Annotated in this window: 51 protein-coding genes (1 of these 51 cut by a window edge); 20 read left to right on the plus strand and 31 right to left on the minus strand. The window is 42.5% G+C overall.

Annotated features, from left to right (window positions below):
* Positions 1 to 105: 105 nt before the first annotated feature.
* The 3 genes from map to AC4PM4_RS05835 all read right to left on the minus strand — a co-directional run bounded on the left by map (position 106) and on the right by AC4PM4_RS05835 (position 2,612).
* Positions 106 to 852, minus strand: a complete 747-nt coding sequence (map, locus tag AC4PM4_RS05825) for a type I methionyl aminopeptidase (protein WP_064637514.1) — start codon at positions 850 to 852, stop codon at positions 106 to 108.
* 27 nt (positions 853 to 879) lie between these two features.
* On the minus strand, positions 880 to 1,602 hold the full coding sequence (locus tag AC4PM4_RS05830; protein WP_491612993.1) for a TetR/AcrR family transcriptional regulator: 723 nt from the start codon (positions 1,600 to 1,602) through the stop codon (positions 880 to 882).
* 299 nt (positions 1,603 to 1,901) lie between these two features.
* Entirely contained in the window at positions 1,902 to 2,612 is a 711-nt protein-coding gene (locus tag AC4PM4_RS05835) for an SDR family NAD(P)-dependent oxidoreductase (protein WP_072733155.1), read from the minus strand.
* Positions 2,613 to 2,715: 103 nt separating this feature from the next.
* Between AC4PM4_RS05835 and AC4PM4_RS05840 the strand changes: the two genes are divergently transcribed.
* From AC4PM4_RS05840 to AC4PM4_RS05850, 3 genes are all read left to right on the plus strand, one after another.
* The gene (locus AC4PM4_RS05840) at positions 2,716 to 3,075 is read left to right on the plus strand and encodes a MerR family transcriptional regulator (protein WP_063562626.1); all 360 of its coding nucleotides are present in this window, start codon (positions 2,716 to 2,718) and stop codon (positions 3,073 to 3,075) included.
* Positions 3,076 to 3,302: 227 nt separating this feature from the next.
* Positions 3,303 to 4,130: a helix-turn-helix transcriptional regulator gene (locus AC4PM4_RS05845; RefSeq protein ID WP_491612996.1), complete on the plus strand. Its 828-nt coding sequence runs from the start codon at positions 3,303 to 3,305 to the stop codon at positions 4,128 to 4,130.
* A 129-nt stretch (positions 4,131 to 4,259) separates the two neighbouring features.
* Positions 4,260 to 4,598, plus strand: a complete 339-nt coding sequence (locus tag AC4PM4_RS05850) for a cupin domain-containing protein (protein WP_079693797.1) — start codon at positions 4,260 to 4,262, stop codon at positions 4,596 to 4,598.
* A 132-nt stretch (positions 4,599 to 4,730) separates the two neighbouring features.
* Here AC4PM4_RS05850 and AC4PM4_RS05855 read toward each other — a convergent pair whose 3' ends face one another.
* Positions 4,731 to 7,229, minus strand: a complete 2,499-nt coding sequence (locus AC4PM4_RS05855) for an FAD-dependent oxidoreductase (protein WP_491612997.1) — start codon at positions 7,227 to 7,229, stop codon at positions 4,731 to 4,733.
* Positions 7,226 to 7,540: an ArsR/SmtB family transcription factor gene (locus AC4PM4_RS05860; protein ID WP_064637503.1), complete on the minus strand. Its 315-nt coding sequence runs from the start codon at positions 7,538 to 7,540 to the stop codon at positions 7,226 to 7,228. Before AC4PM4_RS05860 ends, AC4PM4_RS05855 begins: the two co-directional genes overlap by 4 nt.
* An 857-nt stretch (positions 7,541 to 8,397) precedes the next feature.
* On the opposite strand from AC4PM4_RS05860, the gene AC4PM4_RS05865 reads away from it, so the two are divergent.
* From AC4PM4_RS05865 to AC4PM4_RS05875, 3 genes are all read left to right on the plus strand, one after another.
* Complete coding sequence (locus AC4PM4_RS05865; protein WP_491612999.1) at positions 8,398 to 9,021, plus strand: TetR/AcrR family transcriptional regulator; 624 nt, start codon at positions 8,398 to 8,400, stop codon at positions 9,019 to 9,021.
* Between the two features lie 68 nt (positions 9,022 to 9,089).
* Entirely contained in the window at positions 9,090 to 10,604 is a 1,515-nt protein-coding gene (locus AC4PM4_RS05870) for a DHA2 family efflux MFS transporter permease subunit (protein ID WP_063562635.1), read from the plus strand.
* A 188-nt stretch (positions 10,605 to 10,792) separates the two neighbouring features.
* On the plus strand, positions 10,793 to 10,924 hold the full coding sequence (locus tag AC4PM4_RS05875) for a hypothetical protein (protein ID WP_491613001.1): 132 nt from the start codon (positions 10,793 to 10,795) through the stop codon (positions 10,922 to 10,924).
* An 85-nt stretch (positions 10,925 to 11,009) separates the two neighbouring features.
* On the opposite strand, the gene AC4PM4_RS05880 is transcribed toward AC4PM4_RS05875, so the two are convergent.
* From AC4PM4_RS05880 to AC4PM4_RS05890, 3 genes are all read right to left on the minus strand, one after another.
* A complete protein-coding gene (locus AC4PM4_RS05880) occupies positions 11,010 to 11,486 on the minus strand; it encodes a PTS sugar transporter subunit IIA (RefSeq protein WP_491613002.1) in 477 nt (158 codons plus the stop codon).
* Between the two features lie 52 nt (positions 11,487 to 11,538).
* A complete protein-coding gene (locus AC4PM4_RS05885) occupies positions 11,539 to 13,008 on the minus strand; it encodes a glycoside hydrolase family 1 protein (protein ID WP_491613091.1) in 1,470 nt (489 codons plus the stop codon).
* A 138-nt stretch (positions 13,009 to 13,146) separates the two neighbouring features.
* Positions 13,147 to 14,526, minus strand: a complete 1,380-nt coding sequence (locus tag AC4PM4_RS05890) for a PTS transporter subunit EIIC (protein ID WP_491613003.1) — start codon at positions 14,524 to 14,526, stop codon at positions 13,147 to 13,149.
* Between the two features lie 150 nt (positions 14,527 to 14,676).
* On the opposite strand from AC4PM4_RS05890, the gene AC4PM4_RS05895 reads away from it, so the two are divergent.
* Positions 14,677 to 15,669, plus strand: a complete 993-nt coding sequence (locus AC4PM4_RS05895; protein WP_491613004.1) for an AraC family transcriptional regulator — start codon at positions 14,677 to 14,679, stop codon at positions 15,667 to 15,669.
* Positions 15,670 to 16,050: 381 nt separating this feature from the next.
* On the opposite strand, the gene arsC is transcribed toward AC4PM4_RS05895, so the two are convergent.
* The 3 genes from arsC to AC4PM4_RS05910 are packed head-to-tail and all read right to left on the minus strand — an operon-like array spanning position 16,051 to position 18,252.
* A complete protein-coding gene (gene arsC / locus AC4PM4_RS05900) occupies positions 16,051 to 16,470 on the minus strand; it encodes an arsenate reductase (thioredoxin) (RefSeq protein ID WP_491613005.1) in 420 nt (139 codons plus the stop codon).
* 47 nt (positions 16,471 to 16,517) lie between these two features.
* Positions 16,518 to 17,135: an NAD(P)H-dependent oxidoreductase gene (locus AC4PM4_RS05905; RefSeq protein ID WP_491613007.1), complete on the minus strand. Its 618-nt coding sequence runs from the start codon at positions 17,133 to 17,135 to the stop codon at positions 16,518 to 16,520.
* Positions 17,136 to 17,154: 19 nt separating this feature from the next.
* Positions 17,155 to 18,252 carry a lipocalin-like domain-containing protein gene (locus AC4PM4_RS05910; RefSeq protein ID WP_072733164.1) on the minus strand — a complete coding sequence of 366 codons (1,098 nt, stop codon included), beginning with the start codon at positions 18,250 to 18,252 and terminating at the stop codon, positions 17,155 to 17,157.
* Between the two features lie 124 nt (positions 18,253 to 18,376).
* On the opposite strand from AC4PM4_RS05910, the gene AC4PM4_RS05915 reads away from it, so the two are divergent.
* Together AC4PM4_RS05915 and AC4PM4_RS05920 are read left to right on the plus strand one after the other, a co-directional pair.
* Positions 18,377 to 18,916 (plus strand): TetR/AcrR family transcriptional regulator, encoded by a 540-nt coding sequence (locus AC4PM4_RS05915; RefSeq protein ID WP_090950883.1) that lies wholly within the window; start codon positions 18,377 to 18,379, stop codon positions 18,914 to 18,916.
* 247 nt (positions 18,917 to 19,163) lie between these two features.
* Complete coding sequence (locus tag AC4PM4_RS05920; RefSeq protein WP_256336274.1) at positions 19,164 to 20,027, plus strand: cupredoxin domain-containing protein; 864 nt, start codon at positions 19,164 to 19,166, stop codon at positions 20,025 to 20,027.
* Positions 20,028 to 20,166: 139 nt separating this feature from the next.
* Here AC4PM4_RS05920 and AC4PM4_RS05925 read toward each other — a convergent pair whose 3' ends face one another.
* On the minus strand, positions 20,167 to 20,292 hold the full coding sequence (locus AC4PM4_RS05925; protein WP_063562644.1) for a hypothetical protein: 126 nt from the start codon (positions 20,290 to 20,292) through the stop codon (positions 20,167 to 20,169).
* A 203-nt stretch (positions 20,293 to 20,495) separates the two neighbouring features.
* Here AC4PM4_RS05925 and AC4PM4_RS05930 point away from each other — a divergent pair, with 203 nt between their 5' ends.
* Positions 20,496 to 21,944, plus strand: coding sequence for an amidohydrolase family protein (locus tag AC4PM4_RS05930; protein ID WP_491613010.1), 1,449 nt, complete (start codon positions 20,496 to 20,498; stop codon positions 21,942 to 21,944).
* A 209-nt stretch (positions 21,945 to 22,153) separates the two neighbouring features.
* Here AC4PM4_RS05930 and AC4PM4_RS05935 read toward each other — a convergent pair whose 3' ends face one another.
* The 8 genes from AC4PM4_RS05935 to pdxS all read right to left on the minus strand — a co-directional run bounded on the left by AC4PM4_RS05935 (position 22,154) and on the right by pdxS (position 32,078).
* The gene (locus AC4PM4_RS05935; RefSeq protein WP_063562646.1) at positions 22,154 to 23,236 is read right to left on the minus strand and encodes an ABC transporter substrate-binding protein; all 1,083 of its coding nucleotides are present in this window, start codon (positions 23,234 to 23,236) and stop codon (positions 22,154 to 22,156) included.
* Positions 23,237 to 23,575: 339 nt separating this feature from the next.
* On the minus strand, positions 23,576 to 24,160 hold the full coding sequence (locus tag AC4PM4_RS05940; RefSeq protein ID WP_072733167.1) for an LOG family protein: 585 nt from the start codon (positions 24,158 to 24,160) through the stop codon (positions 23,576 to 23,578).
* A 6-nt stretch (positions 24,161 to 24,166) separates the two neighbouring features.
* Positions 24,167 to 25,045: an RCC1 domain-containing protein gene (locus AC4PM4_RS05945; protein WP_063562648.1), complete on the minus strand. Its 879-nt coding sequence runs from the start codon at positions 25,043 to 25,045 to the stop codon at positions 24,167 to 24,169.
* Between the two features lie 153 nt (positions 25,046 to 25,198).
* Positions 25,199 to 26,551 (minus strand): FAD-binding oxidoreductase, encoded by a 1,353-nt coding sequence (locus AC4PM4_RS05950; protein ID WP_063562649.1) that lies wholly within the window; start codon positions 26,549 to 26,551, stop codon positions 25,199 to 25,201.
* Positions 26,552 to 26,736: 185 nt separating this feature from the next.
* Complete coding sequence (locus AC4PM4_RS05955) at positions 26,737 to 28,788, minus strand: serine hydrolase domain-containing protein (protein ID WP_491613011.1); 2,052 nt, start codon at positions 28,786 to 28,788, stop codon at positions 26,737 to 26,739.
* Between the two features lie 118 nt (positions 28,789 to 28,906).
* A complete protein-coding gene (locus tag AC4PM4_RS05960) occupies positions 28,907 to 30,205 on the minus strand; it encodes a GHKL domain-containing protein (protein ID WP_491613012.1) in 1,299 nt (432 codons plus the stop codon).
* A 1-nt stretch (position 30,206) separates the two neighbouring features.
* A complete protein-coding gene (locus AC4PM4_RS05965) occupies positions 30,207 to 30,947 on the minus strand; it encodes a LytR/AlgR family response regulator transcription factor (protein WP_079693810.1) in 741 nt (246 codons plus the stop codon).
* A gap of 249 nt (positions 30,948 to 31,196) precedes the next feature.
* The gene (pdxS, locus tag AC4PM4_RS05970) at positions 31,197 to 32,078 is read right to left on the minus strand and encodes a pyridoxal 5'-phosphate synthase lyase subunit PdxS (RefSeq protein ID WP_064637446.1); all 882 of its coding nucleotides are present in this window, start codon (positions 32,076 to 32,078) and stop codon (positions 31,197 to 31,199) included.
* Positions 32,079 to 32,243: 165 nt separating this feature from the next.
* Between pdxS and pdxR the strand changes: the two genes are divergently transcribed.
* Complete coding sequence (pdxR, locus tag AC4PM4_RS05975; RefSeq protein WP_491613013.1) at positions 32,244 to 33,704, plus strand: MocR-like pyridoxine biosynthesis transcription factor PdxR; 1,461 nt, start codon at positions 32,244 to 32,246, stop codon at positions 33,702 to 33,704.
* Between the two features lie 167 nt (positions 33,705 to 33,871).
* On the opposite strand, the gene AC4PM4_RS05980 is transcribed toward pdxR, so the two are convergent.
* The 3 genes from AC4PM4_RS05980 to AC4PM4_RS05990 all read right to left on the minus strand — a co-directional run bounded on the left by AC4PM4_RS05980 (position 33,872) and on the right by AC4PM4_RS05990 (position 38,202).
* Positions 33,872 to 35,140: a cytosine deaminase gene (locus AC4PM4_RS05980; RefSeq protein WP_063562655.1), complete on the minus strand. Its 1,269-nt coding sequence runs from the start codon at positions 35,138 to 35,140 to the stop codon at positions 33,872 to 33,874.
* Positions 35,109 to 36,389 (minus strand): cytosine permease, encoded by a 1,281-nt coding sequence (codB, locus tag AC4PM4_RS05985; RefSeq protein WP_090806903.1) that lies wholly within the window; start codon positions 36,387 to 36,389, stop codon positions 35,109 to 35,111. Before codB ends, AC4PM4_RS05980 begins: the two co-directional genes overlap by 32 nt.
* Before the next feature lie 406 nt (positions 36,390 to 36,795).
* The gene (locus tag AC4PM4_RS05990) at positions 36,796 to 38,202 is read right to left on the minus strand and encodes a family 4 glycosyl hydrolase (RefSeq protein ID WP_079693814.1); all 1,407 of its coding nucleotides are present in this window, start codon (positions 38,200 to 38,202) and stop codon (positions 36,796 to 36,798) included.
* A gap of 176 nt (positions 38,203 to 38,378) precedes the next feature.
* On the opposite strand from AC4PM4_RS05990, the gene AC4PM4_RS05995 reads away from it, so the two are divergent.
* Positions 38,379 to 39,230 carry a helix-turn-helix domain-containing protein gene (locus AC4PM4_RS05995; RefSeq protein ID WP_491613015.1) on the plus strand — a complete coding sequence of 284 codons (852 nt, stop codon included), beginning with the start codon at positions 38,379 to 38,381 and terminating at the stop codon, positions 39,228 to 39,230.
* Positions 39,231 to 39,331: 101 nt separating this feature from the next.
* On the opposite strand, the gene AC4PM4_RS06000 is transcribed toward AC4PM4_RS05995, so the two are convergent.
* On the minus strand, positions 39,332 to 40,447 hold the full coding sequence (locus tag AC4PM4_RS06000; protein WP_491613016.1) for a phosphotransferase enzyme family protein: 1,116 nt from the start codon (positions 40,445 to 40,447) through the stop codon (positions 39,332 to 39,334).
* Positions 40,448 to 40,829: 382 nt separating this feature from the next.
* Here AC4PM4_RS06000 and AC4PM4_RS06005 point away from each other — a divergent pair, with 382 nt between their 5' ends.
* The 3 genes from AC4PM4_RS06005 to AC4PM4_RS06015 are packed head-to-tail and all read left to right on the plus strand — an operon-like array spanning position 40,830 to position 44,262.
* Positions 40,830 to 42,434, plus strand: a complete 1,605-nt coding sequence (locus AC4PM4_RS06005) for a type 2 periplasmic-binding domain-containing protein (protein WP_491613017.1) — start codon at positions 40,830 to 40,832, stop codon at positions 42,432 to 42,434.
* A gap of 31 nt (positions 42,435 to 42,465) precedes the next feature.
* On the plus strand, positions 42,466 to 43,356 hold the full coding sequence (locus AC4PM4_RS06010; RefSeq protein WP_063562660.1) for an ABC transporter permease: 891 nt from the start codon (positions 42,466 to 42,468) through the stop codon (positions 43,354 to 43,356).
* A gap of 15 nt (positions 43,357 to 43,371) precedes the next feature.
* Entirely contained in the window at positions 43,372 to 44,262 is an 891-nt protein-coding gene (locus AC4PM4_RS06015; protein WP_063562661.1) for a carbohydrate ABC transporter permease, read from the plus strand.
* 108 nt (positions 44,263 to 44,370) lie between these two features.
* On the opposite strand, the gene AC4PM4_RS06020 is transcribed toward AC4PM4_RS06015, so the two are convergent.
* A complete protein-coding gene (locus AC4PM4_RS06020; RefSeq protein ID WP_072733175.1) occupies positions 44,371 to 46,113 on the minus strand; it encodes a cache domain-containing sensor histidine kinase in 1,743 nt (580 codons plus the stop codon).
* 22 nt (positions 46,114 to 46,135) lie between these two features.
* Complete coding sequence (locus tag AC4PM4_RS06025) at positions 46,136 to 47,758, minus strand: helix-turn-helix domain-containing protein (RefSeq protein ID WP_177031139.1); 1,623 nt, start codon at positions 47,756 to 47,758, stop codon at positions 46,136 to 46,138.
* 198 nt (positions 47,759 to 47,956) lie between these two features.
* Here AC4PM4_RS06025 and AC4PM4_RS06030 point away from each other — a divergent pair, with 198 nt between their 5' ends.
* The 3 genes from AC4PM4_RS06030 (at position 47,957) to AC4PM4_RS06040 (ending at position 51,470) form a co-directional block, all read left to right on the plus strand.
* Positions 47,957 to 48,523 carry a GNAT family N-acetyltransferase gene (locus AC4PM4_RS06030; protein ID WP_491613018.1) on the plus strand — a complete coding sequence of 189 codons (567 nt, stop codon included), beginning with the start codon at positions 47,957 to 47,959 and terminating at the stop codon, positions 48,521 to 48,523.
* Positions 48,524 to 48,841: 318 nt separating this feature from the next.
* Positions 48,842 to 50,797, plus strand: coding sequence for an ATP-dependent DNA helicase (locus AC4PM4_RS06035; RefSeq protein WP_491613019.1), 1,956 nt, complete (start codon positions 48,842 to 48,844; stop codon positions 50,795 to 50,797).
* A gap of 145 nt (positions 50,798 to 50,942) precedes the next feature.
* Entirely contained in the window at positions 50,943 to 51,470 is a 528-nt protein-coding gene (locus tag AC4PM4_RS06040; protein WP_400345374.1) for a DinB family protein, read from the plus strand.
* A 6-nt stretch (positions 51,471 to 51,476) separates the two neighbouring features.
* Here AC4PM4_RS06040 and AC4PM4_RS06045 read toward each other — a convergent pair whose 3' ends face one another.
* The gene (locus AC4PM4_RS06045; protein WP_491613021.1) at positions 51,477 to 52,550 is read right to left on the minus strand and encodes an NAD(P)H-dependent flavin oxidoreductase; all 1,074 of its coding nucleotides are present in this window, start codon (positions 52,548 to 52,550) and stop codon (positions 51,477 to 51,479) included.
* Between the two features lie 132 nt (positions 52,551 to 52,682).
* Between AC4PM4_RS06045 and AC4PM4_RS06050 the strand changes: the two genes are divergently transcribed.
* Positions 52,683 to 53,558: a LysR family transcriptional regulator gene (locus tag AC4PM4_RS06050; RefSeq protein ID WP_491613022.1), complete on the plus strand. Its 876-nt coding sequence runs from the start codon at positions 52,683 to 52,685 to the stop codon at positions 53,556 to 53,558.
* A gap of 87 nt (positions 53,559 to 53,645) precedes the next feature.
* Here AC4PM4_RS06050 and AC4PM4_RS06055 read toward each other — a convergent pair whose 3' ends face one another.
* Both AC4PM4_RS06055 and AC4PM4_RS06060 read right to left on the minus strand, forming a co-directional pair.
* Positions 53,646 to 54,110 carry a DUF8821 family protein gene (locus AC4PM4_RS06055; RefSeq protein ID WP_064637420.1) on the minus strand — a complete coding sequence of 155 codons (465 nt, stop codon included), beginning with the start codon at positions 54,108 to 54,110 and terminating at the stop codon, positions 53,646 to 53,648.
* A gap of 18 nt (positions 54,111 to 54,128) precedes the next feature.
* Positions 54,129 to 54,608 (minus strand): GyrI-like domain-containing protein, encoded by a 480-nt coding sequence (locus AC4PM4_RS06060; protein ID WP_063562670.1) that lies wholly within the window; start codon positions 54,606 to 54,608, stop codon positions 54,129 to 54,131.
* Positions 54,609 to 54,714: 106 nt separating this feature from the next.
* On the opposite strand from AC4PM4_RS06060, the gene AC4PM4_RS06065 reads away from it, so the two are divergent.
* Positions 54,715 to 55,677 (plus strand): helix-turn-helix transcriptional regulator, encoded by a 963-nt coding sequence (locus AC4PM4_RS06065; protein ID WP_079693821.1) that lies wholly within the window; start codon positions 54,715 to 54,717, stop codon positions 55,675 to 55,677.
* A 192-nt stretch (positions 55,678 to 55,869) separates the two neighbouring features.
* Here AC4PM4_RS06065 and AC4PM4_RS06070 read toward each other — a convergent pair whose 3' ends face one another.
* Entirely contained in the window at positions 55,870 to 56,901 is a 1,032-nt protein-coding gene (locus tag AC4PM4_RS06070; RefSeq protein ID WP_079693822.1) for a ketopantoate reductase family protein, read from the minus strand.
* A 44-nt stretch (positions 56,902 to 56,945) separates the two neighbouring features.
* Positions 56,946 to 57,671, minus strand: the 3' portion of a protein-coding gene (locus tag AC4PM4_RS06075; protein WP_079693823.1) for an acetoacetate decarboxylase. The gene runs 18 nt beyond the window's last position; 726 of the gene's 744 nt are visible here — the last part of the coding sequence; the start codon falls outside the window, past its right edge — the gene reads right to left on this strand; its stop codon occupies positions 56,946 to 56,948.

The raw sequence follows: 57,671 nt of genomic DNA on the forward strand, positions 1-57,671 counted from the left end.
TAATGATATTAACACTTAACAATTGCGCTATCCTGGACATGATACCCAAGTCATAATAAAAAAACCGCATAACAATGCGGTTTTCTTAGATTCGTAAATTTACTATTACTGAGCCGTTAAAATCAGCGGTCCATCCGAGGTGATTGCGATCGTATGCTCATATTGTGCCGACAACTTGCCGTCGGCCGTTCTCGCCGTCCACTGATCGTCGTCGATCGTGATACGGAACGTTCCTTCGTTGATCATCGGTTCAATCGTAAACACCATGCCTTCTTTTAATCGAATGCCTTTGCCGGCTACACCGATATGCTCATAGGTCGGTTCCTCATGCAGGCTCCGCCCAATCCCGTGTGCCAACAGATCACGTACCACCGAGTACCCATGCGCTTCCGCATGCTTTTGAATCGCCGACGTTATGTCGCCGAGCCGGCCTCCGGGTATAGCCCGAGCAATTCCCAGATCCAAGCATTCCTTTGTCACCTTCATTAACTTTTGCACTTCCGGCCGAATATTGCCTACCGCATAGCTCACACACGAATCGCCGAACCATCCCCCGTATTCCACGACGATGTCGAGTTTTAGCAAGTCTCCATCCATGATTACCCGTTTCGAAGGAATGCCGTGGGCCACCACATCGTTGATCGAAATGCAGGTTTCGGCGGGGAAACCATTATAGCCTTTCGTAAACTGCTTGCCACCCAGCTTGGTGATGTGCCTGGCAACAAAATCATTGATTTCTAGTGTGGTGATGCCAGGCTCGATTAGTTTGGTCACCTCGCGGTAACAGTCCGCAACGATTTGGCTCGCCGGCTTCATTTCTTCAATTTCCCTAGGTGATTTTATAATGATCATCTTTTGTATATTCACTCCTTAGGCATCCTATAATTTTAAAAACCCGACGATATCCCCTGCCTCCTCGTGCAGCTTTTCGCGACGCAGCGAAAGCGAGGCGCACCCAACCAAGGCAGCCATCAGCATTTCCGCGCGCTGTAGCCGATACGGCTGCTCCGCCGCGTTTCCGCCGGAAGCAGCATCCTCGTCCGCCGCACGCCCGGTGTCCACCAGCGCAGCAAACGGCGAGAGCACCTCATCTTGAAAAGCAGCCATGAGCTTGGTCGAGCGTGCTTCAGGTAGCGAGGCAAACCCCTCAAGAGCCAGCTTATACAGCAGGTATATGGCGTGGTCCTCCGCCCAAAGCTGCAGCAACTGGACGCTGGCTGCCGCGACGGGGCCAAGTTCTGCGGAAGCGGTCGTTTCGTAGTTTCCGCTTTGGGAATCCGCGACAGCAAAGTTTCCGGTATTCGCCGCAGAAGCAAAGGCGAGGGGCCCATTCGCTGGCTCATCCCCCGAATTCGAAGCGTGTGGGGCTGCTGGTGCTCCCACGGCCCGCTCCAACGCATCCCACAGCAGATCGTGGAGCAAATCGCCTTTATTACTGTAATAATGGTATACCGTGCCATATCCGAGTCCCGCCTCATTGGCCACATCTCGGATTTCGAGTAAAGACCCTTTATTCAAAAACACATCGGCAGCGGCTTTACGAATTTGCGCCAGGCGCCGCAGCCGGATCTCTTCGTTTTGTTCTTTTGTGCGTGGAGTCATCTCGTCCGCTCACCTCTTTTATTTTTGACCTACTCTTATGTCAATATAAAACATTAGCTTGCAAATAACAAGAATTAGCTGGAGGATTACGGAAAAACAGACATACTAAGCGGGTGCCCCGGCTTAATATGTCTGTTACTTAACGAGTATATAGCTTTACCACAACATATAATGACAAAGCGTTTTAACACTTCGTTCTTGTCCTTCCAAATTAACTCGCGCCATTTTACCCCTTTGATTAGCTGTTGAATGTTACTCTGACCAAAATACATTTGGATACCATTGCTTTGCAGATGGGATTACCAGGCGTACACGCCTTGCTCATTCAAGAATTCGCCGTTATGATGTTTGCCATCTGTCGCATAACCCACGATAATCGCAGCAGCTGCCTCTTTTGATTTACCGCCTTCAGCATTTCCGTTGAGGTCTGTTGATGTGAATCCAGGCGTTACCGCAAATACTTGAGCCCTGCTGCTTTTAAGTTCATAAGCCATCGAAACTGTCATAGCATTGTTGGCCGTTTTGGATGAGTTATAATCGAATGCGTTTAAAGCAAATCCAGCATTTTGCATATGATCCAGAGAAGCCATGTCGGTCGATACATTAACGATTGTGCCTTCGTTATCTTTGATTAACGGGAACAAACGCTGGTTCAGACGAAAGGTTCCGAAAAAGTTGACTTCAAAAGCGCTCCTCAGATTCTCTTCTTTGGTATCCGTAAAAGAACGGGCGAAAGCACCCGGCATACCCGCATTATTGATCAAAAGTGTTAAGTACGGATAATCCTTGGCAATCATATCGGCTGCCCTTTCGATAGTTTCCAAGTCACTCATGTCAATTTGCACAAATTCTATGTCTAACCCCTCAGAAGTTAACTCGGTAACAGCCGCTTCGCCCCGTTCAACGCTGCGTGCACCAAGGACGACTTTCCAGCCGGCTTGTCCTAACTGCTTAACGATTTCGAATCCGATTCCTTTATTTGCTCCAGTTACAAAAGCGGTCTTCTTCATGTGAATCCTCTTTTCTCTAATTTGATTTCATTAACAATACATAAGTTACTATGCTACACTTAGTGTAGGTCAACTATAAATTTTGATAAAAAAGAGGGTTAACATGTTAACGATTGGAGAAGTAGCGAAGAAAGTCGATATCGCTATCGGGGCGATACGCTTTTACGAAAGAAAGGGCCTGTTGAAGCCTGCTGCGCGAAGTGAGCAGAATAACCGTCTTTACACGGAAGATGATCTGAACTGGCTGGTTTTTATCAAATGTCTTCGCGAAACCGGGATGAGTGTGGAGGATATCAAAACGTATTATGACAAAGTAAATGAAGGAACCTCGACTCTGCCGGAAAGAACCAAACTGATTCAAGATCAAAGGCAAAAGTTGCTGGAAGATATCGAGGAGAAAAAAGCGCAGCTCGTTCATTTGGATCACAAATTGGAGCGCTATTATCGCGGAGAAAATTATTAAGATAAGTCTTTTCCTAAAGACAAAACTTTTGAATTTCATGTAATTAGAACGTTGAACCCAAAAAAGGCAGACGATCACGTTTGATCGTCTGCCTTCTTCATTTTATTTAGCTATAGTTCGCATAAGCTAAAGTTTCAACATCGATGAAACTATTGTTTAAATAGGTTGACAATGAGAATTGTTATCAATAATGTGGAGTGAGTTACTATCGAAATGAGGTACACAACGTGAAAATAGATGTGAATCAGTTAGCAGAACATTTTGCACACATTCCTTTTCAAGTAGAGGGAATATATAGATATGCTACAAATCCAGGAGTGAATCACGCTGACTATACCGACTCTTTTCCTGGATTTGTGTTTCCCCTTACAGGAAAGATACAATTTCAATTTAATGGAACACCTTATATTCTTTCGCCAGGAAAAGTGGTGCATGGTGGTGCAAAAATGAAATTGGATGAAAAAACGTTTGATAACTCCAACTGGGAATATATCCTTGTTTTATACCGTATATGTAGCTCAGAACTAGAAGAGTCAAGCTTTTCCCATCAGCATTTTGAATTATCAACGGGACAATCCCCACGTCTTATCGAATTAATTATGCAGCTTTGGCATGTGTATAATCAGCGTGGAGGCATTTCAAAATTTCAGACTGAAATGCTGTTTCGCGATGTGCTGAACGAAGCCTTAATAAGTGTGTCGAATAGGCAAATGAGTAGTGAATCACATACTTTATTCGAACGGGTATCTAATTATATTCATGAATACTACTATCATGGCCTTACCATAACATCGCTCGCAGAACAATATAACGTTAATCGAAATCGACTTTCTTACGTATTCAAAAAACATGCAGGGATGGGCCCGGCAGAATATCTATTAAAATACCGTATAAACATGGCACAAAAAATGCTATTTACAAGTGATGTGCCAGTACAGCAAATTGCACAAGCGGTTGGAATTGCTGACCCTTTTTATTTCAGTAAAGTGTTCAAGAAACAATTTGGCTTTTCTCCTACTGAATATCGACTTAAGTTCATCAATAATCCATGCTAACTTCAACAGGCATCCATTTTAAAGCAAAAATTAAATCAGTATACTTATGGCAGACCAAGAAAAACATCATCATGTCTTGAGTTGCGTATGCAGCATTGTATCGAAAGTGAAAAATAAGGAGGGCTTACTATCCATCATCAAGCGATTAAACTAAGCGAGGAACTATCTAAAATAAAAGATAATTGGTCACCACAATTAATTGGTGAAATGAATGACTATCAATTTAAAATTGTTAAGATTGCTGGCGATTATGAATGGCATGTTCATCCCGAAACCGATAAGTTATTTTTCGTGATTGAAGGCGAGATGATCATTGATTTTCGTGATGGTCAGGTGAGAATTTCCAAGGATGAGATGTTTATTGTCCCGAGGGGACTTGAGATCAAACCCTCCGCCGAAAAGGAATGTCATATCATGTTGATGGAACCTAAAAGTGAAGGAAACACTGGCGGGACTGAGTCCGCATAAATACCCTACTACGTTTCATCGAACGGACATTGTAATAAACGAATCTAAGCCCCTTCAGCAATGAAGGGGCTTTTGCTTTTTAAGATAACACATGTCACTAAACAGTTGAATGGTTTTATTAACAAACCGATTTTAAATAAATAGATTATGATTTGCATGAGCTGCCTGCCCCAGATAGTAGCCCACTCCACCGATGTTAACCGAATCCATTAATTCTTCACGCTGAATCCCCATTAAATCCATGGACATCTGGCAAGCGACAAACTCAACTCCCTGCGCAGTTGCGGTCTGCATCAGTTCTTCCAGAGAAGCAACATTATTATTCTTCATAATGCCTCGAATAATCTTTGGGCCAACTCCAAGCATATTCATTTTGGACATGCCTAGCTTGTGGCTGCCGCGCGGTAACATCATGTCAAACATGCGGCCAATCATTGTTTTGGATACAGGCTGTGGCTGATGCTTACGGATAATATTCAATCCCCAGAAAGTGAAGAACATGGTTACTTTACGTCCACTTGCTGCTGCCCCATTTGCAATAATAAGAGAAGCAATCGCTTTATCTAGATCACCACTGAAGACAACCAGCGTGCTCGCAGGCTCCTCTTTAGGAGTTTCCATAGCTGACGATGCGGTCTGCGCAGTATTTTTGGCAATTACAGCTTCAATAGTACCGCTTTGGGATCGTTCCAAGTGTAGAAGTGAGGAACCAGACATCGTTGCCCATGCTTTCACATCTTCATAAAATCCTGGATCGGAAGCTTTCACCCGTAGAGTCTCTCCATTCGATAGTTGATCCATTTTCTGCTTGAGTTGTATCAGCGGACCGGGACAACTTAAACCGCACACGTTCAACTCATTATCAATACGCTGTGGCTCTGTAAAGATTGGATTGGAGAGCTCTGCTTCCTTTACAGCATGTTTCGGATTGTTGTTCTGACCCTGTCCATCATTATTATCATGGTTTCCGGTAGAAATTGGAGCAGGCCGAAATTGTGCTTGGCGGTATGTTTTATAACCTCCACTCAGATTTTTCACATTAAAGCCATGCTGACGCAAAATCTGCGAAGCTGTATATCCACGCAGACCAACCTGGCAGTATACCCAAATATCTTTGGTTGAGTCTAATTCATCTAATCGCTGACGAAGCTCATCCACTGAAATATTTATGGAGTCCGGAATATTCCCATTGCGATGCTCCAGCTCACTGCGTACATCCAGCAATATCGACTGCTCCGGCTGGCGTTCAGTTAGCTGATCATAGGTGAACGTTTCAACACGTCCAGCCGTAATATTTTCAGCTGCATAACCAGCCATATTAACTGGATCTTTCGCAGAGGAATACGGTGGCGCGTAACTCAACTCAAGCTCTGATAAATCACTGATGTGACCCCCAAAATGAATGGCTACAGCTATGTCATCAATCCGTTTATCCACACCGTCATAACCAATTGCTTGTGCACCTAAAATTTTACCTACCGGAGTAAACAGCAGTTTAAGTGTAATCGCGCTGGAACCCGGATAATACGATGCATGAGATGCAGGATGCACAATTACAGTTCGATAATCGATGCCGAGACGTTTTAGTGTTTTCTCATTACTACCTGTAGTTGCTCCGGTCATTCCAAACACTTTAATAATTGCCGTTCCTTGTGTTCCTTTGTAGATGGAACTTAGTCCGGCGATTTGATCTGCAACAATTCGTCCCTGTTTGTTGGCAGGTCCAGCAAGCGGAATAGCTGTCTTTGTGCCATGAATGGTTTCAGTTACTTCGATGGCATCGCCAACAGCATAGATATGTGGCACACTGCTTTCGAGTGCTTCGTTGACCATAATATGTCCACGTGTTCCTAGGGAAACTCCGCTATTTCTCAGAAAAGCTGTATCTGGAGTTACTCCTATCGCAAGAATAATTAGGTCAGCTGTCAGAACACGACCATCTGCAAGCTCAACACCAATTCCCTGCTCAAGTGCCTGAAAGCTCTGAACCCGCTGGGAAAACAACAGCTTCACCCCATTTTGCTCCATTTCCTGTGCCAATGCTGCTGCCAACTCAGCATCAAATGGTGTGAGCAGCTGACCATTACCCTCTACCAACGTTACATCTAATCCGGCTTCCTTCAAATTTTCCGCCATTTCAACACCAATAAATCCCCCGCCTATAACAATCGATGATGCGTTGTTAGATGAATTAATTTGCTTCTTGATGCGATCAATATCTGGAATGCTGCGCACTGTATAAATCAGTGGATTATCCGTACCCGGCAGATCGGGAATAATTGGCTTGGCACCTGGTGACAAAATCAATTCGTCATAGCTTTCTTCATATTGACCGCGCTCCTGGCTTTGTACCTGAACTGTACGAGTATGCGGATCAATAGCGACGACCTCACTTCGTGTACGCACATCAATATTAAATCGATCGACCATACCTTTGGGAGTTTGTACTAGCAAACGCTCTCGATCCTCGATCGAGCCACCAATATAATAAGGTAAGCCGCAATTGGCAAACGATATATAGGGTCCTTTTTCAAATATGATAATTTCGGCATGTTCATCCAGGCGGCGCAGACGGGCAGCTGCTGATGCACCACCCGCTACTCCGCCCACAATCAGTACTTTTTTACTCATGATTCACAATCTTCCTCTCCAAACAAAATAGGTATCATCTGTTCAATCCGTTGGTCGGCAAGCACGTAATTTACTTCAAGGCCATTGCGCTCAGTCGTTACAATACCTGCACTGCGTAGCTTCTGCAAATGCTGGGACACTGTTGATTGGGGAAGGTCTAGACACTCCTGCATATATGAAACATTACATTTCTTTTTTCGCATCAACCCGCGCACAATGCACAGACGAATCGGATGAGATAGAGCTTTCAGTAAATTAGCAGGTTCATCAAACTGTTTTAAATTAGTGCTATCAAAAGCTTCTGTATTCAAAAATACCCCTCCTGAATCGTTATATCGTAATATTACGATATTTGAATTGGGATGTCAAAATATTTTCATTCCCTGTTTAACTACCACTTAGACTCTGTAGAATTTCGCATCAAATCATATTAGATCCAGTAATACCAAGACCTTTACAAAAAGCCGATAAACACACAGAAGCTGTTGTGTTTATCGGCTTTTTTAAGTGCCCTTATATCATGAATGAATAATTCCCGATCTTCGGAATCAATATAAAATTAAAGACCTGATAAGAAAGAACGTACACAAAACACCCAGCAATAAAAACATCATTGCTGACTGACGTTCATTCTTCCACAATCGAATTGTATTAGCAATATTTAAAATTACCAATGCAAGCATATTAATTCTAGTATTCATTTCAATAAAATTAATACACAGTAGAATAAATACCACTATCCCTACAAAAAGAAACCATATCGGTATATTCTTAGTAAGCCGTTTAATCATTTCATTCCCCTTCTAAAATTAATATTCTATCTCTAATAGGGTATTCTTCAACTTTATTGAAATACCTTTATAATTTTAAAAAAGTAGGAATCGTAGACGTCCACGCTAGTCACGGAAATGCGGGCTTTAATCCCCACTCGTAGCCGTTAACTCATACTCCTGCTCAATGTGGGAATAGCCGATTATTGCGGTGTTTCCAGTTCCAAGGTTGAATTTTTATACGAAACGTCGGATTCCGAGCCCATGCATCATGAGGTGCCTTTTCCACATATGACACGGTGTCATTTTTATTGTTGACTTGTGACACAAGTGTCATATATAATTCATTAATCAGCAATTGTGACACGGTGTCACTTATTAGGATTGGAGGATCATATTTGCCCAAAAAAACATTTTTTCACTTATCGAAAGATAAACAGGACACTTTAATTCAATGTGCTAAAAGGGAATTTTCTCGAGTTCCATTACACGAAGCATCTATTGCCAATATCATCAAAGACGCGGGGATCTCTAGAGGAAGTTTTTATCAATACTTTGAGGAAAAAGAGGATCTGTATTATTACCTGTTGAACCAGTCCTCACAAAAAAATAGTGACCGATTTATCGCAGCTTTAAAGGAGAACAACGGAGATATATTCGAAGCTTTTATCGATTCATTTCAATTTATGATTCAGAATCACACCAATCAAGAACACAAAAACTTTTTTAGAAATGCCTTTTTAAATATGAATTATAAAACGGAAAAAACATTTACGAAGAACATTTATGAAGAAAATCGGGATAGCCATCTTTTACCTATCATTGGGTTAATGAATACGGAAACTTTAAATATACAAGGGGACCGAGAATTGCAGCATATTTTAAAAATCATTATAGCTGTAACCTTTGATAACCTTATTCAAATATTCGTAAAAGATTTAACCTATGATGAAGCTTTAAAAAATTATGGTGAGCAGATGGAACTGCTAAAAAAAGGATTTAAAAAAAATTTAAATAAATAGATGTTTATACACAAATATTGAAACGACTAAGGGATTAAATGAAGTGTAAAAAAGGAGAAAAGACATATATGGATTCAGCTTTACAAGAAAAAAAACCACCCTATTTAATGATTGCGATTCTTTTTATTGGTGCATTTGTTTCATTTCTAAATAACTCGCTCTTAAATGTAGCGCTGCCATCCATCATGGTGGATTTGAACATTAAAGATTATTCCACGATCCAGTGGCTTTCTACTGGCTATATGCTGGTCAGTGGTATATTGATTCCGGCGTCAGCATTTTTATTAACACGTTTCTCCAATAGAAGTTTGTTTATTACTTCCATGACCATCTTCACTTTAGGTACGGCCATAGCAGCCGTTGCACCAAACTTTGGTATATTGCTTACAGGAAGAATGGTTCAAGCAGCAGGCTCTTCAGTAATGGGACCACTGTTAATGAATATTATGCTGGTAAGTTTCCCACGCGAAAAACGCGGAACAGCAATGGGTATTTTCGGATTAGTTATGATTACAGCCCCTGCAATCGGGCCAACATTATCAGGTTTCATTGTAGAATATTATGACTGGCGCTTACTTTTCGAAATGATTTTACCGTTAGCCGTCATTAGTTTACTATTAGGGATTTGGAAATCCAAAAATATAATGCAGCAAAACAAAAATGCAACACTGGACTATTTCTCGATCATATTATCTTCCATCGGTTTTGGTGGTTTGTTATATGGGTTTAGTTCTGCAAGTTCAGATGGCTGGACAGATCAAGTTGTCTTAATCACTTTAATCGTTGGAGCTATTGCTCTGATCTCCTTCGTTGTCCGTCAATTGAAAATGGAGACGCCATTATTGGATTTACGGGTTTACAAGTATCCGATGTTTGCCCTTGGCTCTGTTATTGCGATTGTAAACGCAGTGGCGATGTTCTCCGGAATGATTTTAACACCGGCATACGTACAAAACGTAAGAGGTATTACACCACTTGATTCAGGTTTAATGATGTTGCCTGGTGCGATAATCATGGGGATTATGTCACCTATTACAGGTAGACTATTTGATAAATACGGCCCACGTGTTCTTGGCGTAATCGGACTTACGATTACAGCGATCTCAACGTACATGTTGGCAAACCTACAAATCGACTCGACTCACACTTATATTATCCTTGTGTACACTCTGCGTATGTTTGGTATGGCAATGGTGATGATGCCTATTATGACAAACGGCCTGAATCAATTGCCAACACGCTTAAATCCACATGGTACAGCTGTCAACAATACAGCTCAGCAAGTGTCCGGTTCGATTGGTACGGCTATTCTGATTACGATTATGAACTCGGTGACAAAAACAAAAGCTGAAGATTTAATGACTGGTGTTGATCCAACAACTTTGACAGCAGCCAATAAAGCTTTATTAACCCAAGAAGCTTTACTAGCCGGAATTCAATACTCATTCTATATCGCACTTGGCATTAACATTGTTGCATTAATATTAGTTTTCTTCATTAAACGTGCGGAAGTAAGTGATGAACCTGTCGAGGCTTTAAAAAATCAGCAGGGTAACACTAAAACTAAAACCGCAGTAAATTAATTAAAAAGCATTTGATCAAAAACAATACAGACAATATCAAAGAAATATAATAACTATGGAGCCTACTATCTTAAGGATAGCAGGCTCCATTTTTCTTTTCTCTAAACTTACATGTTATGTATGTTTTCAATCTAATCGACCGGGTATATATTCATCAATGATTTGTTCGTTGGGGAGGTTAGATAAATATGTTTATGGAATTAAAAATCAAACTAGTGATTAGCTTTTTTGGGCTATGGGCCATCACTTTTATTACAGGTAGAAAAACCGAACGATCATTAGAAATACCACTAAACGATAAGAAACCTGTAGCCGTTTAATAGGCTACAAGTTTCTTATACTTAAAAAATGTTAGGATTACTTCTTAAGAAAGTATAATTCCTTGTAGAGAGTTTTTCTTGGGTTTCAATACTTAACCTCAATCATCAAGTCTGGTCCCTTGCCTAAAACCTGTACCTCTTTCATTATTTCTTGGCCGTTTGGAACAATAACTGGACTCAATAGGTCATAACCGGCCTTTTTGATTAAAGGAATATCAAACTCAAGCAGCACTTGACCTTGTAAGACACGATCTCCGGTTTGTACATGAGCAGTAAATCCTTCACCTTTTAAAGATACCGTGTTCATGCCGACATGAATTAGAATTTGAACACCAGAATCGTGCTCAAGAATGAGTGCATGCTTGCTCTTCTCCATGATATGGGCAATCTTCCCCGAAAATGGCGCTGTCACTTTTCCTTCGGAAGGTTCAACTGCAAATCCGTCGCCCAACGCTCTGCTGGAAAAAGCTTCGTCTTCTACCTCATCCAAAGAACGAGTTGTACCTTGAATTGGGGAAAAAATCTCCAGTGTATGTTCTTGTTTTCTTTTAAATCCAAACATGTTGTTTCCTCTTTTCCTTAGCAGAAGTCTGCCTCTAATCCCATTACTGTCTTCAATCTTCTAAATGCTCACCGTTACTTTTGATACAATTCTGATACCAATAAAATGAATCCTTTTTATACCGTTTATTCGTACCCTGTCCACGGTCATCCCGGTCAACGTAGATTACACCGTAACGCTTCCTCATTTCGATCGTACCACAGGAAACAATATCAATAATCCCCCACATCGTGTAGCCGATTAATTCAACTCCATCAATAATAGCCTCTTTCATTTGTTTGAAATGTTCCTTGAGATAGTCAATTCGGTAAGAATCATGAATTTCGCCTTCATTCAATTCATCAAGGGCACCTATTCCATTTTCCGCAATGAAGATGGGCAGTTGATAACGATCGTACATTTGGTTTAAAGAAACCCTCAGACCAATCGGGTCAATTTGCCAGCCCCAATCACTTGCTTTTAGATACGGATTTTTGTTTCCTGTCACTAGGTTCCCGCCGGTTCGATCCCAGTTTTTATCGGTTGTCGCTACCATGGACATATAGTAAGAAAAACTCAGGAAATCAACAGTGTATTCCCGCAAAATATTATCGTCATCCGCTTCTTTATGGATATTGATGTCGTTGTCATTAAAGTAACGTTCCATATAAGCGGGATACTTGCCTCGCGCCATAATATCCGTATAAAAATAGTTGGCATATTGTTCATCTAAAATAGACTGCATTACGTCTTCCGGCTTACAGGTCGCAGGATAAGTCGTGAAACGGGCAATCATGCCGCCTACCTTAGAGCCCGGGAGGATCTCGTGCGCCAGCTTAACGGTTAGGGCATTCGCTATGAATTGGTGATGTAGACATTGGTAAATTGCATTTTCATAGTCTTCTTCCTGATCTTTTATCAAGCACACACCGTTATAGGGGTTAAACTTGCCGGCATTGATCTCATTGAATGGCAGCCAATAATCCACCCGATCTCCCAGTCTTTCGAACAGCACTCTGGCATATCGCAAGTAAAATTCGATGGTTTGCCGGTTTTTCCAGCCGCCGTATTTCGTAACCAAGTTAACCGGAATATTGTAATGCAGGATTGTGGCAAAGACTTTCATTCCTCTTTTGCGACATTCATCAAACAAATCAATGTAAAACTGTATACCTGTCTCATTCGGCTCTGCATCATCACCGTTAGGAAAGATTCGAGCCCAGTTAATGGATGTCCGGAAGATTTTTAATCCTAATTCTTCCATCAATCTTAAATCCTCTTTATAGTTGCTGTAAAAATCAATTCCCCAGCGAAATGGGTAATGGGTCATATCTTTGTCCAATAATGCTTGCTTGAACCGCTCACCAGTCATGTTGATGTTACGATGATGGTCACGCTCCTCTTTGGTCCAGTTGCTGTCAAAATAACGCAAGTCTTGGGTATCCAAACGTTTTCCGCCCACGTCATAGGCACCGTCCGCTTGGGATGCTGAAATTGCCCCGCCCCATAAGAAATCTTCCGAAAACCCTGTTCTCATATTCATATCCTCCAATCAATATTTACATTTTTCTATTTTTGAATGGGGTTTAACCAGAACCCTCATCCTTATCATATAAAGACTTAAGGTGATCGAACAATGTCAAAAGATCAAATAAAAATAACAAAAAGTAAGATTGTAATTCTAATGTTTAGATTTTTTCAACAGTACGGTTGTTAGGAAGTAGGACAGTACAAAACTGATGACGGCGCCGATAATTGCATACACAAGATTCATCGCATGATTTGGATCTGCAAAAATGGGCAGAGTCAGTAATCCAGTCGGTGCAAGCGCCAGTCTCTTAACTCCCATAAGGCCAACAAACAATCCACTAATTCCTCCGGCAACCAGTACGGCATAAAATGGTTTTTTCAGCTTGAGATTCACCCCGTAAATGGCAGGCTCTGTTACGCCGAGGAGAGCGGTAAAAGCTGCGGAATTAGCCAATACTTTAAAATCCGGATCATTCTTGACGTGTCTGGCCACCGCAAATGCAGCTGCGCCTTGTGCAACGTTAGCCACCAGAAATCCGGCGCCAATCATATCGAACCCATAGGTTGTAATGGATTGAATGACAATGGGTATGGTAACAGCGTAATGCATACCCAGCATGATAAATACCGGCCCGAAAATACCAAAAATGAAAGGTAAAATCCACACGAGATGGTTATTCAAAAAATTGATTCCCACTGCAACATATGTTCCAACGATGTTACCTAGTGGAGCTATAAAAATTAGGGCAACCGGTGCCATTACAAGTAATGTGATTAACGGCTTCATAAAGAAACGAACTGATTTTGGGGTTACCCGATCCGCAAACCGTTCAACATAAGAAGCAGCCCAAATCACCAAAATAATCGGGATAACGGATGAACCATAGCTTACCAAGGATACGGGTATCCCCAAAAAGTAAACAGGGTCTTTGGCTTCTACCATAGCCACAAAACTCGGGTGTAATAGAACGCCGCCTAAGGACACAGCCATCATTGGATTCATCTTAAATTTGTTTGCTGCCGAGAATGCCAGCATAACCGGCAGGAAATAAAAAGCCGCATCTGTAACAAAGTTAAGAATGGCATAGGTTTGTGTTTCTTTGGACATAAGATGAGTCATCGTTACAATGATGAGAAGCGTTTTGAGCATTGCAGCCCCAGTGATAGCAGGCAGTATGGGCGTGAAAATCCCAGAAATCGTACCCAACAAACGCGAAATGACAGACTCTTTTCTTGCAGAGACGTTTGAATCTTCGGTTTTGATCTCTTCCTGGTCAGAAGTGTTATCGCTTAACAATGGAACGATCTCATTGTATATTCGCGCCACCTCTTGTCCTACGATAACCTGGAACTGTCCACCACTGTTAACCACACCAAGGACACCAGGAATCGCCTTCATCTTCTCTTGATCTGCCTTAGCAGAATCTTGGAGTGTAAAACGTAATCTTGTAGCGCAATGCGTTAACTGGTTGACATTCTCTCTGCCCCCGATTTCTTTTATGATGTTACTTCCTGTACGCTTGTAGTCCATATCTTCTTCCCCCTATTCCCTGACTTAATATCACTTTTCAATTTGCGGAAAATGTATGACCAGTGATACACTTAAATTGTAAAAGGCTTTGGAAGCGGTAACAATATCATAAAGAAAGCTATACTATATCAAAAGGTAAGGTTGAGTGATATGGACTATAACCAATTGGATTTTTTTCTAAAATCATACACCGATAGTGAAAAAAAGTATTTGGCTAATCCGGATGCGGTAAGCCCGATCTACCAAGATATGATTCAGGTAGATGTCCGGGGGCATATGGTCTATTGCTTTAAACCTCTAAATGTCATTGAAACCGGAATCGCCATTAGTAAGGACTCTCGCTTTACTAGCGTTCCTCTTTACGTTCATACCAATGTCAATATGAACTATATATACTCAGGAGAATGCACGTATGTGGTGGATGATAAAACCATAACGTTAAAGGAGGGTGATGTTTGTGTTTTTGATAAAGACGTTATTCGTATGAAGAACAAGATCGGGGAAAACGATCTTGTCATCAATATCAGTATGAGTGACCAATTTTTATCAAGTAATTTCCTCAGCCGATTAGCTAAACAAAGCATTGTATCCAACCTAATCCTTTCAGCCATATCCAACAGTCAAAATCATGATAACTTTCTGATCTTCCGTACTAAAGGAAACCATAAAATTAAACGTTTGTTTGCCGATTTGCTTTGTGAGTATTATGACTTGCGTATGTACTCAAGTGAGATTATCAATTCGTATCTGGTGATTATTTTTACAGAGCTGCTGCGTATATATCAGGATGATTCTGAAAATCAGAAAATTCAGTTATCCAACGATTCTTCAGGCAATATAGTTGATATTCTGCGTTATATTGAAAAGGAATATTTGAATTGCACCTTAACTTCATTATCCAAACAGTTTGGATATCATCCGAAATACCTTTCTTATCTTATCAAGGAAAAATCGGGAAAGAATTTCAAAGAACTTCAGGTTTCTTTGAAATTGAAGTTAGCTTGTTATTACTTGGCTAATACTTCATTATCGATTCAAGAAATTGCAGAGAAGGTTCAAATCAGCAACCTGAATTCGTTTTATCAAAAATTCGCAGTGACTTACAATATGACGCCAAAAGCTTATCGCCAGACGCATAGTTAACCGATTTGGAGAGGATCGTATAAGACCAGATCATTAGCTATCATCTATGCATCCTATTCTTCCCCATGAATTTAAAATGTAATAAAAAAGCCGCTGATCTGTTCAGACCAGCGGTGGTACCCTTTGCTTTTTGCGTTATGTTTAACAGCAGTTTGAACCCCCATTAATGACTCGCGTTAATCTCTTGCCACCACATCATTCTCTCGACTTCAGTCCACTTCTTTACACTGTCATAACTAACGGCTTCTTTGGGTTCCCACGGTATAATCACGGTGTGGTTATTCGAAGCTTTCTAAATCTTCTCAATCCATTCCTGCTCAGCCATTGCTCCCTCTAAGTATTGGATCCATTGTGTTAAGTTGCAGGAAAACTTTGTTTGTGTTATCTGCCTGTTTCAGCGAACGTCTTCATGCGCTCCCCAATCTGGTCACGAACCCTTTGGAATACAGCCCATCTCTCTTCTTCTGTACCTTGTGCTTTCGCGGGATCATCGAATCCCCAGTGTTCTCGCTTCACTTGTGGAGGGGTCATTGGACATTTATCTGCCGCATCCCCGCATAATGTGACGACGAAATCTGCACTGTTCAGTAGCTCGGAGTCAATGATGTCCGAAGTTTGGCTCGAAATATCAATACCTACTTCGTTCATCGCTTCCACAGCTTTTGGATTCAAACCGTGTGCTTCGATTCCTGCGCTATAAATGTTCCAGTCCTCACTCAGGTACTTCTTAGCCCAACCTTCAGCCATTTGGCTCCGACACGAGTTGCCTGTGCATAGGAAATAAAGTGTTTTTTTGCTCATGTTCATCATCATTACTTGCAATTTGCAAATAAATTTCGAGTTATCGACTAGAATGATGCAAAGCGCTTCTCTGTTTTTTCTAATGCTTTCGTTCTAACTTCTAGTGTACGACCATCCATACCAGCATAGTTATACCATTTCAACTTGTGAAACCCCATTTTCCGAAATGTACCACGAAATAGTATTTTAGTTATGGGATTACCAAATATCCATCTATAGAAGAACCCTGGAGTGGCCATTACTGTTAATAGCGATACTCCCTTAAGCTTTTTTAACTGGCTAACAAAGGGCCTACCTTTTTTAGGTTCCTCATAAATGATTCCTTTGGCAAACACTTTATCCAAAAAGCCTTTCGTTGATGCAGGCATTGCTTCCCACCATATTGGGAAAACAAAGATTATATGATCCGCTGCAAGCAATCTTTTTTGATAATCTTTTACCAGAGGATCGAGGGTTTTCTTTTGTCTCCACGCCGAGAGTTCTTCCCCTGACATCACAGGATTAAATCCGTCTGCGTGCAAGTCAATGAGATCTACGTTGTGTCCACTGGATTGAAGCCCTCTAGTAACCGAAGCCAATAATGCTGCTGAATAGCTTCTATGATGAGGAACATTCTCAGAAGAATTAGCTGTGTAAGGATGGTCAAATATAATAAGCACTTTCATAGGACTCTTTTCCCTCCTGTTATTCACAAATAATAGCGTCTTTGATGTTGCTAAAGAACATCTGTTCCCAGAGACCTTCCTGCTGATGTACCTCTTGCTTCCCATTCTCATTGACGGTCAACTTAACTGTCCCTATACTACGAACGTATGTTGGATTTATTTTCAAGACTTTTACAGCCACACGCATCGGTAAAGAAAGCTTCATGCCCTCCAATAGAGAACTTGCAACGATATCCGCTTCCCGATGATACTCAATTTGATAAGAAGTGTTATTGCCAGAGGACTGAATAAATTTCAATTGGTTATCCATGAATTTCTTTGTAAAGGGATGCTTAATCGTATCCGTTCGTTCTATCCTCGTGTTCTCCTCACGATCTTCCAGAATCACACCGTCTTTAGCAATCATGATGATAGGCATGCGTGTATAACCATACTTTTTTTCCGCAATGATATCGCAAGATATCACGGTATACGGTCCAATATTAGCACGGCACCAGTACCAATGGTTGATGAGCTTGTTCATTTCTGCGTTTCCCCAATTATGATCGTGATATCCGTTACCAACTAATTCACGGCGTTGTCCATTTACAGTAAGTACGGCCTCCAGATCGGCAGAAGGCTGGGCAACGAACCATGCAAAGAAGTCCTTTTGTTTTTCTCCAAAAAATATATGTCCTGTTTTAGGTCTCCACATGGGCACGATAGATTTCATGGTACAGCGATATTCAATGTCATCGTCAACGAAATGGATTATATAATCCCCATTGGAGTATTGGATACTACTTCTATCAATTTTCACATCACATGTTTCTTTGGAAGCGCGGATTGTACTACCTTTCTCTTCGGATATTTTTTTCGAAATGTTTCTACCATCCGGCATCGTCAGATCAAACCTTATTGTTGGGCATGCCTCACCTTTGAGGTCGAACTCATACTTCGTGTAGAACACGACTACAATCTTAGTACCATCTGTAAATTCGGCGTCAAAATACCACCACTCATAACTACCTGCTTGTCCATCTGTTCTCATACCATCTTCCCAATTGGCAGGTTCTTTCGTAATCCCTAATCTTTTGTAATCTTCATTGGTATGTGCTAAAGTCACTACCTTGTTCATCCTAAATTCCTCCGCATCCCATTAGTGTCACACTTGTGTAACTTGTTGGGTTCGATTATAATTGGATGTCTATAAAGCAGTCAATACGTGTGACAGAGGTTACACATTAGAGGTGATTTGTGACATGTCTACTCGCGTTAATCCTATTGCTCAACGATCAAAGAAATGGTTATGTGATGCTTTAATTGAACTTTTACAGGAAAAACCCTATAGCGCAATCACGATAACAGAGATGTGTGATAAAGCCGGTCTAGTAAGAAAAACCTTTTACCGCAACTTCACATCCAAGGAATCTGTACTCGTCGAAATCATTGATTTAATGTTTCAGGATTTTTTTGAATATATTAGTGATCAAAACTTAGGGCCTCATGAAATGCCCCTTGCCTATTTCACATTTTGGGAGAAACATAACGTTTTTCTGCACATTTTAATCGAAAATCAATTATTTGGACTTCTTAACGACCAATACGTTCTTTACTTGGAAGCGATGGAGCATATTATAGGTACTAAGCATGAGTACCAGAGCGAAATAGAAAAAGATTATATGAGAACGATGGTGGCTGCGGGGTTATGGAGCATATTAAAAAAGTGGATAATACGCGGTTGTACGGAGTCAAAAGAAGAAATGGCCAAAATGACACTTGATTTTTTTGATATAGAGTGAAACTTATATTTAGGTTAGACCATACTCTAACTAAGAACTAAACATAGATTATAGAAAGAGATATCAACAAAATGTCAATTTATCTTCATACTATTACGACAATCCTTTGACTTGTCTGTGACAATAGTCACGTTCTTATGATAATTCTGATATCATTAGTACATGAGTGAGATGAATGATCTTGATCGTAATGTTATGAGTAGATAACTACCATCATTACTGTATGGATATTAGGAGGAATAAGATTGTGTTATTAGCGATATTAAGTATAGTTATGGTCGTACTGTTTACAGCATTCATTGTTCTTAAAACGTATAAGCGAAAAGAAAAACTTACAGGTATGCCTGGCATGATGATCGCTATGACCATTGGCATGATGTCCAGCCTTGTACTTGGTGTACAATTAGGCATTGTGTTTCCTCGTGATTTAACAGTCCCATCCATTGCCGCCATATTGTTTGGCTTAGGAGCCGGATACTTCACAGGCAAACCTATCAGTATATTGGCAACTTTGGATGGTATGTTGGCAGGAATCATGGGTGGCATGATGGGCGCAATGCTCGGGGTAATGATTGGTCCTTCCTATATCATGATGATATTTGTTGACATCCTATTCATTTTTATTTTGAGCGTTGCTCTTCAATTGTCGAATCAAGAAACGGATACTAGCGCTAAAACAAATAAAAGTGGAATTGGTGTGCCGTTTATTGGAGGTATACTCACTGTAGCTTTTGGAATTGTAGCTGTGGGTGCAACGTTATTTTACCAATTCCAACCGAATGATACATCGGCAATTAAATCACAAGAATCACAGAGTGAGCAAGCTAATTCTGTTCAAGAAAATTCAGGATATCAGATTGTTTCCGTCGACGTAAAATCAGATGGTTTTAGTCAAGAAAATATTAAAGTAAAAGCTGGCGTTCCGACGAAAATAAATTTTATAAAACATTCAGGTTATACATGTATAAGAAGTGTTCAGTCTAAAGATTTAGGAATAGATGTGTATCTTGAAAAAGGTGACAACTTCATTACCTTAAAAGATCTGAAACCTGGAACGTACAACTTTAATTGTGGCATGTACATGTATTATGGAACGATCACCGTAGTATAAGCGAGAAATGTAGGATCATAATAGGGAACGTTATGTCAGTTAATCATGACATAACGTTCCCTATTTAAATTGCTTTTGTTGACCTTTACATAACAAAAAAAACCGCCAGCGAAAGCCAGCGGAAATTCTAAGCTTAATATTAAACTAAGAATGCTTTGGAGATGATAACCAACAGAATAAACAATACCAGAATTGCACCAACGGACGTGAAGCCACCGTATCCTCCACCAAGTCCGCCTACATTTCCATATCCAACTTCGCTCATGTTTCTTCCCCCTCTTTTGTGGTATGTGTTAGATTATTCAGGATTTGTTAATTTGACAAGGCTAAAAACAAAAAAGGCTACTGCTCCCTCTTCCCTTTCAACCGTAAGATTTTTGTAAGAATGAATTAATAAAAAATCAGGATTCACACTCTAGAATGAAGATAAATCAGTTGATATCATTCATATCTATGAGGAGGACAATAATGAGTTTAACGAGAGAATTAGGTAGCTTCAAGAAGTACATAGTAGGGTTCATGGCATTATGGATTGTGTTAGCATGCGCTACAGGTACCGGTTATGCAAGCATTGAACCTGCGACAAGTCAGACGTTAGTGCTTGAGCATGCGACGATTGTAGATGTAAGGTCCGGAAAGTTAGCCAGCGATCAGACCATTATCATTAAGGATAACAAGATCAGTTACATTGGAAGTAGCAGTCAAACGGCCATTCCCGATTACGCGCAAGTACGGAATGCTAAGGCCCAATATATCATTCCCGGTCTGTGGGACATGCATGTCCATCTGGAAGATAACTATAAAGACGCTTTTCCTCTCTTTCTGGCTAATGGTGTAACCGGAGTAAGGGAGATGGGCGCGGCGCTGACAAACGTCGATATATGGAAAACGAGTATTCAAGCCGGGATGCCTGCACCACGTCTTTTCTATGCAGGTTCGACTCTAAATGGAGGTCCTGCTGACGTAGCCCCACACATGTTCTACCTGAGCACAGAGGAACAAGCGCGGGAAGCTGTACGTCTCAATGTGGCAAAAGGCGCGGATCATATCAAAGTGTACTCTTGGTTGCCGCGTCCTCTGTTTCTAGCAGTCATGGATGAAGCCCAAAAATACGGTTTGCCAGTTGTCGGTCATTTGCCGGTAGAGGTTCGAGCCAGCGAAGCCGTTCAGCTAGGATTTAAGAGCATAGAGCACCTACACGGGTTGTTTATTGCCACTTCGAGCATCGAGGATGAACTTTTCAAACATGCCGACATGAGTGATTTGCTTGGTTATTCGCTCGCAGAGGTCGAGGCTTCCCAATCTTATGATTCAGTAAAGGCTAACAAGCTGTTCCGCAAATTCAAAGAAAAAGGTGTCTGGCCTGTACCGACCATGGTTACCTATTTGAATATGGCCAAAACCGAAATCGATCCGCGGTCCAAATACGTACCGACGGCCGTGCAGAAGCAATGGGCCGAAGTGATTCGCGCAACCCCTCCCGAACAAACGGAATTAATGGAGGCCATCAATTCCCTAACGCCGGGCATGGTCAAAAAGTTAAATGATGCCGGCGTGCCTATGCTTGCAGGCACCGATTCCAGTTACGAAATGACTAACTTTATATACGGCATTTCCTTGCACGATGAACTTGAATTGCTAGTTAAAAGCGGCCTCACCCCACTCCAGGCCTTGCAGTCAGCAACGTTGAATCCGGCACGATATTTGGAAAGAGAGCAGGAACTGGGCACCGTAGAAAAAGGAAAACTTGCCGATCTCGTAATTCTTGATAAGAATCCGTTAGAGGATATCCGAAATACGACAAGCATCTCAGCCGTTATCTTGGATGGGAAACTGATGGAGAAACAAACTTTGGACCATGCAGTTCAAACCTATCCCGTGATAAAAGTGGCCGATGTGAAAGAGGAAACGCAATAATCTGGGTCTTCTGCCAATAAAAACATCCTTCATTAATCATTAATGCGGACAAGCCCTTCTCTTCCCGAATATGAAGAGGAAGGGCCTTATCCTGTTTCGATACTTTGATCATATTAAAATGAAAACGACAGCCCAGTAAATTACTGTTCTGCCGTTAAAATAAACATGATATTTATCGGATCATGGTAATCAAGCAAGCGCATGTGCCCTTACAAGTTCAGATCATCTGCAAGTGCTTCAACTCCTGTGAAGATAGAATCGCCGTAACCCCAGAAGTTGTTGAAATCGATAACGTAAATTTTCTTGTTTTTAATCGCGTTAATACTTTGCAATTGCTTGTTGGCTAGCAGCTTTTCAATCGTTTGTTCTGGATCAATACCGCCGGCATATTTCGAAATAATCATGGCATCTGGATTGATCTCGATTAGCTTCTCCAAACTGAGGGTGCCTTCTTCGTTAATCAGCATATTATGCATATTGATTAATGACATTGCACTTTCAATAAATGTGTCTCCATTTCCGTTGTACACTCCAATGGTTCCATCACCATTATCAAAGAAAGATGCATAATTGATCGTTTCAGCGCTTGCTCGAGCCGATAACGCTTTCTCACGTGCTTTGAGCTGATCGATATATGCCGCTGCATTCGCTTGTACGTTAAATATTTTACCTAGCTCAGTGATATCCTGATATAGATTATCTAATTTTGCGTCAGTAACACTGGTACTTTGTACAAATGTTTTGATATTCATCTCATTCAGACTGTTTACAGTGCCCACGCCCCAATCAGCATCTTCAAACAATCCCCCGCGCCCCATAATCAGATCAGGTGAAGCACCTATGGTCACTTCTTTACCTACATAACCTTCAGATAACACAGGAATTTTTTTGAAATCTTCAGCAATATCATCAGGTACATTGCCAAACAACGCCGCTACGCCAACAATCTTGTCAGTCAAACCAAGACGAATCAATAACTCTGCTGCACCTTGTGTATTGGCAACTACTCGTTCAGGTGCCTTATCAAAGGTTTGTTCCTTTGCCACCCAGGTGCCGTTTTCAGTTGTATAGTTTGACACAACAAATGGGTACGTTGTTTGAGCTGCGCCTGTAGCATCCGCATCCGTTTTTTGCTCATCTGTTGAAGCATTCGTAGCGGTATCCGTCACTGCTCCCTGTGAGCTAGTGTTTGCATCTTTGCTGCTGCCATTACTACTGGAGCAAGCTGCAAGCACAAAAACAAGTGCAGTAATTAAACAAAGGATTGCTCCTTTTTTCACTCGTAAAAACATTCAAAATCTCTCCCTTTTCCTTTTTCTTTTTGGCCATTATGTATCATAGTCATTGTCAGTATACAGCAAATGTCGAACTACGTAAATGAGAATGATAACTATTATCATATAAAAAAGTTGCGATTTATAGAGCCCCACATTCCATTGGTGAAATTTCCACGACAGATCAACTATCCATGCCCTCGAGATCTTCCGTTTCTAGTAGCACATCCAGATAAAACAAAAAAAGCCGCTATAATAGCGACTTTCAATGGAGCCCTAACCGATTGTGCCAGTCGGAACGTGCCGTCTTCGAACCTTCTACTCATCCGTTCGTTACATTGCCGCTGATATTAAACATTAATTGTATTGACGAATATCAGGCGGTACATAAGTACTTATAAAAGTGTTAATTTCGTCTAAAGAATCTGTAACAAGTATCTTTTGTCTATCTGTTTTCGTTAAGAAACCTTCTTCGACCATTTTGTCATAGAATTGGCCAATCAGATCATAATATCCGTTCACATTGTAGAAGATGCATGGATTGACATGCTGCCCAATTCTCCCCCACGAAATGACCTCTGTAATTTCTTCAAGTGTCCCTGGTCCACCTGGAATTGCAATATAGCAGTCTGCAAGTTCAATCATTTTAGCTTTTCTCTCATGCATATTAGACACAATAATGATTTTGTTAAGCTGCTCATGGGCCAGTTCTCTCGCTTGCAAAAAGGTGGGTATAACCCCAGTAACAATGCCACTACGTTGAATCACAGTATCTGCGAGTACTCCCATTAATCCTGCTTTTCCGCCACCATAGACTAGTTCATGTTCCTGGTCAACAATCCAGTTACCTATCTGAACGGCAGCTTTCTCGTAAATAGCGTTGTTACCTTTACTTGCACCACAATATACCGCAATCCGTTTCAATTCAATTCCCCCGTCCATAGTAAATTAGCCGCGCCAACTGCTTACATCACATTGACCATATTCATTATCCCCCACAGCCACCACCGTGCCGTCTGATTTAATGCCAAGAGTATGAGCACAACCCGCAGCTACCGCCACAATATCACACCAGCCCCCTACATTGCACTGTTCATGCTTATTCAACCCCACAGCCACAACCGTACCGTCCGATTTAAGGCCAATGGTATGATTACTTCCTACCGCTATCGCCGTAATATTACCCCAGTCGCTTGTATCGCATTGGCCATGTTTATTTCTACCCACGGCAACCGCCTTACCGTCCGATGTAAGCCCCACGGTATGAAGATACCCTGCCGCTACTTCGACAATGTCGCTCCAACCGCTTACTTCACATTGGCCATACTGATTATTGCCCACAATCGTCACCGTTCCGTCTGATTTAAGTCCGACGGTATGCCAGTCACCCGCCGCTACCGCCACCATATCACGCCAGCTGCTTACATCGCATTCGCCTTCATTATTTCGTCCCACTGCAATCACTGTGCCGTCCGATTTAAGACCAACGGTACGACGCCACCCCGCAGCAATTGCTACAATATCGTGCCAGTCGTTGACTTCGCATTGATCGTGTATATTCCAACCCACAGCCACTACAGTGCCCCGAGACGTTAGGCCGATAGTATGCGCATTACCCGTGTTCGTTGCCATGTGAACATTACCAGCAGCTACCGCCACCATATCGCGCCAACCGTTTACATCACATTGTCCAACTTTATGATCACCCACTGCCGTCACCGTTCCGTCCGATCTAAGACCAATGGTATGACGTCGCCCCGCCGCTATGGCGGTATATTTAGGGCGCTTCACCTTTAATGCCGCTTCAATCGACGAAATGTAATCCATCTTTTACCTCCTTAAAATAAATTACCAGAACCCCGTTGCAGTATGAATATTATTTTTTTACATCTTACTCTACAATAAATAGTAAATACAACGATTAGAAAGGTCAAAAAAACCGTTAACTCTTTTCAGAATTAACGGTTTGGAAATCGTACCCTATTTTAATTTAGCTGGCGGAATACTTTGCGGGTTATTAAACACATTTTTCGGATCATATTTCGCTTTTACTTTTCTCAATCTGGCGTAGTTCTTTCCATAATAGGTCGGCCCTGGATTTTTAATACCTTGGTCTGGTACGTTAATGTACGACCCAACAATATAAGGTTGCAATTTCTTTCTTGTGTTCCGAGTCAAAGCAATATTTTTAGCTGCACGCGATGGCTTCACCCATGAGCTGTTCCATTCTACATAAAATTCAGCTTTACGCCAATAAAACGCAGTGGCTTGAGGAGCGACTCGACTTACAGCACCGCCCCAGTTAAGGAAATAGAAACCGGCTGGTGTACCTTCCTCTGCATTTTCCAGAAACTCACGCATGACTTTGAAGGCTTTATCCGGGAATGGCTGTCTACCAAAGCCACTGGAAAACTGGTTGCTGTACCTTTGAGTGAGCACAGGATCTGGGGCTAGTAAAAACTTCGTGGCTGCCCTGTATGGCAGGTACAGAATGCTTTTTTTGGTAGGCGTTCCTACGCTAAGAATGGGTTCCAACTGACGGAGGGCTTCACTCTTCGAACCGAGGTATACCCCTATCATGCTAACATTTCCGCCTTTTTTGGGACCAACACTTAATTCACTTCCCAGCTTGGTACTGGCATTAGGCGCCCATACTTGCCATTTCTTCACGACTTTTTCGAACTGATTCCATGGCCATGTGATACTAAATACAGTAGCTTTGGCTGGAGAGCGCCGCACCTTGAATTTATATTTAGTATATACACCGAAGTTACCGCCTCCGCCGCCACGTGTAGCCCACAGAAGATCGGAATTTTTCTTTTTGTTCGCCCGAATAATCCGCCCTTTAGCGTCAACCATTTCGAGCTCGATTAGATTATCACAGATGAGACCCGTTGTCCTTTGCAGTGGACCAATTCCACCACCAGGTGTTATTCCACCAATTCCAACCGTTGGACTGTCACCAAATGGGGCCATATATCCTTGTCGAGCCAACGTATCCACGATTCTTCCTACCCGATTTCCTGTCTCCACGACGGCCGTTCCGCTTTTTTTGTTTAATTTGATTTTCTTCATTTCGCTAACGTCGATGACAATACCACCATTGACTTGTGATAGGTTGGGCTCTAAAGCGTGCCTCCCACTTCTCGGACGAATAGGGACCTTATTTTGACGCGCCCATCTTATGGCATTGGCTACATCCTGTGTTTTTTGAGCAAATACAAAAACTTTAGGGAATCTGTCCGTATGCGGATCCCAGTTCTTCCGAGCCACTTCATATCCAGGGTCACCTTTAAACACCACTCGCCCTGTAAGCTTAACTTTTGAAATCACGTATCTATCCAACTCCTTAGTTATGAAAACACATAATTTTCATTAACAAATTAGGCTGATTCCATATAACCTATGAAGGGGAATCATGTTGTGTTTGGGCGTATACAAAAAGAAAAATATCGGATCACGAGCAACCTACGCTCAGAATCCGATATTTTCGAATGAAATCATTTTTCCTTATGCAATCACTTTAGTTGAAGCTTGAAAACATCTCCCACTTCACCACCAAAGACGATAAAACCACCTTTGGGAAGCAGCGTTGATTGTTGATTGGTTGCTTTCGAGAATTGAACCACTTCACCTTTATCGTTATATACCGCATAACCTCCACTCTCCGGAGAATCCACGGTTAACGTTTTGTTCGCCGAGCGGGAATCGATGGCATACCACCGAGCTTGACCGTTTGAAGGGATGGTGGTGATGCCTTTTTTCCCACCGAAGATTGGTGTAATGGCTTCCTCCGCAATATACTCCTGTCCATCCTGAGTTAAGTACTCCGCTTCGTTCTTCGTGCGGAAATGCAGATCGAAAGCATCTCTTCCGTTCATCACAGGAATCTGGGCAACATTCTCTGCATTATCCGGATCTACAATTTGGTTGCCATTCGCATAACCGTTCTCCACATCTACGGTCAGGTTTTTGATCAGCATCGATGGCACCAGATAGAAGATCGACGTTATCTTTTCATCCAGCGCGTAATATTTCGAGCCGTTTCTAGCCTTCCATTTCTCTTTCGATGCTGTATCCAGCGAATTATTTTCCAATTTTTGATAATCATATGTGTTCATGACCGTTTGGCCTAATCCAGGCAGCGTGATATTCGCCTGAACTTTAAAATATACCTTGTCGTTGCTTTCTTTCTCGAAGCAGACCTTCACACTTCCGTCTTTACTCGTAAATTGTCCTTCACCCGTGTATACGTAATTCTGCTCTGGGATAAGTCCTCCCTGCATAGCCGGAAGTGCGATCTCGCCATTCTTAACCTCTATATCAATTGTTGTACCTACCGTACCATAGAGGCCTGAATACGCCGTCAATTCCGAAGGCATCGTTGTTTTGACAGGTGATGAGAATGTTTGATCAGGATCTATTTCGTCGATGATGCCTTGATCTTTAAGAACCTCCAGCAGAACTTTAGTGGCAAACATCTGATTATAAATAGAAGACCCGCCCGAAGAAAGGACCGCCATTGAGATATCATGTTCCGGTATAGTGATTAATGAGGCATGATACATCATGGTGTCTCCACCTTTGGCAAGTGCGGTAATGCCATAATCGCTGAACGGTGCTAGTGCTACAGCATCCCATCCGAGACCATAGTTGAAGGTATTTCTCTCTTCGGACACCCATATTCCCCGACGATATTCATGATTTTGCATGGACTCTGCTGCTGATTTGGACAGAATATCCGGTTTGTTTCCTATCAACACTTCAGCGAACTTGCTTAATTCTTCTGCAGTCGAGTAGACTCCACCTGCACCGATGATATTGGCATTTTCGACAGGCAGTTTCGTTTCAAACGAAGGCCAATAGGTTTCGGATAATTGTTTTCTATCAAAAGAATCAAGCGGTGTCTTGGTTGCTTGCAGCTGTAACGGCTCACTAATGAACTTGGCAATAAATTCGCTGTAGCTCAATCCACTCACACGTTCAACCAATATCTCAAGCAATTGAAAGCCATCATTGCTATAGACGGAATAGGCTCCCGGGGTTGATTTCAATTTCTCTGACTTTAGTTTGAGTAGTAATTCATCATGATTGCGGGTATCGGTATCGTCAAATAACATACTGTTTCCATAATGCGTACCATAAAGCCCGGAGGAATGGTTCATGAGCATTCGTGGGGTTATTTGGGTATACCGGGCATCTGCCATTTCAAAATCTTTAATATAGGAAGTGAGGGGCTGATCCAGATCCACTTTACCGGAATCCACCAGCATCATGGTGGCAGCCGTGACAACCATTTTGCTAACGGAGCCTATTCCAAACATGGTATCCTTGTCGACTGGTGTCTTGGATGCTTTGTCCTGAAATCCAACACTGTCGGACAAAATGATCTTCCCTTCATCCATGATCGCATATTGTAAACCTGTGACACCATAATTCTGCACCATCTCTGTGGCGAGTCGCCCAGCCTGATCTTCAATCGCTCCCATCTTGTTCGTCTCTGCACTGACATCTGTCATCGGAATGACTACAAGTACAGCCGTACATAGCATACTGATTAGTTTCTTCATGATAATAACTTCCTCCCTTATGATACTGCTCATATAATTACATTCATCATATCGGGGAAGAAGCATATAGAACGATAACGAACCCTGAATGGAAAAAAACAATCCCCGAACGGTATGTTCAGAGACTGTTCATGTCAAAAGGAAGAACGACCATGTTATTAAATGTCCGATGATGATTCTCGATACTCATATGTCCGCCATACTTGTCGCACATTCTCGATATATTGGTTAAGCCGATCCCATGGAACTCGGGATTGGGCTTCTCACTCTTGAGGTGAGTCAATTTTTGCTCCACATGATTTAGAATCTGGATTACGAGTGCAGACGCCGTGGAGTGAATTGCAACCAGGATATACCTGTCTTCGGCATGTCTAACTTTCTTGGAAGCTTCGATGGCATTATCCAACATATTGCCGAGCACAACGCACAGATCATAACGATCGATATGGAGATGTTGTGAATGGAGTTGAATACGGGTGTCGACTTTGATCCCATTTGCCTTCCCCACGGCGATGGTATTCGTAACAAGGGCATCGATAACAAGATTGCCGGAGTTCACCCGCTGGTACGCTCCTTCAATCTTATTCAATGTGAGTTTAATATGCTCACCTGCGGCATCAAGCTTGTTTTGCTTGATACACTCTTCAATGTACAGGAACTGCTGATTGGTATCATGGATGATGCTTTTCACGTTTTTGAAACTGTGCACTGTCTTTTCATAGTTGGCATCCTGATAGTCCATCTGACGCTGTAGTTGAACATTTTCATGTGCGAGCTGAACCTTTTCCACCATATTATCGAATACATAAACAATGAACACATTGAGAAAAAGAGAGCCCAGCACGGAAACGACGTAATATATGTTTTTTTCACTATAAGTCGAGGCCACATTGATCTGATAGATCGTAATGGTAGGTACGATCAGAAACAAGAAATAATAACGATAATGCACAGCGAAACTTCTCCGTTTGGCAATCAAACGCACAATCTGGATAACAATGAACATGATACTGCAACCAAGCAACATCACTTTGGAGAACACCCAGTGATAATCCACGTTGAAATGATCCCATATGCTGTAATCCGTGGAATCGATCGCACTCATAATATATACGGCAATGTAATTTACCGTTGTGAGCAGTACTGCATAGAGGATGGTAAAAGCAAGTTTTATGATGAATTCCACCTCATAGGATTGTGCCAGGCTGAAGATGAATAACAATGCAAAAACGGACGAAACGACAGGTGAAAATGAAGATACCAAATAGAAATACCCTAGTACGATAAATACAATGAAATAGATTGCTCTATATGGCTTTCGTCTGGACTTGCCCAGCACGGAATTGAAATAAAAATTCACCTGGAATGCCATAAGTAAAGGAACGACGAGCACAGACAAGTATACATACATATCCATATCACTGAATCCTCATGATCATATATTTGGTATAAGCATCCTTGACTTCCTTGACTTTGGAGCGGCCTATAGGCAATTCCGTACCATTTAACATGATGACTTGAGTACCCGCAAACTTCTGAACATGCATCAGGTTGATAATAATCGAGCGATGAATTTGCAAGAAACCATGATCTTTCAAAGCGGTAGCGTAACCGGATAAGATGCCTTTGCTCTCATGCGAATTTTCCTGAGTCACCAATTTTAATTTGTTCTTGATCGTCAAACTCTTCATGACCTCAATCCAGAGAATATCATCGTATTTCAATAGAAGCTCTTCATAATCTGATTTAATCAGTACATACTTTTTGTCCAGCGCTATAAAATATTGGCACAGCTTAATCATTTTCTCCTCGAAGATATCCGGCAGGATTGGTTTGATCAGATATTGAAAAGTAACCACATCAAAACTCTCCACCATATACTCGGGGTAGCTGGTCAGAAACATGATTTGCACATCCAGATACTTCATATTCCTGATTTCTTTGGCTGTCTGGATTCCGTTCATTCCGCTCATCTCCACATCCATGATGAGGATATGAAACGTGTCTCCAACGTTTTTATAATGTGAGACGAGCTGCTCACCGGATGCAAATAATGTAATTTGAAAATCAATATTCGTTTTTAGGGATAAGGAGATAAGCATCGTTTTTACAAGTTCTCTTTGGTTCTCCTCGTCATCACAGATTGCAACATTGAACATGTTTGAACATCCGCCTTTCATCGACATCGATGCTGAATTTCACTCTCAAATATACTATTTTATCACAGGTTTAAGAGCGAGATTCGGATGAAACGCATGATTCAGACCCTAAAGCGCAACAAAGCCGATCAATTTTATCCATTGATCGGCTTTTCTTGATATCTATTCCTACTTCATTCAGGCTCAATGCTTAAATACAGCGTTGTGCAAAATCATAACACTACTTTAAAACTACTGTTCTATTTACGCTTACCAACCGCGGTTGGACATGCGCTCTTCTGGAGCCAATTTAGAAATTTCAATGCCTTTCATAGGGGCACCCAAGTTTTTGGATACTTCAGCAATCAGTTTGTAATCCGTGTAATGTGTTGTAGCTTCAACGATTGCACGAGCGAATTTCTCAGGGTTATCTGATTTGAAGATACCTGATCCTACAAACACACCGTCTGCTCCCAGATGCATCATTAGTGCTGCGTCTGCCGGAGTGGCTACACCGCCTGCTGCAAAGTTAACGACTGGAAGTTTTCCATTTTCATGAACATCGCGCAGTAATTCATAAGCTACGCCCAGATTTTTTGCTTCAGCGTACAACTCATCCTTGGACATGTTTTTCACTTTGCGGATCTGGCTGTTAATCAGACGCATATGACGAACTGCCTCAACGATGTTACCCGTTCCAGGCTCGCCTTTTGTACGAATCATCGATGCACCTTCACCAATACGGCGAAGAGCTTCTCCCAGATCTTTGGCTCCACATACAAAAGGTACAGTGAATTCATGTTTATCGATATGGAATACTTCGTCTGCAGGCGTAAGAACTTCACTTTCATCGAGATAGTCCACACCTAGGGATTCAAGTACTTTGGCTTCTATGTAATGACCGATACGAGCCTTGGCCATAACCGGAATAGACACAACCTTCATAACCTCTTCCACGATGGTTGGGTCTGCCATGCGAGCTACACCACCGGCTGCGCGAATATCGGAGGGTACCCGTTCAAGAGCCATAACAGCTGTTGCCCCTGCTGCTTCAGCAATTTTAGCTTGTTCTGCATTCATAACGTCCATGATGACGCCGCCCTTTTGCATCTCAGCCATTCCTCTTTTTACACGATCTGTACCTGTTTGCATGATTGTATTCCTCCTAATTAAATTTATTGTTTCACTTCAACCTATGATTTAGTATAGAATGAGAATGGACAACTAAAAAGATCCAATAATTTCGGTTTTTATTGTACCACTTCTAAATTAACCTCTGGAGGGCATATGCAATTTCATGTAGCTTACAGTTCATATTTGAACCGAAAATATACCAAGATGAAGGCTCTCTATCATGCAATTCGTGATGCTATTCATGATGGTAATCTGGTGCATGGCGAGAAGTTACCATCTACGAGAGAGTTAGCTGCGACGTATCACATTTCCCGAGGAACAGTGAATCAGGTATACGATACGTTGACTGCTCAAGGTTACATTCATTCAGAGCATGGAAGAGGAACCTTTGTTGCTTATCAGTTGGATTTAAGCAATGATGCGTCCACCGTGAAAGCTTGCGCTCATCACTTATCAGCCTGGGGGAATCGTATTCAGCAGTTTGAACAGCATACAATTCAAAGGAATTCACAAACCAATGCACAAACAAGTAATTCCAGAATAGAAAGCGACGAAGTTATTGATTTTAGCAAATACCAGCCTGATTTCTCCAAATTCCCTTACGATGAATGGAACAATCGATTGTATGCTGAGATACGAAATCGAGAGCATCACATAGAAACAACCTCTGCTCTTGTTAGTTCAACAGGAGAGCCGAAATTGCGAGAAGCCATTGCTGCCTACCTTCGGCGGATGCGGGGGATTCAAGTCGATGCGGATCATATTGCAGTGACTGCAGGCTCTATGCAAGCTATAGCTCTACTCACTCAATTACTTGCAGATCCCGGAGATCATGTAGTGACGGAGAGTCCTTGTTATATCGGGATTTCTCAAGCCATTTTGGCTGCAGGTGCAACGTTGATTGAAGCCAATCTCGATGGTCAAGGCGTTGTTCCCCAAAACTGGGAAGCACGTATGTTGTTTGTCACGCCGTCCCGACAATTCCCTACTGGCGAAATGCTCAGCCTTGAACGCAGACAAACATTGCTGGACTGGGCACATCGTCATGATGCCATGATTGTCGAGGATGATTATGATAGTGAATTCCGATACCGCGGAATGCATGTTGAACCGCTGAAAACATTGGATAAAGCGGGGCGCGTAATCTACCTGGGTAGCTTCACGAAAACCTTGCCTTTGGAAGTACGGCTTGGTTATGTGGTTCTCCCCCCTACTTTGGCAGACACCTTTAGAAAGGCACAGGCATTATACGAGCCAAGACCCGTCAATCTGATCGAGCAGCGGGCGTTAGCCGCATTTATGACAAGCGGCCAATATGAGCGTCATCTGCGCAGGATGAATCGTTTATACAGTCGCAAATTTCATCTGTTACTCAAACTTTTGAACCAGCAACTCTCAACATGGTTTGATTGGGTGGAAAATGAAGCCGGTCTGCATGTGTTTGGCTGGTGGCGAGGTGATGCGTCCACTTATGAAGTCTTTCGTTCGTCGGCTAGATCAGAAGGGGTTGTATACGCAGAAGTCAGCAGTTCAACGTCTGACGGTACGAAGTATGGTATCTATTTATCATTTGCACATTTGTCAGATGTTCAATTACAGGAAGGCGTATCCAAATTAAAAAATGCCGTCACAGCTCCATTGTGAGGTACTCTCTCTCGTCTCTATCTCGAATTTCAAAACGGAACAACAAAAATCCCCTCTTTTGTACAGGAAGATTCCACAATCATGGAATCTCTATTGACCTGTTCACCCTGAGGGGATTTATTGGCTAATGCGAGGGCTATGGTTGATGCATCGCACTTTTTATTTAATTATTTATTGAACGTAACTTTCTCCGAACCACCTTCAAGAATGATTGACGTGTCTCTCGGTTTTGTTTCCGCGATTTTGCGGCCACCTCTATACGAGTACAGTACACCAGCCTGTTTGCGAACAGCCTCGTATTCATTCTCTGCTTCAAGAACGATGAAGTTGGCAGGTTTTCCTACTTCAATGCCGTATACATCCTCGATATGCAACGTTCTTGCGCTGTTTTTCGTAATGAGATCGACCGAATTTACGATTTGATCATAACCCAGTAACTGCGAAGCATGAATACCCATATGCAGTACTTGGAGCATGTTGCCCGTTCCTAGCGGATACCATGGATCGAAAATGTCATCATGACCGAAGCACACGTTAAGACCAGCTTCCTGCAGTTCTTTGACGCGAGTCAGACCTCTTCTTTTTGGATACGTGTCGAAGCGCCCTTGCAGGTGAATGTTGACCAACGGATTGGAGACGAAATTGAGGTCAGCCATCTTCAGCAATCTGAACAATTTGTACGTATATGCGTCATTATAAGACCCCATCGCTGTCGTGTGGCTTGCTGTTGTACGAGAGCCCAGTCCGCGTTCGTAGGCTTCCTTGGCAACGACTTCCACGAAGCGGGATTGCTCATCATCGATCTCGTCGCAATGGATGTCGATCAAACGGTCGTATTTTTCAGCAAGGTCAAAAGCAACCTTCATCGAATCGACGCCGTATTCTCTCGTGAATTCGAAGTGCGGAATGCCGCCGACCACGTCAACGCCCATTTTCAGTGACTCTTCCAGCAGTTCTGCACCGTTTGGATAGGAATGAATACCTTCCTGTGGGAAAGCCACAAGCTGAATGTCGATGTATGGTGCCATCTCTTCTTTTACTTCAAGCATCGCTTTGACTGCAGTCAAGGTTGGGTCTGTAACGTCCACATGTGTCCGCACATGTTGGATTCCTTGCGCCATTTGCCATTTCAGTGCTGTTTTGGAGCGAGTTTTAACATCTTCATGTGTCAAGAATGCTTTACGTTCCGACCAACGCTGGATGCCTTCAAACAGCGTCCCACTCAAATTCCACTCCGGCTCGCCAGCCGTTAACGTTGTATCCAGATGGATGTGAGGCTCAATGAACGGTGGCAATACAAGTGAACCGTTGACGTCAAGTACTTCCTCATTTGCAGTGGCTTGTAGCTCCTGTGTAATTTGTTCGAACTTCCCGTCTTTTACAACGATATTCCATAGACCTTCTTTACCCCGCAATTTTGCGTTCTGTATAATCATTTATTTTCCCCTTTTCTTTAATGGATTCTTTGTTAGGAACGATCAGCATCAATACGATGTAGGCCACTGCCGTACCGATCAGTGCATTCAGTGGTGTTACGCCTGGAGCCAACTGAGCAAACGCAACGCCGATGGCCCAAGCCACCATTGCTACCCAGTTTACAGTTTTGAAACTCATCTCAGCAAACGGTTTATAGTTTCTGCGCTTCACGAAGAAGTAGTCTGCGATGATGATGGCCCCAATGGACGGTACTGCCGCGCCCAGCACATTCAGAAAGCTGACGAAATTGTTGTACATCCACATGGCAAATACTGTACCCACAATGCCGTTTACGATGACGAAGAACTTTTTCGAAATTTTAGTAATGTTGGCAAAACCCAATCCGGAGGCGTACAAGGCGTTATCGTTGGTTGTCCAGATATTGAGTCCAAGAACGATAATCGCAGGAATGAGCAGGCCTTGTAGGAACATGACCTCCGAGATATCAGCCAGGTTATATGCCATTGCACCAACTGCCCCGAACAGGAACATAAGCGAGTTCCCAAGGAAGAAGGCAATAACCGTTGCGGTAACCGCCTGCTTGGACGTCCGGGAAAACCGAGCAAAATCGGGCGTCAACGTTCCGCCACTAATGAATGAACCGATACAAATGGTCAATGCTGCTGCCGCGGTGAGTGTCTCTGTCGGCGTGTAATCGAGCAATCCTTGCAGACCTCCCAGCGAGCCTGCACCTTCGAACATGGAGTAACCGCCGAGAATGGCAATTGCCGGTACCGCGATATAACCCAAGATGACGAGCGATTTCATACCGAAGATGGCTGATGCCGTCATAGCAAGACCAAACAGGATAATCAGCAAGTACACGTTCCAATCCATTGCTTTGGCAACCGGAATCGCGAACATGGCCACGCCTACCCCGAACCATCCGACCTGTGTGAAGCCGAGCAGGAACGATGGCAGGTACGATCCTTTCGCACCAAACGCATATTTAGCAAGTAAATGTGTGGAAAGGCCTGTCTTGGCAGCGATATGCGCCAGTGCTCCTGTATAGATACCGAGCACCAGATTGCCCGCAAGTACGATGCCAATGAATTCCATGAACGTCAAACTGACTCCAAGCGTACCCCCTGCCAACATACTCGCCGAGAAGAAGGTGAAACCCAACATTACGGATAACGTCTTCCAAAAATGATTTCTCTGCGTTTTTGGCACCTCTTGCCATGAAAACTCTTGATCTTGTTTGCTCATCAGAATACCTCCAGCTTAAAGTGTATCTGATACCAAAAAAAGCAGAAAAAAGAGGCTACTCGTCAAGTTACACACTGACAAGTAGCCTCTTTTTACATCATAATCCGCGCGAAGACGCAGAGCATCCCTGAGGAGATATGCCCTGATTCACGCGTGATTATAAAATCCGCTGCCCTTGCCAGCCTCTCTGGACTGAATTAAAGGTACCAGTATTCAATTACATTTATTATTTTAGAAAACGCCGCAGATGTCAATGTCATTATTATCCAAATGTTATGAATCCCTTCTACAGTAAGCTTTTTTATACTTCTTTATCTTTTAAATGAACTAGGATTTATTAATAAAATCAAAGACCACGTAGTTTCCTTCAGAAGGGTTAACGTGGTCTTTTATCATTATCTATACCTTAGCTATACTGCAGTCTGTCCTTGTACCAGACGTCGGGAATCATATCACGTTCCAGTTCCAACAATTCATGAATGATCTTGTCCGCGTCACTGATGGAACTCACGAGTGGATCAGTGAGCATCGCCCTTCTCAGCTTCTCGTAGCTCTGCTCCAGAACAGCTTCGACCGTCAGCTCATGTGTATCCAGTACAAGTTCTTGCATTCCTCTTACTCCACGCGGCATCTCGCCTACATGAACTGGCTTAACTCCGTCCATTCCCACATCGCACAGCACTTCCAGGAACGAATCGGCATTCATATTGGTTACCGCGCCTTGATTAAGCGTATTGATGAAAAACTTCTTCCCCAAATTCCCTACCATGTTCTCAATGATATCAGTCGCATGGTCTGGCCCAAAGGTGCTCATGTAATCGGCAATCGGGATGTTCCCCGCAAGAAAGTCATCCACCTGACGCCACATTTCGTCGTGACGCTGATACCTGTCCTCTGTCTCCCAGATGGATAATGGCGGAATTGCGTCTGTAGTCTTACCCAGACCTTGCCAATACCGAACGTATTCCTTCGTATGAGCCGTGCAAGTGGGGATGATTCCAAAAATATCATACAGTTCGTAGGTAATCGCATCGTTAAAAATAGCTTTTGCTCCGCGATCACCGCCGTTGTTCTCATCACCTGCCATTTTGCGCATGGCTTCCGCGATTAGGGGCATCACATTTTCCCCTTCGAATTCCGCTTTAAGCAGCCAAGTGAAATGATTGACGCCAGCGATGCGGAAATCGAATTTCTGGTCGATCTCATTGGTGAACTCGTCTGTCTTTTCGATGATTCCAGCTCTTACAGCGTAATAGGCTTTCTTATGCGGCATATGATGACTATCGCACAGGGCAAACGATTTTAACTTCGGCGCATAGCGATGTAATGCGATGCCATGAACGGTAGACGGGTTAATATAATTAATTACCCAGGCATCAGGACATAGCTCTTCAATGTCTCTGGCGCATTCCATAATAACCGGAAGCTCTCTCATTGCCCTAAAAATTCCGCCGGGGCCAATCGTATCGCCGGAACACATACGAATGCCATACTTTAGAGAGACTTGGCAGTCAATTCCCCGATATTTGACTGATTGCTCTGCAAAGCTAAGCACAACGAAGTCAGCTCCCGGAAGCACTTGTCTTCTGTCCACCGAGCCCTCAATCTTTAAGGATACATTGTTTTCCCGGGCGACCCTCTCTGCAAGTGTTACCATTTTCGAGAGCCGCTCCTCGTCCGTATCCACTAAAGCTAAAGTTCCCTGGTTCAAGTATGGTGAGTGAACCATCTGCCAGATGGACTGACGACCGAAAAACAGGCTGCCCGCCCCAATAACAACTACCTTTGGATGCTGTGTGTTTGTAGCATTCATCAATAACCCTCCTCGTAACGATATAAGTTCATTATAGGTGAGTGGGCTGGAATCGGAATGTGTGATAGTTTTCAAAACATGTCATATGGTACGATAGATAACAAGAGATAAAGCCTTGGTTATATTAGTGATAAATCGAAGGATGTCATAAAGTGGAGAGAGATGAGTTGAATTAGATGCATGCAGGGACTGTAAATATGAGTATAATCGATGAACTTTCGGAGTACATCACACTTCGCATGAGCTCTTATTTGGAACAAACTCACGATAGCAATTGGATGGAGCACAAGTCTCATTCCGATTATGATCTGTGGTTCATTACAGCAGGCTCCGTCCAGATCACCATCGATGGAATCGCGCATACAGCGGACCAGGGTGACGTGGTGTTTTTTTATCCGGATATGCCCTATATTGCTTCTACGACCGGAGAACTGTGCCGATTCATATACATGCACTTTGATTTCAGCATTGCCGAGCAAAAGCGAATTCTAGGCGAGTTTCAACTGCCGGGCATCGTACCTGGCAACCTTGTTCGGGAGGAATCAACACTGTTCACCTCGTCCTATCGAAGGTTCAAGCAGGACAGTGGCGCTTCCGGAAGTCCACTTTATTTGAAGGCTTCTCTGCTTCTCGTCATTGCAAAAATTTTGGAGCTTCACGGGCAAGGTCTGTATTACGGTGAATTTCTAAAAGACCAAAAACCGACGAAAACGGAAGGAAGTCTGGAGGTTCTGCAGAACGTATTTCCATACGTGGATGCGAATCTGCACCGTGTCATCCGAGTTAACGAACTTGCAGCCATCGCCGGTGTCTCTGAGAAATATTTCATTTCTTTGTTCAAGAAAATTCTGGGCATTACACCAGGACAGTACATCAATCAAATCAAGATGAACCGGGCACGGGACTATCTGTATGAGAAAAAATATACTGTCCAGCAAATTGCCGGATTTCTGGGCTATCCCGATCCCTTCACCTTCTCCAAAGCATTTAAAAAATTTTACAACGTGCCTCCTTCCAAATTTGAATAGAGTGCCAGTGACTAAACGAAGAGGCAACCGGTCTATGCCGGCTGCCTCTTCGTTTAGTCACTGGTTATTCATGCTTCAGGTGTATGTCACTTCAGCGGTCCTCATAACGTAAAGGGTGCTTCACTCGAATACATGTCATGGAAAAATCCCCTGTACGGTATATCCTCTTCCAGACATTTAATGAGATACAACACTTCTTCGTTATCCTCCGGTTCTTCGCCCGTATGCTGCATTTCCTCCAATTGACCTAGGATATTCTCCAAAAGGGTAACTTGAATAAATAAAGACAGCTTCTCCAACATCGAATCTTCGATCTTGGTTTCGGAAGTATAACCAGCGAGGGCGGTTTCAAAATAATCATGCATGAACGCTTTGCGTTTACCAGCGTCAGGTTCGAATTGTATCCAGCCCACACCGTGTGTCCATAGATCTGCTAGATCATACATATACCAACCGAAGCATGAATTATCGAAATCATACACCGTGATCTGACCCGTATCAAAATCGATCGAGTAATTCCCATCGTTATAATCGAAATGGATCATTCCGAATGTTTCCTGGTTTGTATCCAAACCTTTTAAAGTATTCAGCAGTTCGAACATCTTCTCCTTAAGCAGCGAGAATGATTCAGGTATCAAGTTGTTGATATATTCACCTTTGTAATTATCAAAAAAATGATGCCGGCGATGGACGGGTACATAGCTTTTGGATAGCTGATGCATTTTGCCCAGAACTTTGCCGCTATTATAATAGTATTCGGTAAGTGGAACACCTTCTCGGTACTGATAATTATTTTCTACCAGCAACTTTCCCTTGGCCTTGTTAAACAGGCTGACAAAAAACGTATGATGATCATAAGTGATCTCTTCCAACAGATTGCCCTTCTTGGAACTCACCACATTCGAAACGCTGGCTCCATGATCAAACAGATACTGGACATATTCCAGTTCGGCAATGTAATCTTCCCGCTTTCTGTCAGGCAAAAAAGACACTCGGAGAATTAGCGATTCATACCCCTCTTGCTCACAGGTGTAAACGACATTCCGCCCACCCTCATGAGGTGGAATAAGCTGAATGTTGTAACCCTCCAGATGAAACAGCTCGGATACCAATGCCAGTACGTGCGTATTGCTGATGTTAACAGCTTCGTTAAAGTTAATAATAATCTCCTCCAGTAAACATTGTCGGGACGATCTCCCGCACTGCAATGTCCACAAAAGGAATCCCCATGCCGCAAATATCCTTCTGTGAACCTAAAGCACAATCACCTTGTTAGTCATTGAAATTCGCTCCTTTTTGTTCAGATGTATATATCTTATCCTACAATTCCAGATTATTCTATTGTTTTTGTTAATACTGCTGCCATGTAATAATATCGAATCAAAATATCTGGGTCGTCGTCATTGGACCATGAGTAAAAAAAGATTTGGTGAAAAGTAAAAAAAGTGCACAACCCACTTTTATCATTTCTCCGCTTTAACCCAAAAGTAAAAAAACATGTGGATTCTCGTCAATAACCTTTATATCCCGTTCTCCCTTTCTCGTTTAGACTATTTTCAAGAAAACGTATTCAAATATGACACTTAAGGGGGAAAGGAAATGAACAAGAAAACCAAGACTTTAATGTTGTCTTTATGCCTGTCGACCTTATTGGTCGCCGCCTGTACAAATGGAAGCAGCACCGAGAAAAGTACATCCAATACCGATTCGGATGCCAACGAGGGCGGAATAACAACCATCCACACCGTAACGTCAGAATATACTTCTGCCAAATATCCAAAGGGCGAAGATATCACAAACAATGTGTGGATTAAGCGATACAAAGAGCAGTTTAATATCGATGTCAAAACAGACTGGGTCAGCGATGAGTATGATACCAAATTGAATTTGGCTATAGCATCGAATGATCTCCCCGACGTGTTTAGGGTTAATCCATCACAATTAAGGCAGCTAGTCGAAGCAGATATGGTAATGGACCTTACCGATGTCTTTGAACAACACGCTTCAGAACGTCTCAAAGGCTATATGGAAACGGATGCGGATAGCTATGAGTCTGGTAAAAAGGACGGCAAACTGTACGGGATACCGCAGATGCACTGGGGATTAATTGAACAACCCGATTTCATCTGGATTCGGAACGATTGGAAAGAAGAACTGGGTCTCCAAGATCCGAAATCGGTGGAAGACATCAAGAACATTGCACTGAAATTTATGGAAAAGCACGGCGGATATGGCATAGCAGTAGATCAATCACTCGATTACCTCAACCTGCTCGCCATTGCATGGAATGCGCATCCGGATATGTGGATGGAGGATAACAGTGGGAAATTAGTGTATGGCTCAGTCCAGCCTGAGATGAAGAATGCACTGGCTGAGTGGTCGGAATGGTACAAGCAAGGTATCATTGATCCGGAATTTGCAATCAAAGACTTTAATGCGATGAACGCGGATATCGTAGCCGGCAAAGTGGGCGTACAGCCTTATTACCAGTGGTGGGGTTATAATCCTGGCGTTGATACAGTAGCCAATCTGGGTAAAGACGCGATCTTTTATCCGTATATCATCCCTACCATTGATGGTAAGGAAGCGAAACAATCCATCTTCTTCGCCAACAACAATTATATTGTCATGAAAAAGGGATTTAAGAGCCCTCAAGAAGTGATTAAGATTTTGAATGACTATGCTTATATCGTTGATGAAGGCAATGGTAAGGAATCCAAAGAAACACTATCCGCTTTGCTCGACAATGATATTGCCCATGTGGTCGGGGCGTTCCGTGTACTTAATCCGAATTCAGATTACGAGCAGTTCGAGGCTGTATCAGCAGCCCTTCAATCCGAGGATACCAGTGGGCTCACAACTTCGGGAATGTGGCAGAAATATAACAACAGCGTTGAGTTTATGAAGAATGCAACACCGGGAGCAGTTGGTGATTATCTGCAACAGGGTGCTCCAAAGAATGCGTATGGTCTGGCTAAGAAAGTACTCGATAGCGAGAACTACACAAAGACAGCGCTATGGGGTGTTTCACCGGAGGTGCTATCAAGTTACGGTACAACGCTGGATGATATTCTGACAGAAGGCTTCACCAAGATCATCATGGGTAGTGAACGTATCGATTATTTCGATGTTGTCGTCCAGAATTGGCGAGCGGCCGGAGGCGATGAAGCAACCCAGGCAGTTAATGATGCCTACGGAAAATAATAATGCGGTTGCCAAGAACGGAGGAATATGAATGCTGAGAAAATGGAAGCAGCAGAGTCCCTACCATCTCATGTTGATCCCAAGCCTAGTCTTGGTCTTCATCTTTAGCTACATCCCTTTTTATGGGCTTATTATTGCATTTCAAAAATACAATCCGGGTCTCGGCTTTAACTCTCCATGGGTTGGATGGGACAATTTTTCCCATGTATTTAGTCAGCCAAACTTCGTAAGAACCATCTGGAATACACTGTATATGTCCGTCTTTAAGATTATCGGGGGCATTATCGTGCCTGTTATTTTCGCATTACTGCTTAACGAAGTGCTGAACAGTGGTGTCAAACGTACATTTCAAACCCTGGTTTATATTCCGAACTTTCTGTCTTGGGTCATTATGGCTGGCATCATGCTGGATATACTTAGCTCCGATGGCATCATCAACACATTTCTAGGCGTATTCGGGATTGCACCTATCTCTTTTCTGGGCACACCGTCCATATTCCCATGGACGATGATCGTGAGTGATATCTGGAAAGGCTTCGGATTCGGCACGGTTGTATATCTAGCAGCCCTGACCAGTATTGACCCTGGTCTATATGAGGCTGCGGTAATTGATGGAGCCAAACGATGGAAGCAGACCATCTACATCACTTTGCCCCTCCTCATGCCAACGATTGTCTTAATGACTGTGTTGTCACTTGGTAACGTCCTCAATGCCGGATTCGATCAAATCTATAACCTGTATTCCCCTGTCGTGTATCAGACGGGAGATATTATTGATACCTATGTATACCGTCTGGGAATTCAGCAGGCACAGTATTCGATTGGTACGGCTGTCGGATTATTTAAATCCATCATTTCCAGTGTTCTCGTTGCCGTATCGTATTTCCTGGCTTACAGGGTAGCCGGCTATCGTATCTTCTAAGGAGGAACGTTCATTATGATCTATGATAAAAGTATGAGCAGGCGTTTGTTCCATATCCTAAACTACATGATATTGCTTCTAATCTCCCTACTCTGCATTCTCCCATTTATCAACCTGTTGGCTGTATCATTCAGTAGCAGTTCCGCTGTATCCGCGGGCAGTGTTACGTTCTGGCCAGTTGAATTCACAACTAAGGCTTATGAATTTGCATTATCTGGAGGGTCATTTTTCTCCTCTCTCTGGGTGGCGATCCAACGAACCGTTCTCGGTACGTTTGTAAATCTGGTTCTGATCGTGCTCACCGCCTATCCACTATCCAAATCCAAACAAAAATTGATGGGCCGTAATATCTATATGGGATTTTTCATTGTGACCATGTTATTTAGCGGAGGATTAATTCCTACCTATCTGGTGGTCGTCAAAATGGGCTTGATTGATTCGATTTGGTCTCTGATCCTGCCCGGAGCTTTGCCCGTATTTAGTATGATTATTCTTATGAATTTCATTAGAGGTTTGCCGGAGGAGATAGAAGAATCAGCGATCATCGACGGTGCAGGGCCTGTGCAGGTATTGCTTCGTATTCTACTGCCGCTCCTCAAGCCCGCTCTCGCTACGGTCGGTTTGTTCAGTATCGTCGGCCATTGGAATTCATGGTTCGATGGCATTATCTATATGAACAATCCAGCCAATTATCCATTACAAAGCTACCTACAGACCCTGCTGCAGAGCTTTGAGCAAATCATGCTGAAATCCGGCTCCGATTACACTCAACTGTTATCGATGATGAACGCCAGAACTGGACGCGCTGCTCAAATGTTCTTGGGTGCCATTCCGATTTTGCTCGTTTATCCGTTCTTGCAGAAATACTTTACCAAGGGTTTGGTACTCGGTAGTGTCAAAGGATAACCAAAAGAGCTTGCAGTTAATCCTGCAAGCTCTTTGCGTGTGTTTAACCTACGAAATATACTTGGAATCGTTCTAACATTGTAAACGTTTGCATGATAATTTCTATGACTACAGTGTTTCTTTGATGGCAGGTAGCAGAATGGTAAAAGTCGTACCTTCTCCAATCTGACTAGCCACCTGTATTCCATAAGGCTTGCCAAAATGAAGTTGAATACGCCGCTGCACATTATGCAGGCCGATGCCTGTTCCTTTGTCTGCTTCGAGCTTATCTTCCATAAAGTTCTGGATCGTATGTTGATCCATACCAATGCCATTATCGCAGACTTCAATCACAATATCTCTGCCCCGTGATTGAATCCGAATGGTAATGACTCCGTCTTCTTCAAGTTCGGCCAGACCGTGAAAGATTGCATTCTCCACAATGGGCTGCAGAATCATTTTGGGCATACGATAATCGAGCAGTCTATCCTCAATCTCATATTTCATTTGAATACAGTCGTAGTACCTGACATTCTGGATCGTCACGTAATTCGCTATATTATCTATTTCTTCACGAATCGTTACGAGGGTTCCATCGGATCTAGTTGCATAACGAAGCATCGAGATTAATGCATCGGTCATTTCCACGATTTTGTCAGCCTGCTGCATGGAGGCGATCCATTTCACTGAACCCAGAGTATTATACAGAAAATGAGGCTTGATCTGGTCGTGAAGCGCACGCATCTCGGCCTTTGCCTTCTCTATTTCTTCCTGTTGCATCCGCTCAACCATACGCTTCAATTCATGTGACATCTTGTTAAATCGAACTGATAAGTGCCCAATCTCATCGCGAGAACGAATATGTTCAACTTGTTCAAACTGCCCCTTCTCGACCAACGAGATATTGCGCAGCAGCTTCTTGATGGGGGTGGTGATGACATGAGATAGAAAAATCGAAATAATGGCAGCAAAAAGAACCAGGACAATGGACAGTGTAACCAGATTATGCCCTAATATTTTGCCGTCGGCAGTCAGCTCATCCAAAGGCATGTATAAGTAAGTAGTCCATTTCTGCTGACTAAGTGGACTGGTCACCACAACATTTAATGATTCGGGAGGACGAACGTTGTCCCGGAACAATGTACCAATTAAGCGGTCATCTACGTTATAAACAATTTTGTCATTCTCATCGACAATCATGAACCTGGAACGTAGCCCTTCCTGCAAGTTACGATTAACGATTTCGATGAACTTTATATCAATGCTGACGACAATCACGCCAAGCAGTTCCCCGCTAGCCACATCATGAATTTTACGAGCGTGTGAAACTGCCAGAATTTTATTCTCCAATTGCTCATCGATTCGGGTTGTCAACGTGATGGTTCGATCATTATCATGCATGAACTTTTTAAACCACAATTCGTTCGCCACTTTGAAGTCCGGGTCAATAGGCTGGTTAGGACTGACGAAGAGATCTTGTCCCCCGTTCAAATTATAGAGGTAGATGGAAAATACGCGATCCTTCATCATGATATAATTCATCAAAATATTGTATGCGGCAATCTCATTTTGTTCATCACCCTCTCGCAGGAAATCCTGGATCGGAAAGCTTCCTTCATGGGTTGCGGATAAATTATCGCTAAGTCCATTACTGGCAAGCAGTGTGATCTTCTCAATCTCCTTTAGGAACTCGTCAATGCGAATATTCGTCTGCTTGGCCAGATCGTTGAGCAGATTTGTATAATTCTGTGCCAGTAATCGCTCAGAAGAGTAATACGAACTAATCGTCATCACAAGTACTGGAAGAATGATGACAGTTATACATATCACCATGATTTTGTACTTGATTGGTAAGAGCCGGGCATGCTTCATATGCTGCACCTCTATTCACGGATTACATGAGTCCCTGCTGTCGATCTCGATATTCCTCAGGAGTGAATCCTACCGATTTTTTGAAAATCTTACTGAAGTACGTGTAATTATGGTAGCCCACCTTGTCAGCGATTTCATATACTCTCAGTTCCCTGCTCAATAGGTAAGCCTTGGCATGTTCAATCCGAACTCGTGTCAGGTATGCGATGAAGTTCTCTCCTTTTTCCTGCTTAAACAATCGGCTAAGATACGAAGGATTGACACTGATCTGGCTAGCAATACTATGCAACGAAATATCCTCAGCATAATACTTGTCCATTAACTCAATGGCGAGGTCTGTGTAGGAACGTTCCTGCATGATTTGGGAATCGGTTTTAAAGTAATACGCGATATGAGCCAGCATATCTTGGTGAATATCCTCCCAATACTCTCCTCTCAAAACGATTTCGTAAGGCGATCTCTCGGTAAATGAAAGCTTGCCTCTTTCAGTAACTCGTGAGAGATGGGAGTGTATGGTTTCCATCACCATGATATATTGCTTGCGAATACTGCTCTCATCTGCTCGTTGCACCTCCAGATCAGAGCGAATTTCTTCAAGGAATTCCTCCGCCTTTTTGTTATCTTTACTCACCCATAATTTGAGGAAATCTCGTTCTTGCTCCGGACTGAGCATTCCATTCACTTCTCTCCGAGCTGGAGCTTGAATCACGTCCGCGTAGTACAGTATCTGGTTGCTGCCTTTAAAGAAACTTTGCCTTAGGGCGAATTCCGCTTCTCGACATGCCTGTCTTATGCCATGGAAATCGGAAACGATTGTACTTACACCCGCTGAGAGTGACAGATTCATAAAATCTTTGATTGAAGACAGAAGCTTATTACATAGTTTGTTTAGATCAGCTTGTACAGACTCACTCCCAGGAAGAACATTGACAATAACCCAATATTCAGAGGAGCTTTCCACGAAAATCTCTTTCTCCCATTTGGATGGAATGATCTCTTCCATAATATTCAGAATAGAGAATCGAAGTAGTTTTTCCCCCTTCTCGACATATTTCCTCTTCGCTTCCTCGTAATAGTCCACAATAAACTGGATGACGACCAACTTGTCTGATCGTATACGGAAATGCATTTCTTCAGCTTTGGGAACCATATCCTTTTCATTTATGAATCCGCTTACAACATCTTGGAAAAAGCTATCCTTTAGATGTCTCAGGCTCTTGAAATAGTCGTGTGTCATAAATGGTACGTTGGTCTTAGTGTCACGTTCACTTTTTAATTTCTCTTCAATGGTGATAAGAAGATCAACTAGAGAGGTTTCTGTAATCTCACTTTTAATCAAGTAGTCTACAGCCCCAAGCTTCAGTGCCTCTTTTACATAATGGAATTCGTCAAAATTGCTCAGGATGACATATTTACAGGTTTTCAATAAACAAGATGCCTCTTGTATGAGCTCTAACCCATCCATGATCGGCATCTTGATATCGGTAATAATTAGATCAGGGGTCACTTCTAGCGCGAGTTCCAACGCTTCCTTCCCGTTCCCCGCTTCTCCCGCAACATAGAAATTGTAGTCTTCCCAGTTTAGCATGGAACGAATTCCAACCCGCATGAGCAGTTCATCCTCTACGATCATCAGTTTATACATGAGCATCCTCCAACATGAACCATTTTCACTATTTTACCATTAAACCGTTTATTGCAAAGATGTCTAGCCGCCCTATTAATTGTGATTTCTAATCAAATGGATGTCCCTTTCGTTCTTGTTCTCAACAGATGTATCCTATGATAAACTTGGATTGCTTAATGATGTAAATGAAAAAAGATAATTCAGAGGAGATGTCACTTGGGATTGAATGCAGAACAATTTGATTATATTTCAGAGACAGAACGGTTAGTAATAAGACCTTTAAAGAAAGACGACTATGAAAATTGGTTAAATGCATTTGAAAACCGTTTTCCCTCCCAACACCGCCACGATAAAGGGAAAATGGATATGACTGAATGTACACCGGATTGGTTTCATCATCTTGTAGATCGACATCAAGAGTTAGCGCGTACAGATGCCGTTTATGTATTTGGTGTATTTAGAAAGGAAGATGGTACACATCTGGGTATGATTGATATTGCGACTTTAGCAAGAGCGGATTTTCAATGGGCAAGCTTCGGATATACCATCCATAATCAGTATTGGAGAAAAGGCTACGGCAAAGAAGCCGTGAATGAAGCTCTTCTTATTGCATTTGAACAACTAAAATTCCACCGTATAGAAGCCCATATTAATATGGATAATATATCTTCTATGAAACTTGCGGAAAGTGTAGGCATGGAATTTGAATGTGTTCGCAAAGGTTTCATACACGAAAACGATGAGTGGACAGATCATTTGGTTTATTATAAGAATTTCAATTAATCAATTCCAACCGTTGATTAAGAAGAGCGAACAAAGCACTGGTGTGCCCTGTTCGCTCTTCTCCTTGTCTTCATATTACTGTCTTCGTCTTATTCGGCCCAATGTTTTTTCGTATCTGACCAATTGGCTGGTTGCTTACCTTCCACCGCTTCCTTATGAACACTTGACTGTTATCTCAGTATCTAAGATAATTACAGTTTGACTAAAAAATTCCTACAAGAGGATCTTTCATTTGGAAGGGGGGCGCTCGTTATTAACTGGTTAAATGATCTCTATAAGATAAATAAACGGGAATCAAAAAAGGAAATCGAACGATCTTTGGTTAACGCCATCTTCCGAATCTATGATCGGTTCCCTCGAATTGGTCTTAGAGAGCGAATCGGGCAGCAAGAAATGTCTCTCGATATAGCCGATGCTTATATCTACGGGCATAACGCCATGATTGAAGCTGGTGTTGGAATCGGTAAGTCTTTTGGCTACCTGATACCGAGCCTGCTCATCAATCAAATGTCCCAGAAACCGGTCATTATAGCTACATCCTCCATTCAGCTTTCGGAACAGATACATAAAGATTTAAGAGTCATTGGTAGCAGGTTGGGCTTCACAACAGTTCGCTCTGTCGTTGGGAAAGGTATGGGGCAGTATGCGTGCCGAAGTAGGGCCGCGGAATGGAGCAGGCCTGATAATCCGAACTCCTCACTGTCTACCCTTGCCCAGCGCATTTTAGATTTTGAAATTGATGAAAGAGCGGATATTAAAGCTGGAATTAGTGATGCCGAATGGTCCAACTTTTCCGTAAATGATTGCAAATTTGAACGTTGCCATCATAAAAATGCGTGCTTGTTTTACGATATGAGAGCTAAATTAAATGCAAAGGCTCATGAGATTGATTTTATTATTGTGAACCAGGACCTGCTCATACGGGATTTGATGAAGAAAAAAGAAGGAACCAAGAGTATCATCTCAGAACAGCCGGCTCTGATCGTCATTGATGAAGCGCATAATCTGGAAGCAAAAGTTCGAGATGCCAGAACGCTTGAGTTCACTTATCGGGGAATCAGCCGCATTCTGGATAATACTGTACAGCTTCTAACGAAGCAGTCCGGGGATAAAAGTCTCTTCTCACAATCCAAGCTTATAAAAAAATGTATTGAACGCATCTTCCAACAGATAAATGCGGATCTGCTCCACCATGCCAAGCAGGATAGCGACCGTATAAAAGTGTCGGAGATCAAAGGAATACCGTTATATCAAGTCTCAAACGATTTGAAAGATCTCAGTCTTCGCCTTTCCATTTTGACCTCCCGCCACGAACGGGAGATTGATGACGCTTTCGAAGCCATAAACGGGCTTATTACCCTCATCCATGTTTTGGCTGAAATAGAGGATAACTATCTCATATGGGCAAGCAGTCCCTTGGGAGTAGCCACGATCAGCATCTGTCCCAAAGATATAAGCCAATTTCTGAAGTATGCTTTATTTAATGGCAAAGCGCCTGTTATCCTAACGTCGGCAACGCTGTGCCAAGGCGGGGATACGCTGGAGGAACAATACTCTTATTTGACGCACTCCCTCGGTTATAAGGGGGATTTTATGGATCGAAAATCCTCCCCTTTTGATTACACCAACCATACCATGATGTACATCTCCAACAAAGTTCCATATTACCACCATGACCAGCGTGAAGACTATCTTGAAGCAGCCTACAACGAATTGGTTCAACTATGTAATTTAACACAAGGAAGAACAATCGTCCTTTTTTCAGCAAAGGAAGACATGAAGTTCATTCATAAGAAGCTGATTTCAAGGCCTGATGAATATAAAGGGTCAGTTCATGTTCAAAAAGAAGGATCTTCCCAGGACAGTGTCATCGCCGAATTCAGGAAAAGCAAAGGTGTGCTCCTGGGTACCGGTGTATTCTGGGAAGGCGTGAATATCGAGGGTTCTGACCTGTCACAGGTCATTATTTTCCGGCTGCCCTTCCCTGTTCCTTCGGATCCTATTTATGAATATAAGGCATCTGTAACGAAGAATTCGTTCATGGAGGTGTTTGTACCGGATATGCTTCTCCGGTTAAGGCAAGGAACGGGACGCTTGATTCGCAGTGAAACGGATCTTGGCATACTCAGCATACTCGACTCCCGTCTCAGCGCAGCGGCAAAAAAGAGTTATCGGGAACAGGTGCTGGATACGCTGCCATTCAAAGAAGTGACTGAGGATTTTTCGACTTTGGAGAAATTTGTTCAACAAAAAGGGATACGATGTACGGATTGAAAGTGGAACAGCCCAACCATAAAACTGTGCAAATCACATGAAATAGGCCCTTCCACCAATAAAGTAGAGGGGCCTATTCAATGCTTGAAGTAAGATATATGCTACAATATATTCCAGATCTAAGAATCCCAAAGGAGGCATTTACATGGTTGAAAGACCGACTACAGCGGAGTATGCAGCTTTTTATGAAGGGTACATCCAGCTTGTTCCTGAAGGGAACATCATCGAACAGTTAGAGCAGCAGGCCAACATCGTACAAACTTTGCTTTCTTCATTAACAGAGGAGCAAGCAAATTATCGTTACGCCGAAGGCAAATGGAGCGTGAAGGAGGTCATTGGCCACCTTTTGGATAACGAACGTATCATGAGCGGCCGACTGCTTCGCATCGCCAGAGGCGACAAAGCGAATCATCCCGGCTACGATCAGGACGTGCTTATGCAGAGCCATCCTTTCAATGCGTATACCGCAGCCGATCTGAACGAAGAATATGCCGTCACACGCCGCTCAACCATTCTTATGCTCCGTCGCCTCACACCAGAAGCTTGGCTCTGTAGAGGGATCGTCAGTGATAATCCTGCTTCAGCTCGATCGATCGCATTTGTTATGGCTGGACATGAGCTCCACCATTTGTCAGTACTTCACGATCGCTATTCGCTGGATGTGAAATTATAATCACTACTAAATGATAGCTCTGGCTTCTTCTACCATTTGATTAATGATATCGCTTGCAGATTGGTTATCTGTTAACATTCTCGTTCCCTGACCTGCCCAAAGGGCCATATACTCGGGATTATTTTGCTTAGCAGAAGCATTCCTGATCTCGCGAGTTAATGTATTTTGGGTAGGAAAGGTTAGCGGCTTAATACTGGATGCTTCCCAATGCTGTATAAAGTCGTTCTTGATGCCACGCGCTGGCCGTCCAGAAAAGGCATTTGTAATTACAGTGCTTTCCTCTGTGCTATCAAGCAACGCACGTTTATATACCTCATGTGCACCAGACTCAACTGATGTCAAGAAACGAGTCCCCATTTGCACCCCTTGTGCTCCCAAAGCAAGTGAAGCCACCAGCCCTCTACCATCCATAATTCCGCCTGCCGCAAGGACTGGAATATGGACATGATCTACAATTTGTGGGACAAGTGCTATGGTTCCGATATTTGCTCCACTGAGCTGAGATGATACATCAAAAGTTCCTCGATGCCCTCCTGCTTCACTACCTTGAGCAACAATGACATCACATCCGCGCATCTCCGCTTGAATAGCTTCCTCTACCGTGGTGACCTTACTCATAATTTTGATGCCTAACGATTTTGCCTTCTGCATATGATGCTCGGAAAGTAATCCAAACGTTGTACTAATAATCGGAACTTTTTCGTCCAACAAGATGTCAAACTGTTCTTCAAAATGATTGGGTGTACGTATTTCATCTTGAGCACGCTGCTTCACACCCAAGAATTCTCGAATCGGGGTCAACTCTTCGTTTACCGCATCAAAATTCGCATAATGATCCGGTCCAACATGAGCAAAAATATTTACGGCAAACGGTGCTTGCGTCCGTTTTTTGATCTCGTGTATGTCGCCTCTTAGTTCCTCAGGACTCATATACGCAGCGCCTAACGTCCCTAACCCACCTGCATTAGAAACCGCAGCGACTAGGGGTGCCATGTTTGCAATACCGGCCATCCCCGCAAGAACGATTGGATAACGAATATTGAAGCTTTCACAGAGCTTATTGTTTAATTGAATAGACATCGAGGTTTCCTCCCCATCAATTCAGATTCCATTCTTTATAGTTTACATCGAGTTTATCCATCTTGTATAATCCGTAAATCAGATGTTACATATCATGATTTCAGATAGATTGTTTTCTAAAGGAGGGTCAACTTGGATATTCACTTACTGGAGATTTTCATTCAAACCGCTCAAGAAGGAAGTATTTCCAAAACAGCGAAAAAACTAAATTATGCTCAGTCCAATGTTACAAACAAAATTCAACAGTTAGAGGCCGATCTTCAGACCGCATTATTTTACCGTCACAAAAAGGGAGTTACACTTACTCCTTCAGGACAAATTTTAGTCGGTTACGCCGAAAAGATTCTACATACCATTAACGAAGCCAAAGCCGCAGTAGGAAGCAGCTCCATTCCTTCAGGTCCTCTGGTTATCGGTTCTATGGAAACAACTGCAGCGGTCCGGCTGCCTTCCGTGTTCGCGCAATATCATTTGAAATATCCGAATGTTGATTTCTCTTTAGTTACAGGGCCAACAGAAAAGCTGCTTCATGGAGTTCTGCATTATGAACTGCATGGAGCTTTTGTTTCCGGTCCGATAGAACACGCAGATCTCACGCAGGACAAAGTCATCAATGAGAAACTTGTTCTTGTCACTTCACCCAAACATCCCTTGATACAATCGATCCATGATTTACAAAATCATACGATGCTGGTTTTTCCCAAAGGATGTTCATACCGAGCCAAACTTAACACTCTCCTGCAAGAAGAAGGATTATTGCCTGTGAAATTAATGGAATTTGGAACCCTCGAAACGATAATTGCTTGTGTTAGTGCTGGTATGGGTATTACTTTACTGCCTTATTCCATCATTGCGGATTATGAAGTCCGTGACAAGGTAACCTGCCACTCCTTACCGGAGAAGTATTCTTCAGTAACGACCATGTTTATTAAACGAAAAGACACCCTCATTACACCGGCGCTATCTGCTTTTTTAGATGAAACCAAGAAAGAGATTCTCCAAAGCTAGTTGCACAGATAAAACAAAAAAAGCCGCTAATACAGCGACTTTCAATGGGGCTATGCTCAGCTTCTTCCACATGCACTTTTGCCCACTTCAATACTCTCTCTTGATTACAAAAAATGAGCCCCGAATGGTTCCAGCTAACTTAGATTTCTGTCTGGCAAACTTAAACTTGCCTTCTAACTCCGCTGGAACTTCCATCCCCTCAGAAAGCTTAAAACCCACGGCCCGCTTCTTAGGGTCATCCACCGTATACATGACATTGAGTCCAAGACCATCTTCATAAAAGACGTAGGAGAATCGAATGTTCTCCACTTGAAAAGCCGACGTTTCCAAGGGCTTGGCTGCAAACTCAATATCACGTTCTTCCTTCAAAATTCGTGTTACATAGTCAAGGGTGTCCTGACTTTCGCTAGCAGGAACAACCGTAAATTCATGCTTATATTTGTTCATAAAATAACGGGCTTCATTTGCACGCAAACCTGCAAGCGCTGCTGCTACTGGTGAGGACTCTAGACCGACTGTAGACACATTTTTAAAATCAACGATATATGACATTCCGATCTCTCCTTCACCTTATTTCCTAACAACAGGAATCCATATTTCACCAAATAACAAACCGTTTTGTTGTCCCATCTCGACCGTAGTATTTGGCCCACCAACATATGCATAATTCGTTTCCGCTGGTAGAACTTGTCCGAATGCAACGCCAGTAAGGTTATTACTCAACTCATCAGATGTTGTCCCTTCCCCTTTAACGACCAGGTATTCTCCCTTGGGGAATTGGATTACTCTAGTTGCTTCTGGCAGTGTTTCTTCTGTCATGACGCCCGCATAATGCATCATCTTGTTATTCACCGCTTCGTTCACGGCAAAAATATAGTCATTTGTCGCTATAGCTTTTAAAGCATCCAGGCTTCCATCTTCTTTCACAGCCGACCAAAAATCCACCTTTTCTTTGTTAATACCAGCAAAGTCGGTGTAGTGGCTCTTAAGCTCAGTTCCTATACCTAAAACGATAAAGCTGTCTTTTTCCTCAATATTGTAATTACTCATTCCTAACACCGTCCTCTTTAAATTTATCAATGGATTTGTCTTTTCACTTGATGGGTTTATAATAACCTTAAATCATGTCAAATTATGATACTGTTTAGGGGGACCCATGAAAAAAGTTGAACGGATCAATATCATCATGAGGTATATCAATAACCGCGCCCACTTTACCATTTCCGAAATCATGCGGGAATTTAACATCTCTCGTTCGACCGCTATTCGAGATATCCGAGAAATTGAAGCTATGGGTATGCCGCTTGTGGCTGAAGTTGGGAGGGATGGGGGTTATTTTGTCATGAACAACTCTGTCCTGCCTACGGTCCGCTTTACAGATAATGAAATCAAAGCTCTTTTTCTCGCCTTTATGGCAACCCGAAATCAACAACTTCCTTATCTGAAGAGTCGTCAAACTTTAACCGAAAAGTTACTGGGCCTCATCTCCGAAAATCAGCAAGATGACCTTGTTCTTTTAAATCAAATATTGCTTTTTGAAGGAACCAACCCCCATAATCCCGACTTGCTTGATCTGTCAGACCTGCCCCACCCTATGTTGGAAAAACTCATACAGCTTCTTCTTATAGAGAACTATCTGTTGGTTACCGTTCAAGAAGAGATGGAAATAAAGTCTTATCCCATTTATCTTTTGCACCTTTATCGTGAAAAAAGCCTATGGCTCATTGAAGGCTTTGACTTAGAGGAAGAAAAGAGACGGATTTTATCTGTCGATAATCTCACCCATATAGAATTATTCCCTGTGAAAAAAAAGTTAAGTAAGAAAAAGATTTTAGAACAACTAAGTAAGCAGGAGGAAATGATTAACCTTGTCCTTGAACTGGGTCCAAAAGCGATTGGCCAATTCAAGAAATACCATCCTTTAAAGCTTTCACTTTCTTATACGAACCCTTACCAAACCACAGCCGTTATAAAGACCTTCATCAATGTTCATCATGCAGAAGAATTAACCGAAATAACCAATTGGTTACTTTTCTTAGGTGGAGATATCAAGATCAAGGAGATGCCAGAAGAAATCTTAGCAGGTGTACAAGAGAGATTAAGCTTTTATTGCCCGTAAGTAGTGGATAGTTAATACCAAATAACTTTGAGCATGGCCGTGTTTTTATTATCTGCTGTTTCTACTGAGATCTACTATGGGACATTATCCCAATTCCCCTAAGCTTTAAGGTAACAATTTAGCGATAAAAAAAACGCATTGAGGAATTATATCCTCAACACGTTTTCTTGGCGATCTACATACTCGGTTATATCATCTGTTATTGTTAAGCTCTTCAAAGAACTTAATATTAGTCTCGAAATTAGGCACAGTTTGAGATTCTTCAGCTTGTTTGACTAATCTTACAACCATATCATTATAAGGTGTTGAGATTTGTTTGCCTGAAGCTGAGCGCGGAACTACTCCATTGATATAATCAATTTCGGTCTTCCGTTGCTTTTCGAGATCCTGTAGCATGCTTGCTTTTAACAGTCTGGACGACTCCATGAGAACCCGAAGTGTTTTAATTCGTTCCGGGATATCCTCTTCACTTTGTATTTCCAAAGATTCAATATCAAAGCCACTCATCGTGGCAAATTTCACACCATTTGCGTGTCCAACTTTGATCGTTTCATCGGCAATAAGGACGGCACTCACAATACTAATATCATGGTCAAGCACGACACCATATTCCACATTTAGTGATGCAGATAGGCCGCTAAAAGCATTGTTAATAAGCAATTTAGACCACTTCGTGCCCACCAGATTATCGGAAATATGTGTTCCACCCACAAGGTCTAGTATAGATTTGATCTGTTGAATTCTTTCGGTTGTTTCACCATTTAATTCACCAATTTGAAAAGCATACTGCTTAAAGCGGCTAAACTCTGTTGTAAGTCTTGATACTCCTGGTTCAATAAACGTAGCACCAAATTCAACAGATCCGGCAATTACCCGTTCTCGGCCAACAATGGAAGCCACCTTCTCTTCAGGGATACCGTTCTGCAAGGAAAGCACAACACTTTGGTCGTTTAAAAACGGCAACAGATCTTGAAGGACAGACTCGTTATATAGCTGTTTAGTTAAAAGCAAGATTAAATCATATGTTCCTGACATATCCTCAGGAGTAATGGCAGTCACCTTTGCCTGGAAATCCGTAGTGCCAGTAATTTGGGCCCCTGTCTGGTTTAATGCATCAACATGTGCTTGATAGACATCGATCAACTCTACATTTTGTCCGCCGGCAGCAATATATGCACCAGCGATGGTTCCTAAGGAACCTGCTCCTAAAATTGCAATTCTCATATGGAATTCCCCTACCTTTTATGTTTGATTGCTTTTAATGACGTTTATTTTTCATCAGCTAAATAATCATATATAACTGTTGGAGAAGGCAGCGAAAGCTCTGTTATGATATGGGAAGCTGAAACAACCTCAAGTACAGGCAAATCTGCCATTGGCGCAAGAGCATGAGCGAATAGCTCCAGTCTTGCAGGACCTGACCAGGCGCCCTGAATTTTAATATCCGTAATTTGGCTCCGTACCAATTCACAGATTCTTGGATATCCGTCATAATCAGGCATCTTTTTCAGCATATAATTTGGTTTAACAATCTCTTGTAGCGCCTCCGAATGATCAAGCGGAAAATGCTTATATCCCATAGTCGCGGTAGCCACTCTCAAAGAGCCATAATCCATAAGTCCAACCAATGTGTCGGAATCTACATACAAACTGGGTTTACCCATTTTTTTAGGATAGGCTCCTATTTCCCTGCCTGATGCGATTGCAGGAAAACTGTCTACGTACATTGCGTGGAGATAATCTCCTTCCTCCCCTTCAAAGTTAACAGGTATCACCTGTCCACACTCTGTATAGGAACCAAGGCCTGTTACATCCGGCATTTTCATAATCTCAAACCTTACAAGCGGAGAGGTAACTTCCAATGGCTCCGGAACGATTTTTCTTAAGCGTTCCAGATCGGTTCTATATAAAATGTTCAAGTATTCGCGATTATAGAAACGATATGGTCCCAAAGGAAATGCCCCTGCATCCAGCGGAGTTGTAAATTGCTTAAT

This window comes from Paenibacillus sp. MDV22-iso6, from assembly GCF_058408365.1.

Coding starts and splice junctions, on each gene's coding strand:
- codB (WP_090806903.1), bottom strand. CDS start 36,389: ATGAGCAAACAAGATCAAGAGTTTTCATGGCAAGAGGTGCCAAAAACG.
- AC4PM4_RS05995 (WP_491613015.1), top strand. CDS start 38,379: ATGCATGCAGGGACTGTAAATATGAGTATAATCGATGAACTTTCGGAG.
- AC4PM4_RS05905 (WP_491613007.1), bottom strand. CDS start 17,135: ATGAAAGTGCTTATTATATTTGACCATCCTTACACAGCTAATTCTTCT.
- AC4PM4_RS05840 (WP_063562626.1), top strand. CDS start 2,716: ATGTTAACGATTGGAGAAGTAGCGAAGAAAGTCGATATCGCTATCGGG.
- AC4PM4_RS05925 (WP_063562644.1), bottom strand. CDS start 20,292: ATGAGCGAAGTTGGATATGGAAATGTAGGCGGACTTGGTGGAGGATAC.
- AC4PM4_RS06015 (WP_063562661.1), top strand. CDS start 43,372: ATGATCTATGATAAAAGTATGAGCAGGCGTTTGTTCCATATCCTAAAC.
- arsC (WP_491613005.1), bottom strand. CDS start 16,470: ATGAGCAAAAAAACACTTTATTTCCTATGCACAGGCAACTCGTGTCGG.
- AC4PM4_RS05880 (WP_491613002.1), bottom strand. CDS start 11,486: ATGTTTGGATTTAAAAGAAAACAAGAACATACACTGGAGATTTTTTCC.
- AC4PM4_RS06005 (WP_491613017.1), top strand. CDS start 40,830: ATGAACAAGAAAACCAAGACTTTAATGTTGTCTTTATGCCTGTCGACC.
- AC4PM4_RS05930 (WP_491613010.1), top strand. CDS start 20,496: ATGAGTTTAACGAGAGAATTAGGTAGCTTCAAGAAGTACATAGTAGGG.
- AC4PM4_RS05990 (WP_079693814.1), bottom strand. CDS start 38,202: ATGAATGCTACAAACACACAGCATCCAAAGGTAGTTGTTATTGGGGCG.
- AC4PM4_RS05910 (WP_072733164.1), bottom strand. CDS start 18,252: ATGAACAAGGTAGTGACTTTAGCACATACCAATGAAGATTACAAAAGA.
- AC4PM4_RS06060 (WP_063562670.1), bottom strand. CDS start 54,608: ATGAGTAATTACAATATTGAGGAAAAAGACAGCTTTATCGTTTTAGGT.
- AC4PM4_RS05945 (WP_063562648.1), bottom strand. CDS start 25,045: ATGGATTACATTTCGTCGATTGAAGCGGCATTAAAGGTGAAGCGCCCT.
- AC4PM4_RS05980 (WP_063562655.1), bottom strand. CDS start 35,140: ATGATTATACAGAACGCAAAATTGCGGGGTAAAGAAGGTCTATGGAAT.
- AC4PM4_RS06025 (WP_177031139.1), bottom strand. CDS start 47,758: ATGTATAAACTGATGATCGTAGAGGATGAACTGCTCATGCGGGTTGGA.
- AC4PM4_RS06045 (WP_491613021.1), bottom strand. CDS start 52,550: ATGTCTATTCAATTAAACAATAAGCTCTGTGAAAGCTTCAATATTCGT.
- AC4PM4_RS06040 (WP_400345374.1), top strand. CDS start 50,943: ATGGTTGAAAGACCGACTACAGCGGAGTATGCAGCTTTTTATGAAGGG.
- AC4PM4_RS06070 (WP_079693822.1), bottom strand. CDS start 56,901: ATGAGAATTGCAATTTTAGGAGCAGGTTCCTTAGGAACCATCGCTGGT.
- AC4PM4_RS05885 (WP_491613091.1), bottom strand. CDS start 13,008: ATGAATATGAGAACAGGGTTTTCGGAAGATTTCTTATGGGGCGGGGCA.
- AC4PM4_RS05830 (WP_491612993.1), bottom strand. CDS start 1,602: ATGACTCCACGCACAAAAGAACAAAACGAAGAGATCCGGCTGCGGCGC.
- AC4PM4_RS06065 (WP_079693821.1), top strand. CDS start 54,715: ATGAAAAAAGTTGAACGGATCAATATCATCATGAGGTATATCAATAAC.
- AC4PM4_RS05960 (WP_491613012.1), bottom strand. CDS start 30,205: ATGGATATGTATGTATACTTGTCTGTGCTCGTCGTTCCTTTACTTATG.
- AC4PM4_RS06010 (WP_063562660.1), top strand. CDS start 42,466: ATGCTGAGAAAATGGAAGCAGCAGAGTCCCTACCATCTCATGTTGATC.
- AC4PM4_RS05870 (WP_063562635.1), top strand. CDS start 9,090: ATGGATTCAGCTTTACAAGAAAAAAAACCACCCTATTTAATGATTGCG.
- pdxS (WP_064637446.1), bottom strand. CDS start 32,078: ATGCAAACAGGTACAGATCGTGTAAAAAGAGGAATGGCTGAGATGCAA.
- map (WP_064637514.1), bottom strand. CDS start 852: ATGATCATTATAAAATCACCTAGGGAAATTGAAGAAATGAAGCCGGCG.
- AC4PM4_RS05915 (WP_090950883.1), top strand. CDS start 18,377: ATGTCTACTCGCGTTAATCCTATTGCTCAACGATCAAAGAAATGGTTA.
- AC4PM4_RS06020 (WP_072733175.1), bottom strand. CDS start 46,113: ATGAAGCATGCCCGGCTCTTACCAATCAAGTACAAAATCATGGTGATA.
- AC4PM4_RS05955 (WP_491613011.1), bottom strand. CDS start 28,788: ATGAAGAAACTAATCAGTATGCTATGTACGGCTGTACTTGTAGTCATT.
- AC4PM4_RS05855 (WP_491612997.1), bottom strand. CDS start 7,229: ATGAGTAAAAAAGTACTGATTGTGGGCGGAGTAGCGGGTGGTGCATCA.
- AC4PM4_RS05940 (WP_072733167.1), bottom strand. CDS start 24,160: ATGGACGGGGGAATTGAATTGAAACGGATTGCGGTATATTGTGGTGCA.
- AC4PM4_RS05895 (WP_491613004.1), top strand. CDS start 14,677: ATGGACTATAACCAATTGGATTTTTTTCTAAAATCATACACCGATAGT.
- AC4PM4_RS05835 (WP_072733155.1), bottom strand. CDS start 2,612: ATGAAGAAGACCGCTTTTGTAACTGGAGCAAATAAAGGAATCGGATTC.
- AC4PM4_RS05875 (WP_491613001.1), top strand. CDS start 10,793: ATGTTTATGGAATTAAAAATCAAACTAGTGATTAGCTTTTTTGGGCTA.
- AC4PM4_RS05935 (WP_063562646.1), bottom strand. CDS start 23,236: ATGTTTTTACGAGTGAAAAAAGGAGCAATCCTTTGTTTAATTACTGCA.
- AC4PM4_RS06055 (WP_064637420.1), bottom strand. CDS start 54,110: ATGTCATATATCGTTGATTTTAAAAATGTGTCTACAGTCGGTCTAGAG.
- AC4PM4_RS05890 (WP_491613003.1), bottom strand. CDS start 14,526: ATGGACTACAAGCGTACAGGAAGTAACATCATAAAAGAAATCGGGGGC.
- AC4PM4_RS05965 (WP_079693810.1), bottom strand. CDS start 30,947: ATGTTCAATGTTGCAATCTGTGATGACGAGGAGAACCAAAGAGAACTT.